Raw genomic sequence first — 56,651 nt, 5'->3', positions numbered from 1 at the left:
CCGATCAGGCCGCCCTCACCCGGGCCATGACTCGCCGCCAGGGAATCAGTCCGGCCGCCTGGCGACGCAACCCGCGCCCGCCGGGCTAGTTCCCGCCTGGGTAAAAAACGCCGGAGCCTCGCGCAAGACCCGACCCTCTCTCGCTCGCCAGACTGCTGCCGAACCAACGAAGGCGAGCGATATGAACGAACGAGCGGTATCGGCGACGGGAATCGGCTATGGGGTCGCGGCAGGTCTGTGCTGGGGCGTGATCTTTCTCGCTCCGGCGCTGGTACCCGACCTCAGCGGCGCCCAGTTCGCCGTGCTGCGCTTTCTCTGCTACGGCGGGGTCTCCCTGGCGCTACTCCTGCCGCGCTGGCAGCGGCTGCGGGGCCAGCTCACCCGCACGGACAAACACCGCCTGTTCTGGCTGAGCCTGGTCGGCAACCTGGGCTACTACACCCTGGTCGGCGCCGGGGTGCAGCAGGCCGGCATCGCCGCGACCACCCTGATCGTCGGCCTGATTCCGCTGCTGGTGGCCCTGGCCGGACGCACCGACGCCGGGGCCGTGGGTGTCGAGCGCCTCTGGCCATCCTTGGCCTGCGCCCTGCTGGGGGTGGGGCTGATCAGCTACGAGGCGCTGACCGTCACGGCCCTGGGTGCCCAACCGGCGCTGGGTCTGCTCTGCGCCGGTGGTGCCCTGCTGTCCTGGAGTTGGTTCGCGGTGGCCAATACCCGTCACCTGGGCAAGACCCTCGTCGGCAGTCACGACTGGGGCCTGCTGCTGGGCGGGATGACCGGCCTCCAGGCACTGCTGGCCGCGCCCTTCCTGCTGGGGCCGGAACTGCTGGTGCGGACGCCGCAGGCCTGGGTGCAGCCGCTGCTGGTGGCCGCCGGCGTGGCGCTGCTCGCCTCGGTGGTCGGCGGCTTCTGCTGGAACCAGGCCAGTCGCCGCCTGCCGCTGACCCTGAGTGGCCAGGCCATCGTCATCGAAACGCTGTCTTCGCTGCTCTACGGCTTTCTCTGGCAGTGGCGGTGGCCGACGCTGCTGGAAGCCCTGGCCATCGGTCTGCTGATCGTGGGGGTGGTCTGGTGTCTGAGATGTCACCAGCAGCCCGCCCCGCTCGTGGCGTCAACCGGGGCGAGCGCCTAGTGCTCACCCCGATGACCGTCACGCTCAGAACAACCGGGCGATTTCGTTCAGGCTGAGGACGATGAACAGTGCGGCGGCCAGGCCCAGCAGGCCGTTGGACAACCAACCCGAACGCCACTCCTGGGGTACCCGCTTGGAGTTGAGCAGCCAGATCAGCGTCAGCGCCAGGAAGGGCATGAAGAAGGCGCCGAAGGCCCCGTAGGCGATGATCAGTCCGAACGGCCGGCCGAGCAGCAGCAGGACCATCGGCGGAAAGGTCAGCCAAAGCACATAGAAGCGGAAGGCGGGGGTCTGCTCCAGATCACCCCGCTCGCCAGTGCCCCCGGTGGCCTGGCGGACGAAGTCGGCGAACAGCAGGGACACGCCGTGCCAGACGCCCAGGATCGAGGAAAAGGTGGTCGCCGCGAAACCGATCAGGAAGATGGTGGAGACCACCGGACCGAAGCGCTGCTCCAGTACCTCGTCCAGATCGAGCAGACCGCGGTCGCCGCTGGACAAGGTGATCTGCGCGGTATGGAGCAACTCGGCACCGACGATCAGCATGGCGATGACGAAGATGCCGGTGGCGGCGTAGGCCACTTGGTTGTCCAGGCGCATCACGCCCATCCAGGCCGGGGTACGCCAGCCCTTGGCGTTCACCCAATAGCCATAGGCGGCCATGGTGATGGTGCCCCCGACTCCGCCGATGAGGCCCAAGGTATAGATCGCCGAGCCTTCAGGGATAGTCGGCACCAGTCCGGTGACGGCATGGCCGAGGTTGGGCATGACCAGGATGGCCAGGCCCACCACCACCACGAACATCACGCCGATGAAGAACTTCATCGCCGCCTCGAACACGGCATAGCGATTGAGCAGCACGAAGACCGCGCCGGCGATCCCCGAAAGCGCGCCCCAGGCCCAGAAGGGCAGCACATCGGGGAACAGGGCGGCCAGCGGCAGGGCCGTGGCGCTCATGGCGGTGCCGCCGTAGACGAACCCCCAGAGCACGATGTAGATGCCGAAGTACCAGTAGGTCCAGATGCCCAGGGAGCGCCACCCTTCGAGCATGGTCGAGCCGGTGGCCAGGTGGTAGCGGGCGGAGCCCTCGGCCAGGGCGATCTTGACGATGCAGCCCACCACAGCGGCCCAGAGCAGCGCATAGCCGAAGCGTGAGCCGGCGATGAGGGTGGCCACCAGGTCGCCGGCACCCACGCCGGTCACGGCGACGACGATGCCGGGGCCAACCAGCTTCCAGCGTGCCAGGGTGCCGCTCGGCGGCTGGGCGGAATCGGTCGCCGAGGGGGCGGGCGCGACCTTGTTGTTGTTCTCGGTCATGGGCTCTCTCCGGTGCGGGGACATGCCCCTCGACTGTCCCGGATGACCGGTCAGTCAACAAGCACCAGAGGATTACAAGGTGTGAGCGCTCTAGCTCGCGGCTAAGGCAGCGGCGGCAGGGCCCAGTCGATGGGCGCCAGGCCGGCATTGCGCAGGAATTCATTGGTGCGACCGAAGTGGCCATTGCCGAGAAAACCGCGATGGGCCGACAGCGGCGAGGGATGCGCCGACTTGAGGATCAGGTGCTTCTGCGGATCGATGAGGTTCTGCTTACTTTGGGCGTGGCTGCCCCAGAGCAGGAACACCAGGTTCTCCCGTTCGGCGCTGACCACCTCGATGATGCGGTCGGTGAAACGTTGCCAACCGGCCTTGGCGTGGGAGCCGGCGTTGGCCTGCTCCACGGTCAGCGAGGTGTTGAGCAACAGCACGCCCTGCTCCGCCCAGTGCTGCAGATAGCCGTGGTTGGGAATGGGCAGGTTCAGGTCGCGCTTGAGCTCCTTGAAGATGTTCTGCAGCGAGGGCGGTGCCGGGACGCCGGGCTGTACCGAGAAGCACAGGCCATGGGCCTGCCCCGGACCGTGATAGGGATCCTGGCCGAGGATGACCACCTTCACCTGGTCCAGCGGCGTGGTGTTTAGGGCGTTGAAGATCAGCGGACCGGGCGGAAAGATGACCTTGCCGGCGGCCTTTTCCCGCCGTAGGAAATCGCCCAGCTGGCGCATGTAGGGCTGCTCGAATTCGTCGCGCAGCGCGGCTTTCCATTGGGGGTCGAGCTTGATGCGATCGTCGTCCACGATGCGAGGCTTCCTGGTCAAGACAAGGGCAGCACCCTAGAAAAGCCGGCTGCCCCTGTCAAACCCGCTACCAGCGTGGCCCCCATCCCGGAGGACCAGGGCGTGGCCCCCAACCGGGCGGACGCGGCCCCCAGCCCGGCGGTCCCCAACCGGGACCGGGACCCCAGTGCGGCGGGGGCGGCGGTACCGGGCGATAGTAGTAGCCATAGGGCCGCACGATGACCGCTGGCGGCGGATAGGCCGGCGTGCCGTAGAAGACCGCCGCGGGCGGTGCCGGACGAGCGTAATAGCGAGGGGACGTGTCGTAGACGGTGCAGCCGGTAACGGTCAGGGCACAGAGCGACGCCAAGAGGAAATGGCGCATGGGAGATCTCCAGAACGGCCCGGATGGGCCTGAGGAAAGCTTAAGCTGCGCCCGCCGCTCGCGCTCGATTATCGCGCGTTCATTCAGCCGGGATTAAGAGACGCCGAGGGCCATCCCTCGTTGCTCAGCCGGCGCCCCGAGGCGGTGCACGCTACACCCAAGGCGCACTAAAGTCAGGCTCGCTCGTCCCTGGTAGCGACGGGAATCCGCGTCTGGCGCCCTGGCACGTATCTGGCTAGACCCTCGGCGTGCAGGAGCGCCGGCTCGACCGGTTTGAGGCACCACAATCGGCAATGGACGACTAGGGTTCCGGCTCGCCTGGCGAGTGACTGGTCCGAGAGTCGTCGACCTCCAGCGAGGTTACACGGCGGGACAAAAGCCCGGGAGACGCAGCGCCAGACGCTGGCTCCTGTCTTTCGTCTCTCACCTCCCGGAGGCCCGTCATGCATCTCCCTTACGCCCTGCCCACTCTTGCGTTGCAACGGACGCGATCACGCCTGCCCCTCCTGCCAGGCGAGGTCCGCCCATGCGCCTGATCAATCGCCAGCCCGGTCGCGGCGGTCGCCTGTTCCTGGTGCTGCTGCCCTTCGCCCTGCTCCTGCTGCTCTACCTGACCAGTTCCGCCGAACGCCTGGCGGAAAATCCCAACGACAAGCTGCTGCCCAGCTTCGGCCAGATGGCCGAGGCCGTCGACCGCCTGGCCTTCACCGCGGACAAGCGCTCGGGCGACTATTTGTTCTGGCAGGACACCCTTGCCAGTCTGCAGCGCCTGGGCCTCGGCCTGGGTATCGCCGCCCTGGTGGGCCTGGCCCTGGGCATCGCCGCGGGCAGCGTGCCCCTGCTGGGCGCACCGCTGTCGCCGCTGCTGACGGTGCTGGCGATGATCCCGCCACTGGCGATCCTGCCGATCCTGTTCATCGTGCTCGGCCTCGGCGAGCTGTCCAAGGTGCTGCTGATCGCCATCGGCGTCACCCCCTGCATCGCCCGCGACCTTGAGCAACGTGCCCGGGAGATCCCCCGCGAGTTGCTGATCAAGGCCCAGACCCTGGGCGCCAACTCCTGGACGCTGATCCTGCGCCTGGTGCTGCCGCAGCTGTTGCCGCGGCTGCTGACGTCACTGCGGCTGATGCTCGGCTCGGCCTGGCTGTTCCTGATCGCCGCCGAGGCCATCGCCAGTACCGACGGCCTCGGCTATCGCATCTTCCTGGTGCGCCGCTATCTGGCGATGGACGTCATCCTGCCCTACGTGGCCTGGATCACCCTGCTGGCCTGGCTGATGGACCTGGGCCTGCGCAGCCTGACCCGCCGCGCCTTTCCCTGGCACGAAGGGGGCAAGGTATGAACGGCGTCCCGGCTGTTCCCGTTGCCACCCCGGCCTTCATCGAGGCCCGCAACGTCTGGCAGGAATACGGCGACCAGGTGGTGCTCGAGCGTCTCGATCTGCAGGTGGCCGAGGGCGAGTTCTGCACCCTGGTCGGTGCCTCGGGCTGCGGCAAGTCCACCTTCCTGCGCCTGCTGCTGGGCCAGGAGCGTCCCAGTCGCGGCAGCCTGCGCCTGGCCGGTGAGCCGCTGCCGGCCGAGCCCGATCCGAGCCGTGGGGTGGTGTTCCAGCGCTACTCGGTGTTCCCTCACCTGAGCGTGCTGGACAACGTCGCCCTCGGCCTGGAATTGCCCCGCTCGCCGCTGCTGGGCCGGCTATTCGGTCAGGCGCGGCGCGAGGCCCGCGAGCGCGCGGCGGCGCTGCTGGTCAAGGTCGGTCTCGGGCATGCCTTGGATCGCTACCCCAGCGCCCTTTCCGGCGGCATGCAGCAGCGCCTGGCCATCGCCCAGGCGCTGATCATGCAACCGCGGATGCTGCTGCTCGACGAACCCTTCGGCGCCCTCGACCCGGGCATTCGCAAGGACATGCACGCCCTGCTGCTGGAGTTGTGGCAGGAAACGCGGCTGACGGTGTTCATGGTGACCCATGATCTCGCCGAGGGCTTCAGCCTCGGCACCCGGCTGCTGGTGTTCGACAAGATCCGCCACGATCCCCAGGCGCCCGGTGCCTATGGCGCACGGATCACCTACGACATCCCGCTCAACGCCGAACGCCGGGCGGCGCGTCCGGAATTGCCGGCGGCCCTGGCGGAGCGACTGGCGCGCTGAAGCCGCCGGGGCGCCAGGCCCCGGCGTTCACCTCAGGTGAGGATTTCGAGATGCCGGGCCAGGGTTTCCCGCTCGGCCGCGAACCAGTCCTGCGCCGCCGCGGAACAGGGCGTGGCGGCCTCGGCGCGCCAGTCCGGCTCCAGGGTGTCGACCTCGAAGGTGCGTTCGATCAGGCAACCTGCGGCGTTGACCAGCCGCTGCCGCAGATGGCCGGCAGCGTCCCAGGCGAAGCCGTCCAGCGCCACCGGCTGCCCCAGCCGCGCCGGCAGGGTGGACAGGGCTACCCGATAGCCGCCCTGCCCATCGGCCAGCGCCAGGGAGGTCTCGACGTCGAACAAGCGGGCCAGCTCGGCGGGATCGCCCTGGGCCTGGGCCACCCGCTCGCGCAGGCCGAGGGACGATTCGGCCAAAGGCGCGGGACGGCCACGCATCCAGCCGAGCCGGTCGCCGCAGAGGATCAGACCGCCGCCCCGGCCCAGCAGGCGGCCGCTCTCGACCTCCCGCTCTTCCCACAGGCGCAGGCCGATCAGCGGGCCCCCTCCGGCCTGCAGGCGCCAGTCTTCGACATAGGCGCCACTCGGAGCGAACTCCATCAGGCAGTTACCGATGCGCTGCAGTCGCGCCGGCTCCGGCCAGCGGTTATGGACTTGCAGGGAGACCCCGCCGTGCCAGCCGAGCTGGCCGTCCACCCAATGGCTGTCGGCCACCCAGCCTTCCTGGTTGGCCAGCTGGCGCAGCTCCTCGGCGCGGTAGTCCGTCCAGGCTTTCAGCGGCGGCGGTGGCGCATCCGGCAGGCGCAGGTCGAGGGTGAAGCTGCGACTCTGCAGCCAGTGCACCTGGGTACGCGCATCGCTACGGCCGTCGGCGAAGGTGATGCTGCGGCGACGGAAGTGGCCGAGCATCCAGGCGGGCACGCCGTCCGCCGGCTGCTGCGGATGACGGCGGGCCAGTTCGAGGAGATTCATGCCGGCACCTCCTGCCCGGGGCCGAAACTGGCCAGGCCCAGGCTGCCGTCGGGGAGCGTCAGGCTGCCTTCGGCCAGGCGCCTCTGCAGGTAGGCGAAGGTCTGGGCGGTCTGGGCGAACAGGTGGTCGCCACAGACCACCGGTTCGTAGTGGCGCCCCTCGCGAGCGGGCAAGCCCGGCAGGGGCGCGATGCGGGTGGGGTAGTCGCAGGCGCAGAACAGCGGAAAGGCGTAGCGCTCTTCGCTGACCTTGCGCACCCGGTGGGCGGTGGCCAGGAACTGGCCGTTGCTGAGTACCTCTAGCATGTCGCCGATGTTGACCACCAGGACGTCGGCGATCAGCGGCACCTCGATCCAGTCGCCCTCGCCATTGCGCACCTGCAGGCCCGGCGCGGTGGGCAGCAGCAGGGTGAAGCATTCGTAGTCGGTGTGGGCGCCGATGCCAGGGCGATCCGCCTGGGGATCGGGGTCCAACGGATAGTGGATCAGCCGCAACTGGCTGGTGGGGTGGCGGGTGACGGCGGCGAAGGTGTCCTCGGCCAGCCCCAGGGCGAGGGCGAAACCACGGAACAGCCGCTCGCCCAGGGCCAGGGCGGCGCGGTAATAGGCGCCCACCGCCTCGCGGAACGCCGGGTCGTCCGGCCAGAGCGTGGGCCCGAGCAGCGGATAGCGCTGCGGTCCCTCGGTGTAGTCGTAGTTGACGTCGTAGGCTTCCTTGAGATCGCGGCTGCCCCCGGCGAAGCGCTCTTCGCCTTCGGGGACGTAGCCGCTGTGGTTGCTCGACTGACCGATATAGAAGCGCAGCTTTTCTTCCAGCGGGCGGGCGAAGAAGCGTTGCGCCTGCTCGATCAGCCCGGCGCGCAGCTCGGCGGAAAGGCCGTGGCCGACGATCTGCAGGAAGCCCACCTCGCGGGCGGCGCGGCCGAGTTCGGTGGCCACGCGCTGGCGCTCGGCCAGGTCGCTGGAGGCGAGTCCGGCGATATCGATGAGGGGAATGGACGTGAACGGGGTATGCGCCATGGCAACCCTCCCGTGCTGACGAGGTTACCTGGTCGTCCAGACGAGCAGCGCGGCGGGTCGTCCCGCGAGCGACCGCCAAGCCGCCCCTGCCCCGGCAGCGCAGCGATTTCCATGCCAGGCATCCAGCAGCCTTTCGCGGGGCTTTTCCGCCCCGCATCGGTGCAGCGGACACCCAACGCGCGCCAAGACAAGACACCCCGGTCGCCTGACGTGGCGCCATCGCCCAGCGCTGCCGCGGTTCGCGTGGCTGGCACGCTATTCGCTTCGGTCAGTCTCGTGCAGGACCTGACCGGGCCCATCCCGGTAAAGCGGCACCACAATCAGGTAAATGGATGGCTAGGGTTCCGATCCGCGCAAGCGGGTGTCTGGTCCGAGAGCCATCGACCTCCAGCGAGGTTACACGGCGGGACAAAAGCCCGGGAGAACGCGACTTGCGAAGTAGTTCGTCAAGTGCCGCGGCTCCTGTGCCTCATCCGACCCTGAACTGGAGGTTTCCATGCGTAAGCCCCTGCTCTCCCTCGCTGTCGCCGGCCTCGCCCTGGCCCTGAGCTGTTCCGCCCTGGCGGAGAAGAAAGACAAATTCAGCGTCTGCTGGACGCTCTATGCCGGCTGGATGCCCTGGGGCTACGCCAGCTCCGCCGGCATCATCGACAAATGGGCGAAGAAGTACGGCATCGACATCGAGGTCGTGCAGCTCAACGACTACGTTGAGTCCATCAACCAGTACACCGCCGGCCAGTTCGATGGCTGCGCCATGACCAACATGGACGCCCTGACCATTCCCGCCGCCGGTGGCGTGGACTCCACGGCGCTGATCGTCGGCGACTACTCCAACGGTAACGACGGCCTGCTGATCAAGGGTGAGGGCAAGACCCTGGCCGACCTCAAGGGGCAGACGGTCAACCTGGTGGAACTCTCGGTCTCCCATTACTTCCTCGCCCGCGCCCTGGAAAAGGCCGGCCTCAGCGAGCGCGACGTCAAGGTGGTGAATACCTCGGACGCCGACATCGTCGCCGCCTACGCCACCCCCGACGTCAAGGCCGCCGCCACCTGGAATCCGATGCTGGCGGAGATCCGCAGCCAGCCGGGCAGCACCCAGGTGTTCGATTCCTCGCAGATTCCCGGCGAGATCCTCGACATGCTGGTGGTCAACACCCAGACCCTCAAGGACAACCCGGCGCTGGGCAAGGTACTGGTCGGCGCCTGGTTCGAGATCCTCGGCCTGATGCAGTCCGGCACGCCCGCGGCCACCGAGGCCCTGACCAGCATGGCCAAGGCCTCCGGCACCGATCTCGCCGGCTACCAGGCACAGCTGGCCACCACCAAGCTGTTCTATACGCCCCAGGAGGCGCTGACCTTCGCCACCAGCCCCAGCCTGCCGGAGACCATGACCCGGGTCGCCCGCTTCAGCTTCGAGCACGGCATCCTCGGCGAAGGCGCGCGCAGCCCCGAGGCCATCGGCATGAGCTTCGCCAAGGGCGTGATCACCGGCGACAGCGGCAATCTCAAGCTGCGCTTCGACCCCAGCTACGTCCAGCTGGCCGCCGACGGCAAGCTCTGACCCTTCCCTCCCGAGCCGCGTGGACCGCAGCGAGCGGTCCGCGCCCCGCCACGAGCCGCGAGACCTGCCATGACCGCTTCTCTGAACCTGAGCCCCACCCTCTACGACGAAATCCTCCCCGGCGGGGGCCACACCTCCTTCGTGCTCCGCCGCGGCCAGTTGCTGCGGCTGACCGACCTGGAAGGCGGCGCCAACGTCAGCCTGCTGCTGTTCAACGCCCTGGACAGGAGCGAGCGCCTGAACCTGCCGGACACCCTCAAGTGCCAGCACACCGCCCGCCTCACCGCCGGCCATTGCCTCTATTCGGACATGGGCCGCGTACTCGCCGCCATTACCGCCGACACCTGCGGCTGGCACGACAGCTTCGGCGGCGTCCTCGATGCCGTCGAAGTCCGGGAAAAATACGGCCAGGGCCGCTACCAGGAATTGCGTAACGGCTTCTTCCGCAACGGCACCGACAACCTGCTGGTGGAGCTGGGCAAGAGTGATCTGGGCCTGGCCGACCTGCTGATGACCGTCAACCTGTTCAGCCGGGTCGACGTGGACGCCACCGGCGCCTTCCGCTTCCACCCGGAGAATTCCCGGGCCGGCGACTACGTCGAGCTCTATGCGCCCATGGACACTCTGGTGGTGCTCACCGCCCTGCAACATCCGCTGGACCCCAATCCCGTCTATGCGCCCAAGCCGGTGCGCCTGAGCTGGCAGAAGGTCGCCAGCGACGGCATCACCCTGCTCTGCCGCAGCTCGCGCCCGGAGAACGGCCGCGGCTTCCACAACACCGAACGCCAGTACCTCTGAGGGCCGCACCATGAGCCTGATCGAAAGCGAGCTGCACCCCGACACCGCGGTCTTCCGCCACACCATCCCGGCCGGCGAGCCCTACCTGTTCGAGGTCAAGGCCGGGCAGACCCTGCGCCTGCACGACCTGGAGGGCAACCAGGCCATCGACACCCTGTTCTTCGCCGCCCGGGACCCGCGCGAGCGCTTCGACCCCCAGCGCACTCTGCGCCGACAGAATCGCGTCTACCTCACCACCGGCACGGTGCTTTACTCCAACCGCGGCAATGCCCTGCTGACCATCGTCGCTGACACCTGCGGGCGCCACGACACCCTCGGCGGCGCCTGCGCCCAGGAGAGCAACACGGTGCGCTACGCCCTGGACAAGCGCCACATGCACAGCTGCCGCGACAACTTCCTGCGGGCAGCCCTGCACGACGGCCGGCTCGGCAAGCGCGACCTGGGCGCCAACATCAACTTCTTCATGAACGTGCCGGTCACCCCCGAGGGCGGCCTGACCTTCGAGGACGGCCTCTCCGCCCCCGGCAAGTACGTGGAGCTGCGCGCCGAGACCGACGTCATCGTGCTGATCTCCAACTGCCCGCAACTCAACAACCCCTGCAACGGCTGGAATCCCACCCCGGCGGAGGTGCTGATATGGAACTGAACCGCGCCCAGCGTCTCTGGCGGTGGCTGCGGCCGTGGCTGTATCGCTTCTGCGAACTGCGCGCCGCGCGCTACCACCCTCCACGCCAGCCCTGATCAACCGCCGCTGCGCGCCTCCCGTGGACGACCCCGGGAGCCTTCATCCGGCGGGACGGCCCGTCACCTTCGAGGACACCTCGAATGTTCACCACCTTGCTCATCGCCAACCGTGGCGCCATCGGCTGCCGTATCCAGCGCACCCTGCGCGAGCTGGGCGTCGCCTCCGTCGCCGTCTACAGCGAAGCCGACCGCGCCAGCCGCCACGTCAGCGGCGCCGACCAGGCCTTCAGCCTCGGTGAAGGCGCAGCCGCCGCCACCTACCTGGACACCGCCAAGTTGCTCGCCGTGGCCCGCCAGAGCGGCGCCCAGGCCATCCACCCCGGCTATGGCTTTCTCTCCGAGAACGCCGCCTTCGCCGAGGCCTGCGAAGCCGCGGGCATCGCCTTCGTCGGCCCCACCCCGGAGCAATTGCGCACCTTCGGCCTCAAGCACACCGCCCGCGCCCTGGCCCGTGCCCAGGGCGTACCACTGCTGGAAGGCACCGAGTTGCTGGAGAACCTGGCCGCGGCGCTCACGGCCGCCGAGCGGATCGGCTATCCGGTGATGCTCAAGAGCACCGCCGGGGGCGGCGGCATCGGCATGCGCGTCTGCCGCTCCGCCAGCGAACTCGGCGACGCCTTCGAGGCGGTGCGCCGCCTGGGCCAGAACAACTTCAGCGATGCCGGCGTCTTCCTCGAGAAGTACATCGAGCGGGCGCGGCACCTGGAGGTGCAGGTGTTCGGCGATGGCCAGGGCGAGGTGCTCGCCCTGGGCGTGCGCGACTGCTCGGTGCAGCGGCGCAACCAGAAGGTGCTGGAGGAAACCCCGGCGCCCAACCTGCCCGCCGGCATGGCCGAGGCCCTCTGCACCGCCGCCCTGGATCTCGCCCGCGCGGTGCGCTACCGCAGCGCCGGTACCGTGGAATTCGTCTACGACAGCGGCGCCGACCGTTACTACTTCCTGGAGGTGAACACCCGGCTGCAGGTCGAGCATGGCGTCACCGAACAGGTCTGGGGCGTGGACCTGGTGCGCTGGATGATCGAGCTGGCCGCCGGCGACCTGCCGCCGCTGGCCGAACTGGCCAAGGAGCTGCAACCCCAGGGCCACGCCATCCAGGCACGGCTCTATGCCGAGGACCCGGGCCGCGACTTCCAACCCAGCCCCGGCCTGCTCACCCAGGTCGACTTCCCACCGGCGGACGGCCGCGCCCTGCGCCTGGACACCTGGGTCGAGGCCGGTTGCGAGATCCCGCCCTACTTCGACCCCCTGGTGGCCAAGCTGATCGCCTGGGCTCCGGACCGTGAGAACGCCCGCCAGCGCCTCGACCAGGCCCTGGCCGAGACCCGTCTCTACGGCGTGGAAACCAATCGCGACTACCTGCGGCAGATCCTCGCCGCCACGCCCTTCGCCAGCGGCCAGCCCTGGACCCGCTGCCTGGAGGACCTCGTCTATAGCGCCACCACCCTGGAGGTACTCAGCGCCGGCACTCAGACCACGGTGCAGGACGCCCCCGGGCGACTCGGCTACTGGTCGGTGGGCATTCCCCCTTCCGGCCCCATGGACGACCGCGCCCTGCGCCTGGGCAATCGCCTGCTGGGCAACGACGCCAGCGCCGCCGCCCTGGAGATCACCCTGGCCGGCCCGACCCTCAGATTCAACACCGACGCCGTGGTGGCAGTCACCGGCGCGCCCCTGCCGATCCTGCTGGATGACCAGCCCCATGCCATGGATAGCGTCTTCCGCGTGCCGGCCGGCGCCGTGCTGCAGTTGGGCGCCGTCACCGGTGCCGGCGCGCGCAGCTACCTCTGCCTCAGAGGCGGTCTCGACCTGCCTGAGTACCTGGGCAGCCGCAGCACCTTCACCCTCGGCCAATTCGGCGGGCACGGCGGCCGCGCCCTGCGCGCCGGCGACGTCCTGCACCTTCATCAGCTTAGCGATGCGGCGGTCGGCGCCCGCCTGCCGGACGCCCTGGTCACCCGGCTACCCGCCACCCGCAGCCTGCGCGTCATCTACGGCCCCCATGGGGCACCGGATTACTTCAGCCGGGCCTATCTGGAGCTGTTCCTCGCCACCGACTGGGAGGTGCACTTCAACTCCAGCCGTACCGGCGTGCGCCTGATCGGCCCCAAGCCGGAATGGACCCGCGAAGACGGCGGCGAAGCCGGCCTGCACCCCTCCAACATCCACGACAACCCCTATGCGGTCGGCGCCGTGGACTTCACCGGTGACATGCCGGTCATCCTCGGCCCGGACGGGCCCAGCCTGGGTGGCTTCGTCTGTCCGGTCACGGTGATCGAGGCCGATCTCTGGCAACTCGGTCAGCTCAAGGCCGGCGACCGGGTGCGCTTCCTGCCGGTGGACCTGGGGACCGCCCGCCGCCTGCAGCAGGAACGCCTGGTCGAGGAGCGTACCCTGCAGCCCGTGGCGACGACCGCCGTGACCCCGCACCTGGGCGATCCGGTGGTGTTGGACCTCGGCAGCGGCGCCGAGCGGCTGGTGGCCCGGCTCTCCGGCGACACCCACCTGCTGCTGGAAATCGGCCCGCCCGAGCTGGACCTGGCCCTGCGCTTTCGCGGCCACGGCCTGATGCAGGCCCTGGCCGCCCTGGCGCTGCCCGGCCTGTGCGAACTCACCCCCGGCATTCGCTCGCTGCAGGTGCACTACCAGCCCGAGGCGCTGCCCCTGGCCGAGCTGCTGGCGGCGGTCAGTCGCTGCTGGCAGGCGCTGGGCGACGCCCAGGACCTGCGGGTACCCTCGCGCATCGTCCACCTGCCGCTGTCCTGGGACGATCCGGCCTGCCGCCTGGCCATCGAGAAGTACGCCACCACGGTACGCAAGGACGCGCCCTGGTGCCCGAGCAACCTGGAATTCATCCGTCGGGTCAACGACCTGGACACCCTGGAGGCGGTCAAGCGCATCGTCTTCGACGCCAGCTACCTGGTGATGGGCCTGGGTGACGTCTACCTCGGCGCGCCGGTGGCTACCCCCCTTGATCCGCGCCATCGGCTGGTCACCACCAAGTACAATCCGGCACGCACCTGGACCGCGGAAAACTCCGTGGGCATCGGCGGTGCCTACCTCTGCGTCTATGGCATGGAGGGGCCCGGCGGTTACCAGTTCGTCGGGCGCACCCTGCAAATGTGGAATCGCTATCGCGAGGTCGAGGCCTTCCACGGCCAGCCCTATCTGCTGCGCTTCTTCGACCAGATCCGCTTCTACGAAGTCTCGGCGGACGAACTGCTGCGCATCCGCGCCGACTTCCCCCTCGGCCGCGTGCCCCTGCGCATCGAAGAGAGCGAGCTGTCCCTGGCCGACTACCAGGCCTTCCTCGCCCGCGAAGCCGAGGGTATCGCCAGCTTCCGCACACGCCAGCAAAGCGCCTTCGCTGCCGAGCGGCAACGCTGGATCGACTCCGGTCAGGCGCATTTCGACAGCCAGGAGGCTCCGGTCGAGGTTACCGCGGAGGCGCCCCTCAATGCCGGCCAACTGGCGCTGGAAAGCCCGGTGGCCGGCAATCTCTGGCAGGCCCAGGTCCGGCCCGGCGACCTCGTCGAAGCTGGTCAGCCACTGCTCATCCTGGAATCCATGAAGATGGAAATTCCGCTGCTCGCCCCTTGCCGCGGGCGCATCGCCGACCTCCACGTCCAGCCCGGCTCGCCGGTCCGCGCCGGCCAGCGCCTGCTGGTGATCGACAAGACTTGAAGGAAGCCACCATGACATTCGATCTGCGTCTCGACACCCTGCGCGCGGCCTACGCCGCCGGCACCCTCACCCCGCGCGCCCTCATCGCCGAGCTGCGCGACAAGGCCGTCCAGCTCGACCCCGAGTACCACCTGTTCATCCATCTGCTGACGGCCGCCGAGCTGGAGCCCTACCTGGCCGCCCTGGACGACCGCGATCCGGCCGGGCTGCCGCTCTACGGCATCCCCTTCGCCCTCAAGGACAACATCGATCTCGCCGGCATCCCCACTACCGCTGCCTGCCCGGCCTACGCCTACGTGCCCGAACGCTCCTCGACCCTGGTGGAGCAACTGCTCGCGCTGGGCGCCGTGCCCCTGGGCAAGTGCAATCTCGACCAGTTCGCCACCGGGCTCAACGGTACCCGCTCGCCCTATGGCGCCTGCCGCAACAGCGTCCATCCGGACTACCCGTCCGGCGGTTCCAGCGCCGGTTCGGCCCTGGCCGTGGCCCTGGGCGTCGCCAGCTTCGCCCTCGGCACCGACACCGCCGGCTCCGGGCGCGTTCCGGCGGCGCTGAACAACCTGGTCGGTCTCAAGGGCAGCAAGGGCCTGCTCTCCACCGCCGGGGTAGTGCCCGCCTGCCAGACCCTGGACTGCGTGACCTTCTTCACCGCCACCGCCGCCGAGGCCAGCGAGCTGCTGGCCCTCACCGCCCGCCCTGATCCGCGCGATCCCTACAGTCGCGCCAATCCGCAGTGGAACGACGCCAGCGCCTTCGGCCGCCCACGGTCCTTCCGCTTTGGCGTACCCACCCAGCTGGAATTCCTCGGCTGCCCGGAGAGTCCGGCGCTGTTCGCGGCGGCCAAGGCGCAGTTGGAGGCCCTGGGCGGCGAAGCCGTACCGCTGGATCTCACGCCCTTCCTTGAAGCCGCCCGCCTGCTCTACGAAGGCCCCTGGGTCGCCGAGCGCTACAGCGTGGCCGGCGCCCTGATCGAAGCCGACCCGGACGCGGTACTGCCGGTGATCCGCGCCGTGCTGGACAAGGCGCCCGGCGCCACGGCAGTGGACGCCTTCCGCGCCGGCTATCGCCTGCAGGCCTTGAAAGCCCAGTGCGACGCCCTGCTGGTCGAGCTGGACTGCGTGCTCACCCCCACCTATCCGCGCCCGGTCACCCTGGCCGAGCTGGCCGCCGAACCCGTCGCCCGCAATGCCGACCTGGGCTACTACACCAACTTCATGAACCTGCTGGACTACGCCGCCGTGGCCGTGCCCGCCGGGGTGATGAGCAACGGCCTGCCCTGGGGCGTGACGCTGTTCGGGCGGGTCTTTACCGACCAGTACCTGCTGAGCCTGGCCGCGGCGCTGCAAGAGGCCCAGGGCCTGCCCCTGGTGGGTGGAGCGCTGCCGAGCGCCACCTTGCCGGCCCGTCCCGCTCGTCATGATCGCGCGCACCTGGTGGTCTGCGGTGCCCATCTGCAGGGCTTGCCGCTCAACGGCCAGTTGCTCGCCCGCGGCGCCCGCCGCCTGGCGCTGACCCAGAGCGCGCCGCGCTATCGCCTCTATGCCCTGGCCGGCGGACCGCCGCTACGCCCGGGGATGGTTCGGGTCGCCGAGGATGGCGCGGCCATCGAGGTGGAGGTCTGGGAATTGCCCAGCAGCGAACTGGGCAGCTTCCTCACCGGCATTCCCGCCCCGCTCGGCCTGGGCAGGGTGGAGCTGGCCGACGGCAGTTGGGAAACCGGCTTCATCTGCGAGCCCTATGGCCTCGCCGGGGCCGAAGACATCACTGCCCACGGCGGCTGGCGGGCCTGGCTGGCGACGAAGGCCTAGAGGGCCTCGCGCTCAGCGAGATAGTCCCGCAGGCGTGTCTGCAGATGGGGCACGCCCTGGGGATGGGCAAGGAAGTCGGTGACGCTCATCAGCTGCCAGTGCTGGCCCTCGTCGCCGAAGCGAATGGCAGCGATGTCGGCTGGGTGCAGCTCACCGACGAACAGCCAGCTGGGTAAGTAACCGGACTGACGCGGTGGATAACAGCGCCCCCAAGTCAGCCGGGCTTCCTCCAGCACCAGACCGAATTCCTCGTCCAGCTCGCGCAGGGCGCAGCGCTCCGGGGTCTCGCCATCTTCGCGGCCGCCTCCAGGCAAGTCCCAAAGGCCCGGCCAGGGGATGTCCGGCTTGTCGTCACGCTGATAGACCAGCACCTGGTCTCCGCAGAGCAGTGCCAACTTGGCGCCGTTGAAGGGTTCGCTGGGCATGGTGGAAGGTCCATCCAGTTAAGACGGGGAGACCTTAGGCCTCCCCGTCCGGGCTCAATAACCGAGTTGCTTGAGCAGCGCACCCGGCTCCTGCTTGACCGGCCGCTGGTAGAACTTCAGCAATTCGGCACTGCGATTGGTGAAGAAGCCATCCACGCCTCGCGGCGCCAGGCGGGCGTAGTCCACCGCCGAATCCACGGTATAGGCATGCACCAGCAGGCCGCGCTCGTGGGCGACATCGTTCATCCAGGGCTTCACCAGGTCCGCATAGCTCTGGTCGCCGCCCTCCTCCAGCGCCGCCGAGGGGCCGATGCCGATGGCGCCGTGGGCCTTGGCCCACTCTACCCAGGCGGTGAAGTCACCCTCGGAGCGTACCTGCTGCTTGGCGTAGTAGGCCGCCTTGCTGGCCTCGCCCGACTCGGCATAGGTCGGCCCGGGCTTGGCCGGTATGTAGTCGTCGCCCAGCCACAGCAGCAGGATCTTCGGCGTGTTGGGCATTTCCTTCTGCAACAGCTCCAGGCTGCTCTTCTCGAAGGTCTGCAGGATCACCCGCCCGGGCATGGCCGCGACGCCAGTCGCACCGGCCTTGGGCTGACCGAGCCAGCCGCGCTGCGCCAGTTTGGCCTTTAGATCGCGCTCGATGCCGGGGAACAGCTTGGGCTGCTTGGTCTCGATGTAGAGACCCGGCTTGTTGCGCCCGCCCTCGGCGATATCGATGACCTCGTCGAGGGTGAGGATCTTGAGGCCGGCGAACTTGGCTCGGGCGCGGTCGGGATGGGCATGGTTGAACCAGCTGCCGGCATCCAGCGACTTGAGTTCGGCCAGGGTGAACTGGCTGACCGGCGCCTTGGCGCGGTCGGGGAAGCGCTTGGCGACGTCGGTGGTGCGTTCCAGGGTGTCGTCGTGCAGGGCGATGAGCTGGCCATCCTTGGTGCGCTGCAGATCGAGCTCCAGGTAATCGGCGCCCAGCTCCCGCGCCACCAGGTAGGCCGGGGCGGTGGACTCGGGAGCATCGAAGGACGCGCCGCGATGGGCGATCACCGCCGGCCAGGGAATGCCGGCCTGGCGGGCCAGGGTCTGGCCGACGTCGGCCTCGGTGGCCAGGGCCAGCTGGCTGACCAGCAGGGTGCCGGGAATGAGGGTACGGATCAGGGTACGCAGTGCCGTTATTGTCATGGGTTCCTCAGTGGTCCGATGATCGGAGCTAGGATGCAGCTTGCACTCCGCATGCGACAGTACGCGGACATCCGCCGCCGGAGACGTTATCCAGGTCGCAATTTCCGGTACTCTGCCGCCCGCTTCGCCCGACGAGATCACCATGACCGCAGCGCCCACGCCCTTCGATCCCACCCGCTGCCCCCTCTGCGGCGGCGCGAATCGCTGCGTCCTGGCCACGGGCGGCGCGATCCAGGATTGCTGGTGCCTGCAGACGCCAGTCGATCCGGCGACCTTGGCGCGCCTGCCCGACGACGAGCGCAATGAACGCTGCCTGTGCCCGGCCTGCGCGGCGGGGATCAGGCCCGAGAACGGCTGATGCGCCTGGATCGTTGGCTGGGCAATAGACCCGAACTGGGCCGCCAACTGGCCCGCCGCCTACTCGCGGAAGGCCGGGTACGGGTCAACGGCGCCACTACCCTGCAGGCCGCGCGCGAGGTGTTCGCCTTCGACCGTATCGAAGCCGACGAACGCCTGCTGCAAGACGGCCCCGGCGGTCGCTACCTGATGCTGCACAAGCCGCGCGGCTGTGTCAGCGCCACCATCGACGCCCGCCATGCCACGGTGCTGGACTGCCTGGCACCGGACCAGCGCGCCGACTTGCACCTGGCCGGGCGGCTGGACTTCAATACCACCGGCCTGGTGCTGCTCACCAACGACGGCCAGTGGTCGCGCGGCCTGAGTCACCCACGCCACAAGCAGACCAAGCGCTATCTCGTCACCACCGCCGAGGTCATCCCGGCGCAGCTGGTCGCGGCCTTCGCCGAAGGGCTGTACTTCGCCTACGAAGACCTCACCACCCAGCCCGCCCAGCTGGAGCTGCTGGGCGAGCGCAGCGCCTACCTGACCCTGGTCGAGGGCCGCTATCACCAGGTCAAGCGCATGTTCGGCCGCTTCGGCATCGAGGTCATCGCCCTGCACCGCGACCGTATCGGCGCCCTAGCCCTGGATCCGGCGCTGGCCGAAGGCAGCTATCGCTCACTGACGGCCGAAGAGGTAGCCCTGCTACGTCCGGCGGACTAGGGGAACATGACCTTGGGGACATCGGTCGGGATGCAGACACGCACCACCTGGAGACTTCCCATGCGTATCGACATCCCCTCCCTCGGTTTCGGCGGCGCCCCCCTGGGCAACATGTTCCGCGAGGTGAGCGACGCCGACGCCCGGGCGACTCTCGAAGCCGCCTGGGACGCCGGCATCCGCCTCTATGACACCTCGCCGCACTACGGTGCCGGCCTCTCCGAGCGCCGCTTCGCCGAGGTGCTGGCCGACAAGCCACGCGACGACTTCGTCCTGTGCAGCAAGGTGGGTCGGCTGTTGGAAACCGCCGACCAGCCGGAAAACGCCCCGCCGTTCGTCAACGAACTGCCCTTCAAGCGGGTACTCGACTATTCCGCCGATGGCGCCCGCCGCTCCATCGAAGCCAGCCTGGAACGGCTCAAGACCGACCGCCTTGATCTGGTCTGGATCCATGACCTCTCCGAGGACCAACATGGTCCGGCCTGGCGCGACTATTTCGCCCAGGCCATGCAGGGCGCGGCCAAGGCCCTCACCGAGATGCGCGAAGAAGGCCTGATCATGGGCTGGGGGCTGGGCGTCAACCTGGTGGAACCCTGCCGCCTGGCGCTGGAGCAAAGCGATCCCGACGCCTTCCTGCTGGCTGGCCGCTATTCGCTGCTGGACCACCGCGAAGCCCTGGATACCCTCTTCCCCGAATGCGAACGCCGCGGCGTGGGCATCGTGGTGGGCGGGCCCTTCAACTCCGGCCTGCTCGCCGGCGGCAAGCACTACAACTACGCCGAAGCCGAGCCGGCGCTGCGCCGCAAGGTCGAATTGATCGAGGGCGTCTGCCAGGATCACGGGGTGGACATCCGCGCCGCGGCCCTGCAGTTCTGCCTGGCCCATCCCACGGTGGCCGCCACCATCCCCGGCAGCAGCAAGCCCGAGCGCGCCCGGCAGAACGCCCAATTGCTGCGCGCGCCCATTCCCGCCGCCTTCTGGCGCAACCTGCGCGAGATCGGCGTGTTGCCCGAGGATGCGCCGACGCCGGCGTGAATCTGCTCGCGTGAGTCCAGGGGGCGGCTGTGCTAGGCTGCCGCCCCGTTTTCCACCCTAGCCGCCGTCATGACCTCGCCCCGTCGTCCCCTGCCTGGCCGCCCCGCGCCCCTGCATCCCCGCAATCGCCACCAGGGCAGCTACGACTTTCCAGCCTTGATGCGCGCGAACCCTGCGCTCAAGCCGTTCGTGGCACCGACACCACGGGGCAACCTGTCCATCGACTTCACCGATCCCCAGGCCGTGCGCGCCCTCAACCGCGCCCTGCTGGCGCTGCATCATGGTGTGCGGGACTGGGACATTCCGGCCGACTTCCTCTGCCCGCCGATTCCCGGCCGGGCCGACTACCTGCATCACCTGGCCGATCTGCTGGCCGAAGGCAACGATGGCCAGCTTCCCCGCGGTGCAGCGATTCGCCTGCTGGATGTGGGCACGGGCGCCAATGGCGTCTATCCACTGATTGGCTTCAAGGAATACGGCTGGCACTTCGTTGGCAGCGACATAGCCCCCGCGGCGCTGGCCGCCTTTGGCCGTACCCTGGCCGCCAACCCCGACTGCGCCGCCGCCATCGAACTGCGCCACCAGCCCGATCCCCAGGCGATCTTCGCCGGCATCCTGAGACCCGGTGAGCGCTACGCCGCCACCCTGTGCAATCCGCCCTTCCACGCCAGCCCCGACGACGCCGTGCGCGGTAGCAAGCGCAAGTGGAAGAACCTGGGCAAGACCACCGGCAAGCAGGCGCCCCTGCTCAACTTCGGCGGCCAGGCCGCCGAACTCTGGTGCCCGGGCGGTGAAGCGGCCTTCATCGAACGGATGATCCGCGAGAGTCGCCGCTTCGCCGGCCAGGTCGGCTGGTTCACCTGCCTGGTGTCCAAGGCCAGCAACCTGCCGCCGCTGCAGGCTGCGCTGCGCAGTGAGCAGGCCAGCGAGAGTCGGGTGGTGGCCATGGCCCAGGGCCAGAAGCAGAGCCGTTTCCTGGCCTGGCGCTTCGTCTAGTCGACCTGCTCTCGCCTGCCTAGCGGCGCGAAGGACGACCCTTCGGCGGATCTTTGACCAGCTTCGTCGTTCCGGGCGCCATGCGAACGGGCGCGGCTGCGCGCCGCTGCGAGACGTGTAGACCCTCTGAATGGGCCTCCAGCAGGGCCCGGGGAGGGGTCTAACGACATTAGACTAAAGGCTAATAGCCAAAGCTCATGAATTCCGGGCTAGGAATCCATAACTCTTCTCTTTAAAATGCCGGCCAACAAAAACGCACGCCCACGCCGCCGCGCCCGAGACAGTCGTCTCCGGTCCGCCGCTGCCTTGGCCGCGCCTTGCGTTTTTGCTCCGACCCCTCCGGTGAGTCACGAGAGAGGGGCGGTGGAGGGAAAAGAACCTGCCCTCGCGTGTTTCCGGCTGCATTCTGCCTCGCCCAGCGCACATCCACCCATGTGCCATGGTGCCGCACCGCACCGGAACCCGATAAGCAGACCCAGCTTCTATCGATCGAGAAACGACATGCTGAAGAAAATGACTGGCGCGCTGCTCGGCGTGGCCATCGCCTCCGCCCTGGGCACCGCCCATGCCGAAGACGTCAAGAAAGTCGACGTCCTGCTGATCGGCGGCGGCATCATGAGCTCCACCCTGGGCATCTGGCTGAACGAGCTGGAGCCGACCTGGAGCCTGGAGATGGTCGAGCGCCTGGACAAGGTCGCCGAGGAAAGCTCCAACGGCTGGAACAACGCCGGTACCGGCCACTCCGCCCTGGCCGAGCTGAACTACACCCCGGAAGACAAGGACGGCAAGGTCAGCATCTCCAAGGCCATCGAGATCAACGAAGCCTTCCAGATCTCCCGTCAGTTCTGGTCCTGGCAGGTCAGGAACGGCGTCCTCAAGGACCCGAAGAGCTTCATCAACAGCACCCCGCACATGAGCTTCGTCTGGGGTGACGACAACATCGCCTTCCTGAAGAAACGCTACGAAGCGCTCAAGGCCAGCCCGCTGTTCTCCGGCATGCAGTACTCCGAGGACCCGGCGCAGATCAAGCAGTGGGTCCCGCTGATGATGGAAGGCCGCGATCCCCAGCAGAAGGTCGCCGCCACCTGGAGTCCGCTGGGTACCGACGTCAACTTCGGCGAGATCACCCGCCAGTTCGCCGGCTACCTGCAGACCAAGCCGAACTTCAAGCTGAACCTGTCCAGCGAAGTCGAGAACATCACCCGCAATGCCGATGGCAGCTGGCGTGTGGAGTACAAGAACCTCAAGGACGGCAAGAAGACCGAGACCGACGCCAAGTTCGTCTTCATCGGCGCCGGCGGCGGTGCCCTGCACCTGCTGCAGAAGTCCGGCATCCCCGAGGCCAACGACTACGCCGGCTTCCCGGTGGGGGGGTCCTTCCTGGTCACCGACAATCCGGAGATCGCCCAGCAGCACCTGGCCAAGGCCTACGGCAAGGCGTCGGTCGGCGCGCCGCCGATGTCGGTCCCGCACCTGGATACCCGCATGCTCGATGGCAAGCGCGTGATCCTGTTCGGGCCCTTCGCCACCTTCTCCACCAAGTTCCTCAAGCAAGGCTCCTACCTGGACCTGCTGACCAGCACCAACACCCACAACGCCTGGCCGATGGTCCGCGTGGGCGTGGCCGAGTACCCGCTGGTGGAATACCTCGCCGGCCAGCTGATGCTGTCGGATGACGACCGCCTGGCAGCGCTGCGCGAGTACTTCCCCAACGCCAAGAAGGAAGACTGGCGTCTGTGGCAGGCTGGTCAGCGCGTGCAGATCATCAAGCGTGACGCCGACAAGGGTGGCGTGCTCAAGCTGGGCACCGAGATCGTCGCGGCCAAGGACGGCAGCATCGCCGGCCTGCTGGGCGCCTCCCCAGGTGCTTCCACTGCCGCGCCCATCATGCTGAGCGTGCTGGAGAAGGTGTTCAAGGACAAGGTCGCGACCCCGGAGTGGCAAGCCAAGCTGCACCAGATCGTGCCCAGCTACGGCACCAAGCTGAACAGCGATCCGGCGCGCGTACAGCAGGAGTGGAACTACACCGCCGAAGTGCTGCAACTGGCCACCCCGCCGGTCGCCACCGGTGCCGAGGGCACCGAAGCCAAGGCCACTGCCGGTGCCGCTCCGCGCGCCGACAAGGCCGCCAACGACATGGCCCTCTGATCGCCTGCCGGCCCGGCGCTCCCGCCGGGTCGCACCAGACGCCCAAGCCCTACCCCGGATCCGGGCGTGGGGCTTTTTTTCGCCCTCGGATCGGCCGCCGGGCACGCCGGGCGCAGCGCTGTGACGGAAACCGCAAGGGCGTGAATTTTTCAGCGCTATCAGGCACTAAAAGTGCAACGAGGCGCCAGCGAGAGCCTTTGCACGCCACAATGGTGTTCTATTCTCGAGCCCTAACCGTTACCTGACTCTGGAGACACGATGACGGCACATCCCGCCCCGGGCATCCTGCATACCCGCGAAGGCCAGCGTCTGGCCGACAGCGACGCCGCCGCCTGGCGCCAATGGGGCCCCTACCTGAGCGAACGCCAGTGGGCCACGGTCCGTGAAGACTACAGCGCCGACGGCGACGCCTGGCGCTACTTTCCCCACGAGCATGCCCGCAGCCGTGCCTATCGCTGGGGCGAGGACGGCCTCGCCGGCTTCTGCGACAAGGCCCAACAATGGTGCCTGGGCATCGCCCTGTGGAACGAACGCGATCCCTTCCTCAAGGAACGCCTGTTCGGCCTGACCAACGCCGAGGGCAACCACGGCGAGGACGTCAAGGAGCTCTACTTCTACCTGGACGGCGTGCCGAGCCATGCCTACCAGAAGATGCTCTACAAGTATCCCCATGCGGCCTTCCCCTATGCCCAACTGGTGGAAGAGAACGCCCGGCGTGGCCTGGAGGATCGCGAATACGAGATCCTCGACACTGGCGTCTTCGACCAGGACCGCTATTTCGACGTCACCGTCGAATACGCCAAGCACACCCCTGACGACATCTTCATGCGGGTGACGGTGGAGAACCGCGGTGCCGAAAAAGCACGCATTCATGTGCTGCCGCAGGTCTGGTCACGCAACACCTGGGCCTGGACCGGTACCCCGCCGCGCGCCATGCTCAGCCTGGAAGGCGAGCAGGTCCGCGCCAGTTACTTCGATCGCTCCGACCTGGTCATCAGCGCCTGGGGTCCGCAGGAAGTCGAGTGGCTGTTCTGCAACAACGAAACCAACCTGCCCCGCCTCACCGGCGAGCCCGCCGAGGGCCCTTTCAAGGACGGCATCAACGACTACGTGGTGAAGGGCGCCCGGGAAGCGGTCCGCCGTGACTTCGGCAGCAAGGCCGCGGCCCATTTCGCCGTGACGCTGGAGGGCGGAGCCTCGGCGGTGGTCTACCTGCGCCTGGCACCCACCAGCGCCCTCGCGGTGGATGCCGAGGCGATCTTCGCCGAGCGCATCGCCGAGACCGATGCCTTCTACGCCGCCCTGCAGGAAAAGATCGCCGACCCCGACGCCCGCCTGGTGCAGCGCCAGGCCCTGGCCGGCCTGCTGTGGTCCAAGCAGCTCTACTATTTCGAGGTCAATCGCTGGCTCAACGGCGATCCGGCCCAGCCCACCCCGCCGAAACAGCGCGAGGGCATCCGCAACGGCCACTGGCGGCACCTGCTCAACTTCGACATCGTCTCCATGCCGGACAAGTGGGAATACCCCTGGTACGCCTCCTGGGACCTGGCCTTCCAGGCGGTGGCCTACGCCCTGATCGATCCCGGCTTCGCCAAGCAGCAACTACTGCTACTGGTGAAGGACAGATTCATGCACCCCAATGGCCAACTGCCGGCCTACGAGTGGAATTTCGAGGACGCCAACCCGCCGGTGCACGCCTGGGCCACCTGGCACGTCTACCTGCAGGAGAAATCCCTCACCGGCGTCGGCGACCGTGCCTTCCTCGAGCGGGTCTTCCACAAGCTGCTGCTGAACTTCTCCTGGTGGATCAACCGCAAGGACGCCGAGGGCCGCAATATCTTCCAGGGTGGCTTCCTCGGCCTGGACAACATCGCCCTCTTCGACCGTTCGGCGCCCCTGCCCCCGGGTTATCACCTGGATCAGGCCGACGGCACCGCCTGGATGGCCGCCTATGCCCTCGACCTGATGCGCATCGCCCTGGAGCTGGCCAAGGAAAACCCGGTCTACGTCGACCTCGGCATCAAGTTCTTCGAGCACTTCCTGCACATCGCCAATGCCATCAACCACAGCGACGACCGCGAGGACGGCCTGTGGGACGAACAGGACGAGTTCTTCTACGACGTCCTGCACAAGCCCGATGGCAGCGCCGAGCCGCTGCGCCTGAGGTCCATCGTCGGTCTCATCCCGCTGTTCGCCGTGCAGGTCCTGGAACAACGCGAACACGAGGGCCTGCCCGGCCTCGGCGGGCGCTTGCGCGGCTTCCTGCGGCAGCGCCCGGATCTCGCCCGCCTGGTCTCCCGCTGGACAGAGCCCGGCCAGGGCAACAGGTTCCTACTGTCGCTGCTGCGCGGCCATCGCACCAAGCTGCTGCTCAAGCGCATGCTCGACAACGAGGAATTCCTCTCCGACCATGGCATCCGCTCCCTGTCCAAGGCCCACGAGCAGCAGCCCTTCGAGATGCGCCAGGCCGACGGCAACCTGCTCAGCGCCCGTTACCAGCCAGCCGAGTCGGATTCGCGCCTGTACGGCGGCAACTCCAACTGGCGTGGTCCGCTGTGGATGCCGATCAACTACATGCTCATCGAGTCGCTGCACGAGTTCCACCGCTACTACGCCGACAACTTCTCGGTGGAGTACCCCAGTGGCTCGGGCTATCTGGCCAACCTGGAAGAGGTCGCCGACGGCCTCAGCGAGCGCCTGACCCGGCTCTTCCTCAAGGATGCCGACGGCAAGCGGCCAAGCATGGTGGACTACCCACAACTGCAGAACGACCCGCGCAGTCGCGACCTGGTGCTGTTCCACGAGTATTTCCACGGCGAGAACGGCCGTGGACTCGGCGCCTCGCACCAGACCGGCTGGAGCGCCCTGGTAGCCCTCCTGCTGCAACCCAGGCGCTAGAAGGGCCCGGCGGGCTCGCCGTTGCGCAAATCTGGCCACGATTTGCGCAACGGGTGCGGTTTTCCCGGCCGGGCATGGGTACTATGCTCCAGACAGGACACCGTTCTCGCGAGCTCGCATGACACCATCCGACGACGCCCGACGTCTCCACGCCCTGAGTGAGCTGCAGATCCTCGACAGTGGTGCGGAGTCCGCCTACGAGGATCTCGTGGCCTTGGCTTGCCAGCTCACCCGGGCACCGGTGGCCTTCGTCACCCTGGCCGATCGGGAACGGCTCTGGTTCAAGGCCTGCCACGGCCTGGTGGTGACCGAGGTTCCGGTCGAGTCTTCGTTGTGTCACCTGGCGATCCTGACACCTCAGCAGCCCTTCATCGTGGAAGACTTGCGCAGCGATCCCCGGGTCGCTCACCTCGCGGTGGCGCCTGGGATGGAGCGGATGCGGTCCTACCTCGGGGTCCCTCTGCTCACGCCCCAGGGTATCGCCCTCGGCACGCTCTGCGTACTGGACGACCGGGTGCGGCGCTTCGCGACCGACCAGATCGAGAGCCTGCAACGCCTGGCACGGCAAATCACCCTTTTGCTGCAACAGCGGGAAACCCTGAATCAGCTGGAAGAGCTGGATATCAATTTTTCCGCCTTCATGAACAACGGCCCCTTCATCGCCTACATCAAGGACCGCGACTGGCGCTATTCCTATGTCAACGAACCCTTCTTGCAGCAGCTGGGGCTGACGCGCGAAGACATTCTCGACAAGGACGACTTCGCCATCTGGCCGGAGGCCGCGCCCCGCTTTCGCGAGATGGACGAACAGGTGATGCGCGAACTCAAGCCGAGCCGGCAGATCGAGCGGCTCGTCACCCCGGATGGCAGCCGCTTCTTCTGGCAGTCCTACAAGTTTCCCCTGGCAACGCGCCACGGCATCGCCCTGGCGGGACTCTCGGTGGACGTTACCGAACACATCGAGCAGCAGCACCTCCTGGAAGCCTCCCAGCGGCAACTGCTGGACATGATGCAGGCCGCCGAGCAGCGTAGCGTCACGGACGCCTTGACTGGTCTCTACAACCGTCGCGCCTTCGACCTGCACCTGGCGGAACAGCTCCAGCGCGCCGAGGAAAAGGCCCTCCCCCTGTCCATGCTGCTGATCGACGTGGATCTCTTCAAGACCTACAACGACGCCTATGGTCACCAGGCAGGCGATGCCGCCTTGCAGGATATCGCCCGCCTGCTGCTGCAGAGTTGCCGCGACGGCGACGCCAGCTTCCGTTACGGCGGTGAGGAATTCGCCATTCTGCTACCAGGCGCTGACGGCGTGGCCGCCCATCAGGTGGCCGAGCGCTGTCGCCTGGTGGTGGCCCAGCACCCCTGGTCGCGGCGGCCGATCACCCTGAGCCTCGGCGTGGCGATCCATCGGCCTGGCATGACTGCCTACGACCTCACGGAGGCGGCCGATCAGGCGCTCTACGCGGCCAAGGCCGCGGGGCGCAACAGAGTGGCGGGCTAGGCGACCCACGCCACCAGCAGGCTTCCACGGCTCTCGACTGGCCACCGGTACCGCCGTCTCGCTGCTATTAGGACTCAGGGCCTTGCCCCAGGAACAGATCCGGGTGCCTATGGCTGATGGACAACTTCCGCAAGTAATGCCTCTACTGGAGGATTTGGCCGCCAGGCGGTGGGCGTTCGCCAGGGTGAACCGGGCATCCATCAGCACGGCATCGTGCGCCCCGAACACCAGGGTGGAATTGAGCCCGAATCCGTCGTGCGCCTCTTCGCCGTTGAATATCTTTGTGTGCAGCACCGGTTCAGGCACTCGAGCACTTGTATTCAGCTTTAGTTTTCCCAGGCACCTACCACGCCTTGCGACCGATCATTACAGCGCACTCACCATGCGCATTGAGCACGAAAACAGACTTTCGTCGATAGAACTGCTTATTCCGAAGCAGCGCATTCCGCCATGGGGGAAACGCCAGTCTGATGTTTCAGACATTCGCGCAAGAATTGGCGAGTGATGTTTGGCCGGTTCGGCGCCCCAATGGACAGGGCGCCGCGACCATTGATAGCGGGGCTAAGGTAAAAGGTAAGGAGTGGCAACGCCAGCCAAGCCGAAAAAGCGCCGTTAGAAGTGCGCAGTCGACTTCTGCGACACCCCAGTATCTCGAACGACCCTGGACGTCCGTTGGAATTATCCAGAACCCCGCCCAGGCTGAAACTTCGTTAACGGAACTCAGTGCCCCGTCTAATCTCAAGCGTTGTCTGGACAGTGTAGGAGTTCGCCGGCCGTTCAGAGGAGCGTGCCCTCAAACTAGCACCTCGTTTGGGCGATTTTCTCAGTTACGGCGTGTGCTATAGCCGGCCGGCAGTTCTGCCGGCGCGCAGGCGATCACCGTCTCGTCGTCCAAGCCACAATTCTCGCTGAAGGTCACCTGGGCGAACTCGTCTATCACCAGCTTGGGATAGGTTGGACCGGCATCGCGATAGCGCTGCATCTGCTCCAGATGCTCGTTCTGGAAGCAGACCGTCTTGCCCGGTTCGAGAGCGACCCACTGCGGGAAGAAGATAACCCCATGCAGGTGCCTTTCACGGAAATTGATCGCCACGCTGACCGTGGTCCCGGTGGGCTCGTCCCAGGATATCTTGCAGACATCGTCGGACAATCGCACGATGTGCGCCTGTTGATCGCGCACCCAGCGACCGCCGACCATGCCACTGTGGATACGATAATCGATGGTTGTCGCGTTCTTCAGATAGAGTTCGTATTGCCAGCCATTTTCATATGTATAGATCAGATGCTGACCGAGAAATCTGGAAAGCTGTTCGGGCTTGGTGGACTCGAAAGTATTCTGCATGTTCTTGCCTCTGAGTGAATCCCCATTGGAAATAGGCTACGGGGCTTGCTTTTCACTCTAGGGCGCGGCGCTTATTATCACCAATGCCTTGTTTGCCTGGAAAAATGCCTCGCCGGCATGGACTTGCCCTTGGAACTCCGTCACCTGCGCTACTTCGTCGGCATCGCGGAAGCAGGTAGCTTCACCGCCGCCGCCGAGCGATTGCACAAGACCCAACCCTCGCTCAGCCGACAGATGCGCGATCTGGAAATGCAGATCGGCACCCCGCTGTTCGAACGCACCAATCGGCCCCTCACCCTGACGGCAGCCGGAGAGGTCCTGCTGGAAGAAGCCAGGCAGCTCCTTGCCCAGGCCGACGCGGCCCTGAAGCGGACCCGGCAGGCCGCGCCAGGCTGGCAGGGACGGCTGACGCTGGGTTTCATGCCGGGGATCGAGGCGCAGCATCTGGGTCGTGTCCTGGACATCTTCAACGGCAAGCTCGCTCCCCTGGAACTGGAGACGCTCAGTCGTCCTTCGCCCGTCCTTATCGAGGAGCTGCAGGCACGCCGGCTGGATGCGGCCTTCATCCGGCTTTCCACGCAGGCGCAGGGTCTCAACAGCCGAACGCTACTGGACGAGCCCCTGATCGTCATCCTGCCCGCCGACCATCCCCTGGCCCAGGAAGAGTGCCTGGACCTCAAGCGGCTCGCCGACCAGCCCTGCATCCAGGTATCGCGTCTCCACGCACCGGTGCTGCACGAGATCGTCCAGGCCTACGCGGTCGCGCAAGGCGTTACCCTGCACAGTGCTCACGAGTCGGAAAATCTGCTGATGGCCCTGTCGCTGGTGCGCAGCTCAGGCGGGTTCTGTCTGCTGCCGGACTACACCCGGGCGCTCTGTCCTCCAGGACTGGTGGCCAGGTCCCTGGGCGATGGCGCTCCGCGCATCGAATTGGCACTGGCCTGGCACCCGGAGAATCGCTCGGCAGCGCTGAGTGTTTTCTTGGAGGCCTTCTGCCCCAGGCTTCCCGAGTCTGGCGAATGAGTCCATGGCAAGAAGCAAGCAGGAAAAACAAAAAACCCGCCGAAGCGGGTTCTCTGTTGTGACCATCCCAACGTCCTGTCAGGTGCCATCCTGGCCTGGTCATCATCCTTGACCTCTGAGCTGCACATCCTGCGCGGCTGATGGAGGTAGATTACGCAACCCACGCCGGGGCTTACATGGCCAGCTGACAGCAGTCCATGTAAGCCTTTCGCTATTCCCCGTCGTGCGAGCCAAAGAGCGGCGGAACACCGGACAACAAAAAACCCGCCGAAGCGGGTTCTCTGTTGTGACCATCCCAACGTCCTGTCAAGTGCCATCCTGGCCTGGTCATCATCCTTGACCTCTAAGCTGCACATCCTGCGCGGCTGATGGAGGTAGATTACGCAGCCCGTGCCGGGGCGAACATGGCCAGCTGACAGCAGTCCGTGTAAGCCTTTCGCTATTCCCCGTCGTGCGAGCCAAAAAGCGGCGGAACGCCAGACAACAAAAAACCCGCCGAAGCGGGTTCTCTGTTGCGACCATCCCAACGTCCTGTCAGGTGCCATCCTGGCCTGGTCATCATCCTTGACCTCTGAGCTGCACATCCTGCGCGGCTGATGGAGGTAGATTACGCAGCCCGTGCCGGGGCGAACAGGGCCAGGTGACAGTACCTCGTGTAAGCCTTTTGCCATACCGCCGGGAACGCAGCGCCCGGCGCCCCCACTAACGCTGACCTCCGTCGAAGATACCCCCATGGCCCTCTCAACCTCTTTCGCCATCGTCCAACTGCAGATGCGCCGTGCGGCTCGCCTGGTCTGGAGCACTTCGCCCGCCCTGCTGATCGGGCTGGTACTGGCCACCCTGGTGGCGGGTCTGCTGCCGGCGCTGGCAGCCTGGCTGGGGCAGCGCATCGTCGATGCGGTGGTGGCGGCCATGCGGCTGCATGCCGAGCAAGGCCAGGCGCCGCTGTGGCCGGTGCTGAAGTTCGTGCTCGCCGAAGCCGGGGTACTGGCGGCCCTTGCCGCAGCGCAACGACTCCTGTCGGTGCAGCAATCCCTGCTGCGCGTGCGCCTGGGGCAAACGGTGAACCTGCTGATCCTGGAAAAGGCCCAGACCCTGTCGCTAGCGCAATTCGAGGACGCCGACTTCTACGACAAGCTGGTGCGAGCGCGGCGCGAAGCTTCGATACGGCCGCTGGCCCTGGTGACCAAGTCCCTCACCTTGCTGCAGAACCTCATCTCCCTGGTGAGCTTCGCCGTGCTGCTGGTGCACTTCTCGCCCTGGGCCCTGCTCCTGCTGGTGGTAGGTGCCCTGCCGGTATTCCTCGCCGAGGCACGTTTCTCGGGTGACGCCTTCCGCCTGTTCAGCCGCCGCGCGCCCGAGACCCGCCGCCAGACCTACCTGGAAACGCTGCTCTCCCACGAGGCCTACATCAAGGAGGTCAAGCTGTTCGGCCTTGCGCCCCTGCTGCTGGAGCGCTACCGCACCACCTTCGCCAAGCTCTATGCCGAGGATCGCCGTCTCACCCTGAGGCGCGACGGTTGGGGTTTCGTCTTCGGTCTGCTGGGTACCCTGGCCTTCTACGTCGCCTATGCCTGGGTGGTGCTGGACACCGTTCGCGGTCGCCTGAGCCTGGGCCAGATGACCCTCTATCTCACCCTGTTCCGCCAGGGCCAGGCAGCGGTCAGCGCCAGCCTCACCGCCCTGGGTGGGCTCTACGAGGACAGCCTCTACCTGAGCAACCTCTACGACTACCTGGGCCAGCCTACCACCGCCGAGGGCGGCAGCCTGACCGCGGGCAGCCAGCCCGGCGACGGCCTGAGATTCGAGGGCGTGGGCTTCACCTATCCGGGTGCGACGGCGCCAACGCTGCAAGACATCAGTTTCCACCTGCAGCCGGGCCAGAGCCTGGCCCTGGTGGGCGCCAATGGCTCGGGCAAGACCACCCTGATCAAGCTGCTGACGCGCCTCCACGCCCCGACCCAGGGCCGCATCCTGCTCGATGGTAGCGACCTGCAGGACTGGCAACCGGCGGCCCTGCACCGACGCATCGGGGTGATCTTCCAGGACTTCATCCGCTACCAGCTGACCGCCGGGGAGAACCTGGGCGTAGGGGATACGGCCGCCTTTACCGATGAAACACGCTGGCACAAGGCGGCGGCCCAGGGACTGGCCGACGAGGTCATCGCCGGGCTGCGCGAGGGCTACCAGACGCAGCTCGGCCGCTGGTTCATGGGTGGACAGGAGCTGTCCGGCGGGCAGTGGCAGAAGATCGCCCTGTCGCGAGCCTACATGCGCGAAGAAGCCGACATCCTGGTGCTGGACGAACCCACCGCCGCCCTGGATGCCGCCGCCGAAGCGGTGATCTTCGAACGTTTCCGCGCCCAGGCGCAGCAGCGCATGACCCTACTGATCTCCCACCGCTTCTCCAGCGTGCGCAATGCCGACCAGATCCTGGTGCTGGAAGACGGCGAGATTCGCGAGCGCGGTAATCATGAGCAGTTGTTGGCCAGCGGTGGTCGCTACGCCCAGCTGTTCGACCTGCAGGCGCGGGGCTATCGCTGATCGCCGGTGGCGAACTTCGCCTGGAGGGCTCTGCCCAAGGCTTAACAACCACTCGCGGAGGCCACATGAACGATCAGATCAAGGAAAACCCCGACGACCTGGACATCGATCCGGACATCGCGCCTGATCCCGCAGAGCCCGTGGGCGAGGATCCGGAAGACAAGCCGGTCGAGGAACGATTGCCGCAAAAGAATCCACGCAATCCGGAGTACAGCTGATGAACGTCATTCTGCCGTTGCCCGAGGACGAAGATCCCGATGGTCTGCACCCGGCGGAGCTGCCCGCCGACGAGGACGATGCGCCGCCGGTCGATCCGCTGTGATAGTGGATGTCCGGAGCTAGGCATCCCTCACCCCAGCCCTCTCCCAGAGGGAGAGGGGGCGGATTCTGTGGCAGCGATGAGACTGTACCCAGGTTCCGCTACGAAAGGCTGATCGGTGGGTGACGGGATCAGGTACAACGCCGCTAGGCCCAGCCAGCCGTATTCACACCCCCCACGAAAAGGTCCGCCGCAGCGGACCTTTTCTTTGGCTCACTGCGCGCTGGGTTGCGGCTTGCCGTAGAGTTCGAGCAGCTTGAGCGTCACGCCATTGGTCCAGCCGAAACCGTCCTGCAGCTCGTACTCGCCGCCACCACCACCCTGGCCGCCGGTGAGGTCATACTTCTCCACCAGCTTCTGCTCGCGGGCATAGAGGTTCTGCACCTGGGTGAGGAAGCGGGTGCCGATGTCCGCGGCCAGCTTGTTCTGCTGGTAGCGCCGCAGGCCGTCGACGGCGACCCATTGCAGCGGTGCCCAGCCGTTGGGTTCGTCCCACTGCTGGCCGGTCTTGACCGTGGTGGTGGCGATGCCGCCGGGACGCAGCAGCTGGTTCGCCACCGTGGCCGCGGTCTGGTCGGCGCTGCTCTGGCTGGCGAGACCGACGAACAGCGGGAACAAGGCAGCGGCGGTGACCTTGTCAGTACGGCGCTTGGCCTGCCAGTCGAAGTCGGTGTAGTAGCCGGCCGGATTCCACAGGTAGCGGTCGATGGCCTGCTGACGGGTCTTGGCCTTCTGGCTGTAGGCCTGGACGCAGCTGGCTTCACCGGTCTTCTCGCAGGCCTTGGCGATGGTCTGTTCCAGGTGATAGAGCAGGCTGTTCAGGTCCACCGGCGCGATGGCGGTGGTACGGATGGTCGCCAGGGTCTTGCCGTCACCCAGCCAGCGCGAAGAGAAGTCCCAGCCGCTCTCGGCACCGGCGCGCAGGTCGCGATAGACCTCACCAGCCGGACGACCCTTGGCCTGGGCAGCGGTGGCCAGGTCTTCCATATAGGACTCCTGGCGCGGGGTGTCGCTGGCGTCCCAGTAGCGATTGAGCAGGGTACCGTCGGCCAGCTTGACCACATGGGCATTGGCCTGGCCCGCCGGCAAGCCCTGGGCGCCGGCCATCCAGTACGCATATTCCTTCTGCAGCTGTGGCAGGTAGCGGCGATAGGCCGAATCACCTTCCAGGCTGGCCTGGAGGTCGACCATGTAGGCGAAGAACGGCGGCTGCGAGCGACTCAGGTAGTAGCTGCGGTTGCCGTTGGGAATGTGGCCGTAGACGTCGATCTCGTTGGCGAAGTTGTCCACCATGTCGCGGACCAGATCGGTGCGACCGTCCTTGGCCAGGCCCAGCATGGTGAAGTAGGAATCCCAGTAGTAGACCTCGCGGAAGCGACCGCCGGGGACCACGTAGGGCTTGGGCAACGGCAGCAGGCTGCTGTAGGCCGGCACCTCTTCGTAGTGGCGGGTGAGCACCGGCCAGAGATCCTTGACGTGGGTGGGCAGATCGGCGCCAGCCTTGGGCGGATCGGCCTTGATCGGATCGGACTCTTCGAAGTTGGCGGCGACGAAGGCCTTGAGGTCGAAGCCGGGCTGGCCGCGTTGCGCCAGGAAGTCGCGGCGGATATCAGCGGGGTTGCGCTTGGGCAGGGCATCGACGAAGTGCTTCTGGTCACTGAACAGCTTGCCCTGCTGCACCGCGACGAACAGCTCGGGATAGGCCTGGTCCGGCGGCACGGCGCGGGCGCTGCTGGCGTCGCGCCAACTCCAGGTCGGGGTTTCCGGCTTGTCGCCGTTATGGGCGCAGGCGGCGAGAAAGGCAATGGACAGGGACAGGACGAGCATCCGCGCGGGTGGCGCAGGTGGCAGGCGTTTCATGAAGCGCTCCTTTTCTTGTCGACACGACAGCAGCCGCAACGGACGTTGCGACACGAAAGGATCGACCCTGGAGGACCGCGACAGTTCGCCGCGTGCGGCTCAGACGCCCGGACGCAGGCGCGCCACGCAGCGTGCCAGTTCTTCCAGGCCGAAGGGCTTGCCGATGAGTTCGACGCCCTCCTCGGCCAGCTCCGGCAGCATCGCCGGATCGGCCTGGCCGGACAGGTAGAGCACCGGCAGGCCAGGGGTGGTGGCGCGGGCCTGTTCGGCCAGCTGCCGGCCATCCAGCCCGGACAGGCCGAGGCTGGTTACCAGCAGGTCGATGCGCAGGCTGCCCGAGGCGATCAGGGCAACGGCCGTGGCGCTGTCGCTCACCGCCAGGGGGGTGTAGCCCAGCTCGGCGAGGGCCTCGCTGATGATCACCCGTACCTCCCGCTCCTCCTCGACGATCAGGGCGCAGTCGCCGGACACCTCGGGCAGCGTCGGGCCTTCGGCGGCGTGAAGCGGGGTGGTCTCCACGGGCTCGGCCAGCAAGCGCGGCAGATAGAGGCTGATGCAGGTACCTTCGCCCAGCACCGAATGGATCTGCACCTGGCCACCGGACTGCCGGACGAAACCATAGATCATCGACAGCCCGAGCCCGGTACCCCGGCCGCTGGGCTTGGTGGTGAAGAAGGGCTCGCAGGCGCGCTTGAGAGTATCGGCGTCCATCCCGGTGCCGGTGTCGCAGACCTGGATACGGACGAAATCGCCCTCCAGCGTCTCGGGCGACAGGCCAACGTTCAAGGGACCCTGGACGTTTTCCACGCGGATGCTCAGGCTGCCGCCCTCGGGCATGGCGTCCCGGGCGTTGATGGCGAGGTTGAGGATGGCGTTTTCCAGCTGGTGCGGATCGCAGTGCAGCAGCCAGAGTTCCTCGTCCAGCTGGACTTCCTTGCGGATCTTGCGGCCCAGGCTATGGCGCAGCAGTTCGTGCATGCCCTGCACCAGCTGGCCGGCATCCACCGGCCGGGGTTCCAGCACCTGGCGCCGGGCGAAGGCCAAGAGGCGCTGGGTCAGGGCCGCTGCGTTCTCCGCCGAGCGGGTGGCGGTATCCAGGTAGCGCTCCAGCTCCTGGATACGCCCCTGCTGCACCCGCCGCCGCATCAGGTCGAGGGAGCCGACGATGCCGGTGAGCAGGTTGTTAAAATCGTGGGCGATGCCGCCGGTGAGTTGGCCGATGGCCTCCATTTTCTGCGCCTGGCGCAGCTCTTCCTCCAACGCCAACAGCTCCTGGCTGCGCGCCTCGATGCGTGCCTCCAGGTTGCGATTGAGTTCGTCCAGTGCCTCGCGGGCGTGCACGGTTTCGGTCACATCGCGGGAGATGGAGAGGAATTGCAGCGGCAGACCGTCGTCACCGAGGATCGGCGTGACCACCACGTCCCACCAGCGGCGGGTGCCCTTGGCGGTAGGCGCCAGGCCGGTGAAACGACCGATGCCGCCGTGGCGCGCCGCCTCGATGGAGTCGAGCACCGCATGGCGCTGCTCCTCGGGCCAGAGCTCGGCCCATTGGCGGCCCTGGAAGGGCAGGAAGTCGTCGATCTCCATCACCACCAGGCCACCCGGGTTCATGTATTCCAGACGGCCTTCGAGGTCGATCAGCTTGATGCAGTCGACGCTGCAGACCATGACGCTGCGCTTGAAGGCCTCGCCCTGCCAGAGCTCGGCTTCGTGATGGCGTTGAGCGGTGACGTCGAGCAGCACGCCACCACTCTCGCGGCGCTGGAACTGCAGATAGCGGGCCTTGCCATCCCGCCCCAGGCGCCAGGCTTCCCAGCGTTCACCGGCAGCGGGTAGCAGCCCCGCGGGTGCCGCGGTACGGCTCTGCAAGTCGGCCACCAAGTCGGCCAGCGGCAGGCCCTGGGCGATCTGCTCGACGTCGCGCTCCAGCATGGCGGCGCAGGCTGCGTCGCCTCGCCATTCGCCACGGCTGGCGTCATATTCGAACAGTCCAACGGCAAGGAACTGGGACATGGTGAGGGAGGCCGGTAGAGAAGAAGATGTCACCGCGACGCGGCGAACGGAGCGAACCCATCTAACTTAACAGTTTTGACGTTTCGCTTCGCCGGCCTTCGACCACTCGGGCAGGAGAAATACTCAATCGGTCGAGCTTTTGTCCACCGCGTAGCGTCGCTCCAGACCGCTGTGTCCGAGCCCGACGCCCTTGCGCACCCGGAGTTGCACCGGGATACGCTCCTTGAGCGCCTCCACGTGGCTGATGATGCCGATGGTCTTGCCGCCGGCATTGAGCTGGTCCAGGGCATCGAGGGCGACCTCCAGGGTCTCGCCGTCGAGGGTGCCGAAGCCTTCGTCGAGGAACAGCGAGTCGATGCCGGTACGCTGGCTGACCAGGTCCGACAGCGCCAGGGCCAGGGCCAGGCTGACCAGGAAGCTCTCGCCGCCCGACAGGGTGCGGATGTCGCGCAGGGCATCGGCCTGCCAGGTGTCGAGGATCTGCAGCTCCAGTTCCGCCGCCTGCCGACGGATCAGTTGGTAACGACCATGCAGGCGCTGCATCTGCCCATTGGCCAAATGCACCAGGTGATCCAGGGTCAGCCCCTGGGCGAACTTGCGGAATTTGGCGCCATCGGCCGAGCCGATCAGGCCATTGAGGTGCTGCCAGAGGTCCTGGTCGCGCTCCTGGGCAGCGATCTCGACCAGCAGCGCCTGCAAGCCCGCGCGACGGCGTTCGTCGTCGCGCAGCGCAGCGCCCACCTCGCCCTGGCGTTGACTCAGGGTGCGCAATTCGGCGTTGGCGGCGGCCAGCGCGGCATCCAGTTCGGCGGCGGATGTTTCGGTGAGCGGCTGCGCGCCCAGGGCGGCGTGGTGCTGCCGGGCGGCACCGGCCAGGGCGCGGGCCTCGGTCAGGGTGGTATCCAGGCGCGCCAGTTCGGCGCCCAGGGCGCTGCGCTCGGCGTCGTCCAGCTGCGCGTCGCGCCAGGCCGCGACATCGGCGAAGGCGCTGGCGGCCAGGGCCGTTTCCCAGCGGGCGCTGGCTTCCTCGGCCAGTTGCGCTTCCCGCGCCAGTCGCTCGGCCAGCGACAGCCGCGTGCCCTGCAGCGCCGCGCCCTGCTCGCGACAGTCTTCCCAGGCTGCGGTGGCCTCAGCCAGCACGGTCGCCGCGGCGCTCGGCTCGACCGGCGCCGCGGCGATTGCCGCCGCCCGCTCGCGCCAGGTCGCCACCAGCGGCGCCAGGGCCGCCAGGCGCTGCTCCCCGTCGCGCAGACCCTGCTGCAGCTCTTGGTCGCGCTGGCGGTCGGCCTGCCAGGTACGCCATTCCTGGTCACGTTGGGCCAGCCATTCGGCGGCGCGACTGGGCAGCTCGTAGCCGGCAGCGGCGAGGTCCGCAGCGAGCTGCCGCTCGGCCTCGGTCTGGTGGCGCTGCGACTCCTGTAATTCCTGCGCGCCTTCGGCCAGACCCTGACGGGCGCGCTCCCAGGCCGCCTCGGCCAGGGCCAGGCGCTGCTCGGCATCGGCCTGCTGGCGCGCCGTGCGCTGGGCCTCCTGGCGACTCTCCTCGCCCAGCTGGCGCAGGCCGTCCAGGGTGGCCAATACCTGCTGGATGCGGGCCAGCTCGGCGTCCTGTCGACGGCGCAGTTCAGCCACCGCACCGGGTGCCTCAGGGTCGGCGCCCAGGGCCACGCAGCGCTGGCGCCAGAGTTCGCCCAGTTGCTCCAGCTGCTGGCTGGCCTCGGTCTGCTGTTCGCTGGTCTGGTCGAGTTGCGTCTTGAGCGCGACCAGGGTTTCGCCCAGCTCCTTGCCTTCCTGGGTCAGGCGCTCCAGCTCGGTCTTGGCCTCCTGCAGCGCGGTCTGGGTGGCCGAGACGTCCAGGGCGGCGTAGTCGGCCACCGCCGGATGTTCGCGCGAGCCGCACAGCGGGCAGGGTTCATGGGGGCGCAGTTCGGCGCGCTGGGCCTCCAGGCTGCGGATGACCCGCTCCTGTTCGAGCAGTTTCTCGCGCTCGCGGACCTGCTGGGCCACCTCGCGATAGCGACCGCGCAAGGCGTCCAGCCGCAGCTGCTGCTCGCCATGCTGGCGCTGGCGCTCGCCCTGGCTGCGCGCCAGGCGCTCCAGCTGGGTCTGCAACTGACGGCGACGCTCGACCAATTGGTCCAGCTGGTCGACTTCGTTGACGCGCCCCAGCGCCGCCTGCCAGAGACCACGCCAGGCTTTTTCGTCGCGGCCGTCCAGGGCAGCCTGCCAGCGCTCGGCCTGGGCCTGCTCCGCGGCCTGGGCCTGGATTGCCTGGTCGCGCGCCCGTTGCACCGCTACCTGCTGGGCCTCGCGTTCCTCGGCCAGCAGCTGCAGTTGGTGCGTCTGTTCCTCCTGGCGCCGAGTGAGCCGCGCCAGGGTGTCGGCGCGTTCATCACGCAGGGCCAGTTGGCTGCGCCAGTCACCCAGGCGCTCGCCCAGCTCGGCATGGCGGGTCCGCTCGGCCAGGCTGGTGGCCAGGCGCTGCTGTTCATCGTGCCTGTGCGCCTGTTGCGTCTCGGCCTGATGCCATAGTTCCAGGCTGGCGCCCAGCGCCTGGCCCAGGGCCGCTTCGCGGCGAGCGGCCAGGGCCTGCAGGCGCTGGTCCAGCTGCGTCAGTTCGTCACGACTTTGATGCTCACGCGCCTGGGCTTCGCGCCAGGCCTGCTCGACTGGCAGCAGACGCGCCGCCGGCTCGGCCGCTGCCAGGCGCTGGCGCCGGGACTCGGCGGCGTCCCAGGCCTGCTGGGCCGCGGCCAGGCGAGACTCGGCCGTCTGCGCCGCGGTCGCCGCCTGCTCCAGCGCCGCGAGCCACTGGCGCTGCGCCTGCCAGGTCGCCAGTTGTTCGCCCAGCTGCACCTCGCGCGCCGCCAGGGTGGTGCCTTCGGCGATCAGCGCCTGGCGGCGTTCGTCGTCCAGCACCTCGACGCCATCTCGTCGTTGGCGCAATAGCTCTAAGGTGTCCTTAACGGCCTTAGCACGCTCGAACACCCGTTGGGAGATCTGGCCGTACACCGCGGTCCCGGTCAGTTCCTCCAACAACTCGGCGCGCTGGCTGGCGCTGGCCTCCAGGAAGGCGGCGAAACCGCCCTGGGCCAGCAGCATGGAGCGGGTGAAGCGCTCGAAGTCGAGACCGGTGAGTTCTTCGGTGAGGCGCAGCTTGTCGCCGGTCTTTTCGGCGAGGATGCTGCCATCCAGCTTGGCCAATTCGACCTTGGGCGGTTGCAGGGCACCATCGGCGCGGTCACGGGCCCGACGCTGACTCCAGAAGGCCCGGTAGCGCTCGCCACGCACGGCGAATTCCACCTCGGCGAGGCAGTCGCCGGTATGCCGGGTCATGAGTTCGTTGCTCTCCCCGCCCACCTTGCTCATGCGCGGCGTACGGTGATAGAGCGCCAGGCAGATGGCATCCAGCAGGGTGGTCTTGCCCGCCCCGGTCGGCCCGGTGATGGCAAACAGGCCACTGCTGGCGAAGGGCTCGGCGGTGAAGTCGATCTTCCACTCACCCTTGAGGGAATTGAGGTTCTTCAGGCGCAGGGTGAGGATCTTCATCGGGCTTTTCCAGGACGACTCGGCGAACCGCCGATTCTGGCATTGTTGCGCCCGCTCGCCCATGGCAACCGACCATTCGACCTGTGGTCGTGTCCACCGCTGAACTTGCCCCCTCCCCGGCTCTCAACTGGTTACGACCGCTCTGCAACCGCCTTTCGGGAGGAATCCTCATGCGTTCGCCTCTCTCGCCCTTCGATTTTCTCGGCATGCCGCTGCTGGTCGGTGTGGGCACCCTGGCGCTGGTCAGTTGCAGTGGCGGCCACAAGGTCGCCGCGCTGGTACAGCCGCTGACCAGTTGGTGGGTCTAGCCTCGGCTCAGGCGAAGGCATTCACGCCTGTACGCCGGGCCGACAGTTCCCATAGCCGCGCTGCAGCCTCGGCATCCAGCGCGTGGGGCATCACACCGGTAGCATCCCTGGTTGGGGCATCCACCAGCGGGGCCAGGTTGCAATCCTCGCAATAGAGGCCGCCCAGGCCAGCCAACAGCGTCGAGGTGGCCGCCCAGACCTGGGTCGCAGCGCCCTGCGCGGGTGTTTTGAACGAGGGATCGGCCGGTCGTCCGTGCGGGTCAAGCCAGCCGGCGGCGATCATCTCTTCCCGCGTCAGGTGCCGCTGCAAGGGCGTGAATATCTTGCCCGGGTGCAGGGAGAAGGCGCGGATACCCGCCGACCTGGCCAGGCGGTCCAATTCCACGGCGAACAGGGCGTTGGCCGTCTTCGATTGACCATAGGCCTGCCATTTGTCGTAGCCATTACTGAAGTCGACATCCTCCCAGCGCATGGCGGAGAGCTGATGCCCGGCCGAAGACACCTGGATCACCCGCGCCCCGGTCGCCAGACGCGGCAGCAGCAGGTTGACCAGCGCGTAATGGCCCAGGTGATTGGTGGCGAACTGCGCTTCCCAGCCCGGCCCGACACGAGTTTCGGCGCAGGCCATGATCCCGGCGCTACCGATGAGGATGTCCAGGGCCGCTATTCGGGTGGAGCAATGGGCGGCGAAGTCACGCACGCTGTCCAGGTCGCTCAGATCGAGCGGCTCGAGCTCGACCGCTTTCAACTCACAGAGGCTCGCCCGCGCCCGCTCCAGATCGCGGGCTGCGACTATGACCCGGGCGCCGGCCGCTGCCAAGGCGCGGGTGGTTTCCAGGCCAAGCCCCGAGTGACCACCCGTCACCAGGGCAGTGGCGCCGGACAGATCCAGGCCAGCGACGACGTCCTGGGCCGTGGAGTGAGCGCCGAAGGGAGAGTTCAGGGGAGAGTGGCTGCGCATGGAGAGACTCCTGTGGTCGGTTGCAACAGGCTTCTAGTGTCTCCACTGCACGAACAACGTTGAATGCGGAATAATCCGCTTTTCTGTCGAGAGCGTCCGATTTGCCATGGACCCCCTGTCTTCGGTACTCAGCACCCTGCAGCCCCGGAGCGCCCTCTTCGCCGGCTTGCAGGCCGGACAAGACTGGGCACTGAGCTTTCCGCCACCCGAGGGGATCAAGTTCAACGCCGTCGTTGAAGGCTGCTGCTGGCTGAAGGTAGCGGGCCTGTCCACTGCCCTGTCCCTGGACGCCGGCGACTGCTTTCTGCTGACGCAAGCCTTGGCTTTCGAACTGGCCAGCGATCCGCGCTTGCCTTCGACCCCCGCGGCGCCGCTCTACGCCATCGCCACCGCCGGCATTGCCCGACACGGCAGTGCCGATGCCTTCTTTCTAGTGGGTGGCCGTTTCACCTTCGCCACGAATGCGCGCCTGCTGTTCGAGGGCCTGCCCCCGGTCATCGTCATCCGCCACGACTCGGAACCGGCGTCGCTATTGCGCTGGGCCCTGCCCCTGCTGGCCCGGGAGCTGGCCCAGCCCGCCCCAGGCAGTGAGCTGACCGTCCAGCAACTGGGCCAGTTGATGCTGGTCCAGGCGTTGCGCCTGCACCTGAGTGATACCCGGCAAGCCTTTCCCAGTTGGCTGCGGGTGCTGGCCGATAGCCAATTGGCACCGGCGATCCAGGCCATCCACGCCGATCCCGCGCGCCGCTGGACGGTCGCCGAATTGGCGGCGACCGTGCGGATGTCGCGTTCGACCCTGGCCCTCAAGTTCAAGCTCAGCGCCGGCCTGGGCCCGCTGGAATACCTCACCCGCTGGCGCATGTTGCTGGCCACCACCGCCCTCGCCCACGGCCAGCAGACCATCTCGGCCATCGCGGCGCAGCTCGGCTATCTGTCGGACAGTGCCTTCAGCCACGCCTTTCGCCGCGTCCTGGGTCAGTCGCCACGGGCATACCGGGCGCTGACCCGAGGCGAGCGGGCCTTGGCTAAGGCATGAACACCGCTCTCATGCAATTCTTGTCCTTGGACTTGAACAGCTCGTAGCCATAGGGCGACTCCTCCAGGCTCATCGGGTGGGTGAGCAGGTAGGAGGGGTCCAGTTCGCCTTTCTTGATGTGCTCGAACAGCCGCTCCACATAGCGCTGTCCCGGTTGCTGGCCCGACTTCACCGTCAGCGCCTTGTTGACGATGGCGCCCATGGGAAACTTGTCGATCACCCCGCCGTAGACGCCGATCACCGACACCGTGCCGCTCTTGCGGCAGGCGCGGATGGCCTGGCGCAGGGCCGAGCCACGTTCGGTGTGCAACCGCAGCAGTTGCTTGGTCTTGTCGTAGGTGTAGTCGAGTTGGGTGCCGTGAGCCTCCATGCCGACGCAATCCAGGCAACGATCCAGCCCGCGGCCACCGGTCAGCTCCAGCAGGGCTTCGTGGATGTTGGTAGTCTCGTAGTCGAGGGTGATGGCGCCGGCCTTTTGCGCCGCCAGTTGCAGGCGATCGCTGAAGCGGTCGATGGCGATGACCCGCTCGGCGCCCAGCAGGTAGGCGCTGCGAATGGCCATCTGCCCCACCCCGCCACAGCCCCAGACCGCCACGGTGTCGCCGGGCTGGATGTCGGCCAGGTCGGCCGCATAGTAGCCGGTGGGCACGGCATCGGAGACGAACACCGCCTGGGCGTCGCTGACCCCGTCGGGCACCTTGAACAGGTTAACGTCGGCATAGGGCACCCGCACGTAGGTGGCGTGGCTGCCGGCATAGCCGCCGAAGGCGTGGCTATAGCCGAAGATGCCGGTGCAGGGCTGACCATAGGCCAGGTCGGTCAATTCGGGCTTGGGATTGCTGTTGTCGCAGCAGTTGTAGTCCTCGCGCTGGCAGTGCTCGCAGTCACCGCAGCCGATGATGGAGATGGTGATCACCCGGTCGCCGACGGCCAGGTCGCCATTGCGCAGTCCGCTGCCCAGCTCGACGACCTCGGCGAGGAATTCGTGGCCGATGATGTCGCCAGGCTTCATCGCCGGGACGTAGCCGCCCAGCAGGTGCAGGTCCGAGCCGCACACCGAGGACATGATGACGCGCACGATGGCGTCACGCGGATTGAGGATTTCCGGGTCGGGAACGGTTTCCACTTGCAGACGGTTGGGGGCTTGCCAGGTCAGAGCTCGCATCATTCGGTCCTCTCGGGAGTGCCCAGGCCGGCATCGAGATCGGCGCGGGGTTCGTCGGCCGGCCGGGTGACCGGCGGATGGGAAGGCGCCAGCGGGCGACCGCTGCGGGTGATCTCGGGTGTAGATATCTCGCCGGTCTCCAGTTGCTGCTTGAGCCGGCGCAGGCCGAGATTGACCGCCTTGCCGGTGAAGCGACTGATGCCTTCGGTGACGGCATGGCCGAGCAGGCCGGCGGGTGCTTCGCAGGCCAGGACGGCCTGGACCAGGGTGCCGCGGCCCTGGGGCGCGTCGCTGAAGGTCAGGCTGGCCTTGTGCGCCATCACCGTGCCGGGCACGGTGCTCCAGAGCAGGAATTCGTTGTCGCGCCGCTCGCTCTGTTCCAGGGTCCAGGTGAGGGTACGGCCCAGGGGGCCGGTGGCATGCCAGTGGCTGTCGCCATCGGCGCCCGACTCGATGCGGTCGACGAAGGGCAGCAGCTCACGCAGGTGCTGCAGATCGGTGCAGTAGGCGAACACCTCTTCCCGCGGCCGGGCGATGGTGACACTGCGCTGGATGGCGGTGGGATTGCGCCAGCCCCAGCGCTCGGCCAGGGCTTGCTCGAAGGGCGAGGGTTGCAGCGCGGCCTTGAGTTCGCAGCGCTGGCGGACTCCGCGGCTGAGCGCCATGGCGCCCAGGGCCATCTCCACGCAGCCGGTCAGGCCGCCGCGGCGGAGACCGCCGAGGATGAGCAGGCCGCCGCCCAGCAGGGAGATGACACGCTCGCTGCCCTGAACATTGGGTACCTGTCGCGTCGACTGCGCCTGGCGCGTCGCGGCGAGGGGTTGGGATAGGTCGTTCATAGGATCTCCTCCTGTGGCGGGTGCTTAGGAGGGTGACCCCGGGCAAACGGGCGTTGTTCCTGTCGGGAAAATCGGTCCGATGGAAGCGTTTCGCTGCGATCAGGCCGGCATCTCGCCGAGAACCTCGCGGTAAAGCCCTTCCAGCCGGGTGCGCAACTCGTCGTCCAGCTGCTCATCGGCCAGGCGCTGCTGGAAGACGTCCAACGGGCTGAGCTCCTCCAGTGTCTCGCGCTGGGTGCCCTGCAGCGTCGGCGCCGCCGCGCTGCGCGCCCGGCGGACCCGTAGTACCTCCAGCGGCAATTCGGCGACCAGCGCACTGATGCGCGGCTGCAGATCGGCCAGGTAGTCGTCCCCTGCCACCACCACCTCGGCCCACACCGGGCACGCGGCGCTGCCGTCGGCGGCCGCCTGGGTGAGCGCCGCCCCGAGTTCTTCCAGCGTCCCCTGTACCACCGCCAGCGGCTGGAAACAGGGCACCGCCAGGGGCGTCACCCGCTCCAGGCCCGTACCGAATTCCACCAGCAGGACCTCCTTGGCGCGCTCTTCGTCGAAACTCAGGCACAGCGGCGAGCCGCTGTAGCGCACCTGCTCCAGGCCACCGACACGCTGGGGTCGGTGGATATGCCCGAGGGCGATATAGTCCGCCGGCGGGAAGGCGCTGGTGGGAAAGGCATCGAGGCTGCCGACATAGATCTCCCGCACCGACTCGCTGGCGCTGGCGCCCACGGTAGTCAGGTGGCCGGTGGCGATGATGGGCAAGCGGCCGCCCAGTTCGGCGCGCCGCGCCTCGGCCAGGGCGTACAACTCGGCGTAATGGCCCTGGATGGCCTGTTGCAGCGCCTGGCGCTTGTCGTCGGCGCTCTGCCCCGCCTGGCTCTGCACCACGTCCCGCGGGCGGACGAAAGGAATACCGCAGAGCAGCGCGCCGATCTCGCCGTCACGCCGGCGCAGTTCCAGTAGCTGATCCGCCGGCGTCGCGCTGATACAGGGGATGACCCGGGTATCCAGGCAGGCCAGCAACTCGCGGGATTCCGCCAGGACCGCCGCGGAATCATGGTTGCCCCCCAGCACCACCAGGCTGGCGCCCGTGCCGCGCAGGGCGACGATGAAACCGTTGTACAGCTCCCGGGCATAGCTCGGTGGGGTCGCGGTATCGAAGATGTCCCCCGCCACCAGCACCACGTCCACCTGCTGCTCTTCCACCTGGCCCACCAACCAGGTCAGAAAGGCCCGATGCTCGGCCTCACGGGTGCGGCCGAGGAAGTGCTGCCCCAGGTGCCAGTCGGAGGTGTGCAGCAGGCGCAGGCCGCCTGCCGGCGACGCCTTGCGCGCGCGCTTGGGCTTGGGTTTTTCCGCAGGAGCGGCAGGAGGCAGATCGAAGAGCGGGAGGTTTTCCATGGTGAAATCGGTCGGGCCAAAGAATTGCCCGCCAATATCCCTGCTGGGCTACCCACTGTAAATCTCCGACCGACCCAAGGCGGCTGGGGCGGTCAGGTCAGCAAACGACTGAAGACACGCGGTAGCGCCGGTCGAGCGACCGCGCCGTCAATTCAGTTGCGCAACCATCAGAACGACCCTCATCCGCCCCGCCCGGCTAAACCTCAGGTTCAACCAGAGCGCGGCAGCGCCCTTTGGGAGTTCTGGCCCCCTAGGACTCCAGACGCCCCTGGACGCCGCCACGCCAGGGTCTTCTAGCCAACACGGCAACCAGCGCCACCGCTGTGAACAGCCAACCGCTCCAAAGCACTCCTGGCATCCCCACCCGCGCGATGAGGCTCCCACCCATTGCTGCTCCCAGCACCACGCCGAGGTTGGCTGCGGAGACATAGAGACTGGTGGCGAACTCGGGCACCTCCGGTGCCGCCGAGGTCACCCACAGCTGGCTGACGATCAAGCCGCTGGTATGGACTGCGCCCCATAGCAGGCAGATCGGCACCAGGGTCGTGAACGACGACGAAGCGAATGCCAGCAACACGCCATAGGTGGCCGCCAGCACCAGAGGGTAGGCCAGAACCGTCCAGGCGAACTGGCGCTCCAGCGCCCGTCCGGCCAGGAGGTTGCCGAGCACGCCACCCACCCCGAAGACGCCCAGCAGGATACTGATCGCCGTACCGCCCAGGTGCGCCTGCCGCGCCAGGTATTCGGCGGCATAGCTGTAGACGGAAAACATCGCGGCGAAGATGGCTACCGCCGCGATGATCGAGAGCCAGAGCGCGCGCCTGCGCAGGATCGTCGGCAACCGATGTAGCGGTGCACGGCTTTGCGCTCCGCCACCGGCCGGAAGCACTATCCAGAGCCCGGCCGCCGCCAACAGATTCACCGCCGCACAGAAGTGAAAAGAGGCTTCGTAAGACACCCTGGCCTCGATCCAGGTCGCCAGCGGCACCCCCAGTACCAACCCCAGAGTTGTGCCGAGAAACGCCATGGCCGTGGCGTGTGCGGCGCGCTCGGGTGGATATAGTGAGACAGCCGCCGCGAAGGCCAGCGCGAAGAACACCGGATGCAGCAGGGCCGAGGGGATGCGTAGCGCCAGCAGCACGGCAAAGCTGGGCGCCTGGGCCGACAGCAGACTGCACAGGCTGAAGACCAGCAAGGCGGCGGTCAGTACCCGGCGGCGGTCGTAGCGCGAGAGCCATAGCACCATGGCCGGCCCACCAATGGCGACCACGCCAGCGAACAGCGCTACCAGCCAAGCCGCCTGGCTCACCTCGACGCCATGACGCTGGACAATGGCCGGCAGGATGCCGACCACACCGAACTCGACGGCATACAGCCCGAACAGACCCAGGGCGATGAAGAACAGCGCCCGCGCCCTCATGCCCGCGGCTCCGCCGTTGGCACGGGCAACGCGGACTCGGTACCGGCCGCAAAACCATGCCGCCGCGCCGACCACACCACCACCAGCGTCAGCCCCAGAAGCCCCAGCAATACCGGCGCGAAAGCCTCGACACCCAGTCGTTCGAGCAGCAGGCCGCCGAGCAGGCCGCCACCGGCGATCGCGGTATTCCAGACGGTGACCAGCATGGATTGAGCGACATCTCCAGCCTCGCCCGCCGTTCTGGCCAGAGCCGTCTGGAACAGCGTGGCAGCACCGCCAAAGGCCAGTCCCCAGGTGGCTATCGCCGGATAGACCACGACGGGCAGGTCGGACGCCAGGCCGAGCGCCAGCGCGGCGAGGCCGAACAGGACGGTACTGGCCAGGGCCAATTCACGCAGATGACGGTCGATCAGCACACCGACGATCCAGATCCCCAGTAGCGAGGCAGCGCCGAATACCAGCAGGACCAGATCCGTGCGTTCGGCCATCCCGACGGCGGCCAGAAAGGGAGCGATGTAGGTATAGAGGAGATTGTGCGCCAGCACGAAGGCCAGCACCACGAACAGCACCGAGCGCACCCCGGGCAGCCGGAATACCTGTGCCAATGACGAGCGCCGCTCCTCAGCCTGGCCGGCGACGTCCGGCAACCCGCAGCGGATCCAAAGCATCAGCCCCAGGGCCAGCAGACTCATGAGCCCAAAGCCCAGCCGCCAGCCCAGGACACTGCCGAGCAGGGTACCGGCCGGCACGCCGAGCGAGAGCGCCAGGGGCGTTCCCGCCATGGCGATGGCGATCGCGCGTCCCCGTTGATGCTCGGGTACCAGCCGAGCCGCATAGCCCGCCAACAGCGCCCACAGCAGCCCCGCCGCGACGCCCGCTAGCAGGCGCGCCGCCATCGTCAACAGGTAGCTGGTCGACAGCGCGGTCAGGGTATTGGCGACGATGAAGCCACCGATGGCCGCCATCAACAGCGGGCGCCGGCGCAGCCCCTGGGTAGCGGCGGTCAGCGGAATCGCCGCCGCCAATGAACCCAGGGCATAGACCGTCACCGTCTGGCCGATCCAGCCCTCGGATACCGCGAGGCCCTGCGCCATCTGCGGCAGCAGGCCTGCGGGTAAGGCTTCCGTGAGAATGGTGATGAAGGCCGCCATGGCCAGGGCCAGCAACGAGCCCCAGGGTAGGCGGTCGTGGCCTACTCCGTTCATGACGCGAACTCCCCGGCCCCGTAGACCGCATCACGCAATTCGCTGACGAAGCGACCGGACATGCCTTCGTACAGGGTATTGGTGAAGGCCACCACGCTCAGTCCCCGCGCCCGGTCGACGAGCCAGGAGTGACCGTAGGCACCCCCCCAGCGCCAGGTGCCCGGGGATTCGGGTGATGCAGCTAGCTTGGGATCACGCAGTACCGAGAAGCCGAGGCCGAAGCCGCAGCCCGGCAGGCCAGGCAACTCCAGCCCCTGGGTCTGATCCCGCCCCATATCCTCAACCAGCTCGCCAGGCAGCAATGCCGCACCCCCTTGCCGCAAGGTCTCCAGGAGCCGCAAGAGATCCTCGGCGGTACCGGCCATGCCGGCGCCTCCCGAGGGGAAGGCACGGTCGTCGAAGATGCGCCCAGGGCTATAGGTGATGCCAAGGGTGTCCTCGAACACCGGGACCGTCTCGCCTTCGGCCAAGGGGTGGGGGCACGGCTGGTCGTTGACGTAGGCGGTCGCCATCCGGCTGCGATCACGGACGACGAAGCCGGTATCGGCCAGGCCAAGGGGACCGGTCACCAGGCGTTGCACCGCCTCGCCCAAGGGCGCGGCCTGGATCCGCTCGATCAGGGCGCCCAGCACATCGGTGGCCAAGGAGTAGCCCCAGGCCGTACCCGGCGGATACCTCAGAGGTACGCTGGCGAGGCGGCGCAGGTTCTCGGCGAGGTCGAGGCCCGCGGCATCCAGGCCGTCCGACACGCCAGCCCGTGCATAGGGCCTATCCGCATCGGTCTCCAGGAACCGGTATCCCAAGCCAGCCGTATGACTGAGCAACTGCCGTGCGGTGATGGCTGCCGGGCGGCCATCGGCCAGACGCGGGCAGAACTCGGGCAGCCAGAGCGCGATCGGCGCATCGAGTTCCAGCAGACCGCGCGCCACCAACACCAGCGCGGCGGTGGAGACGATGGGCTTGGTCACCGAAGCCAGCCGGAACAGGGTCTGCACGGTCATCGGCTGCGCCCGTTCACGGTCGGCGAAGCCGGCGGCCTGCCGATGCAGCAGCTCGCCGTCACGGGCGACGAGGACCACGGCCCCCACCAGACGCTGCTCATCCAGGGCGCGCTGGACGACAGTCTGCACCTGCGCGGACAGCCGACTAGCGGACACGGGCTCGATGGGTAATCGCAGAAGATTCGTCATGGCACAGCCCTCGTTCGATAGATGTGCCGCGACGATAGAAAGCCAGGGATTGAAGAAAAAGTAGGCTAGAGTTCCTCGATGTGCGGAACCAGACGTCCGCAATTCATGAGCAAGGGAAACATGGACAGTCTCAACGGCTTCATGGTGTTCGTGCAGGTAGCCGAGACGCGCAGTTTCGTCGCGGCAGGACGCCTGCTGGGCGTATCGGCCTCGGCCGTCGGCAAGAGCGTGGCGCGCCTGGAAGATAAGCTCGGCGTGCGCCTATTCCATCGCAGCACGCGCAGCATCACCCTGACGGCCGAGGGTGCCCTCTTCCTGGAACGCAGCCGCCGCATCCTCGCCGAGATCGAGGCCGCGGAACTGGAGTTGTCGCAAGTCAGTGCCACGCCACGCGGTCGCTTGCGGGTCAGCCTGCCACTGGTGAGTTCGCTGGTGCTGCCGGTACTCGGCGAGTTCATGCGCGCCTATCCGCAGATCGAGCTGGACCTGGATTTCACCGACCGCATGGTCGATGTCATCGAAGAGGGATTCGACGCCGTGGTGCGTACCGGTGAGCCTTCCGATTCACGTCTGGCGGCGCGCCGGCTGGGCAGCTTCCGGATGCACCTGGTCGCGTCGCCCGACTATCTGGCCCAGCGTGGCACGCCGCAGACGCCGGCCGACCTGCTGCAGCACGCCTGCCTGCACTATCGCTTTCCCAACAGCGGCAAACTGGAAGCCTGGGCCTTGCGGCGCTTGCCCGGCGAAGCCGAGGCAGCCCTGCCCACCACGATGATCTGCAACAACATCGAGACCCGCCTGTGCTTCGCCTTGCGCGGCCTGGGCATCGCTTACCTGCCGGATTTTGCCGTGGCGGACGCCCTGGCCGATGGCCGGCTGTGCACGCTATTGGCCGACCGGCTGGAGTACAGAGGGGTATTCCATGTGCTCTGGCCGGTCAGCAAGCAACCGGCTCCCAAGATCCGTGTCCTGGTGGACTTCCTCTGCACGCGGCTGACACTGCTCGCCGGCCGATAATGGCTTGGTTACAGCCGGAAATCCTCGGCGATCAGGCCCGCCAGCCGGGCGCAGGCCGGGCTGCGTTCGCCAGGCGGCGAGGCCAGCCTCAAGGCATGCCAGGGCAAGCGGGGAAAACCCTCTTCCGGGGTGAGTTCGCGCATGGTGGCGGTCATCCGCACCTGGTCGATGATGGCCACCGCCTGGCCGAGTTCGACCGCCGCTTCCAGGGCCGAAGAAGCGGCGCTGGTGACCACCGCCTGCCAGCCGCGGCCCTGTCCGGTCAGCAGGTCGATACCCAGTTCGCGATAGCTGCACCCTTCGCCATGCAAGGCCAGGGGGACGGGCGCGTCGTCGCCGAGCGACAGGCCGGGACCAGCGACCCACACCGGTTGGGTGCTGCCGAACATCTCGCCCTCCGTTTGGCCGGCGCTTTGCGGACCGACTAACAGCGCCAGATCCAGTAAGCCCTGGCCGAGCCAGCGGCGGAGCTGGCCGCTGTTGCCGGTGAGTACCTGGAGGGCGATGCCCGGATGCTCGCTGCGCAGTCGGGGCAGTACGGCCTTGAGCAAGGAAGCCGCGTAGTCCTCGGCGACCCCGAAGCGCACCTCGCCCACCACCGGCTGGCCAGTGAGACCAGCGAGGATGCGGTCGTGGGCCTGCAGCAGTTCAGCCGTTTCGAGAAGAACACGGCGCCCGAGCGGGGTCAGGGTCACGGCCTGGTTGTCGCGCTCGAACAGGCGGCCACCGGCCTGCTCCTCCAGCCGGCGGATCTGGCTGCTCACCGCCGAGGGGCTGCGATTGAGCTGCAACGAGGCAGCGCGGAACTGCCCAAGCCGGACGATGGTATGGAAGGTGCGCAGGACATCGATATCGAGCGGGGCTGGCATGATGCGATTTTACAGAACCATAGCTACCAATAATGTCGTTTGAGTGTATTACCACTCTGGGCCAGGCTCAAGGCATCCCATCCGTTGGAGCCTGGTCATGCCTGCCATCCTGTCTTCCGCGTTGTTGCGTCAGTTCGCCTTGGTGTTGTGCTGGAGCGCCGGCTTCGTCGGCTATCGCTACGCCGCGGACCAGGCGCCTACCCTGCTGGTGACGCTCTGGCGCTTCGCCCTGGCCGCCTTGCTGCTGTTGCCCCTCGCCTGGGCCGAATTGCGCCGGCTGCCGCTACGGATCATTGGGCAACAAGCGGCCATTGGCGCCCTCGCCTTCGCCGGCTGCATTGCGCCGGCGGCCAAGGCCATCGAGCTGGGCGTCTCGCCGGGGCTGGCCGCGCTGCTCTCGGATCTGTCGCCGCTGTTGGTGGCCCTGGGGTGCTGCCTGCTGCCCGGTCAAGTTACCAGTGGGCGGCAGTGGCTGGGCCTGGGCCTGGGGCTGACGGGGGTACTGCTCGCGACCGGCGCTGGGCTAGGCCTGGGGGTGGCGCCGGGGTGGGCCTATGCCCTGCCCCTGGGTGGCGCCCTGGCGTTGGCCCTGGCGACCCTACTGCAGAGTCACCTACCGACGGTGCGGCTGGCCTTACCGACCCAGTTGTTCATCCAGCTCGCCGCCAGCAGCCTGGTCATGACGCTGGCGGCTGGCTTCGAGGGCCCCTTGCGCCCGCCGCTGACCCTGGGCTTCGCCCTGGCACTGCTCTGGCTGCTGATCCCGACCCTGCTCGGCTACGGCCTCTACTGGCTGTGTCTGCGCCAAGGCAGCCCCCAGGCGGTGAGCGGCGCTCTCTATCTGAGTCCGCCGGTGGCGCTGCTGTGGGCCTGGGCCTGCTTCGACGAGCCCCTGGCACCGGGCATGCTGCTCGGCCTGCTGTTCGTCCTGGCCGGCTTGCTGTGCCTGAATGCGGCGGAGCGCGACGCGTCACCCGCCAAGGGTGCCTGCCGCGAGGCTAGTACTTGAGCCGCCGCTCCTTGGACGGCGGATAGCCGAAGTAGGCCGAATACCTCTTGCTGAAGTGGGTGACCGAGGTGAAGCCGCAGGCGACCGCCACTTCCAGCACCGACAGGGTGGAGTGCTGCAGCAGCCGGCGCCCCTCGGTGATGCGCAGTTCGAGGTAGTAGCGCATGGGCGCGGTGTCGAGCTGTTCGCGGAACAGGCGCTCGACCTGGCGGCGTGAGCGGCCGGCGTAGTCGCAGAGTTGCTCGATGGTCAGGGGTTCCTCGATGTTGGCTTCCATCAGGGTCACCACCTCGCGCAGCGGTGGGGTCATCTGCACCTTGAGCGTCGGGTTGACCTGGCGGAAGCGCGATTCCTCGAAGGCGAGGATGTTGATCAGGCCGTCGGCCAGAGCGCTGCCGCACTGGGCGCCGATCCATTCGAGAAAGAGGTGGAAGGCCCCGCTGGGGCTGGCCGCCGTCAGGCGATCGCGATCCAGCACATGGCTCTCTGCCGAGGTCTTGCAGCCACGCACCCGCTCGCTGAAGGCGCTGCGCTGCTCGGGATGGATGGCACAGCGATAGCCGTCCAGCATCCCCGCCTGGCCCAGTTGCCAGGCGCCGTTCCACAGGCCGCAGAGGGTGACCTGCTGTTTGGCCGCGCGCACCAGCAGAGCCTTGAGGCGCGGATCGAGCTCTAGCGGAGTGCGCAGGCCGCCGCAGACCACCAGCAGGTCGAAGCGGGCATTTTCCGCGGCGCGGTAGTCGCCGTCCGGACGGATGACGATACCCAGGTCGCTGAGTACCTCGGCGCCGGTCGGGCTGTAGGTCTGGGTAGCGAAGGTGCCGGCGGCCAAGAGGTTGGCGGTGACCAGGGTGTCCAGCGCCTGGGTGAAGGACGGCAGGGAGAAGTGGTCGAGCAGGATGAAGCCGACCAGCCGGGAAAATTCCGGGCGCGGCCGCGTCGACTGCAACTGCAAGTAGTTCTTACCCTGGATACCGCTGCCGAAGGTTCTTGAATCGATCACGCTGCCCTGCCTTCTGCGACCTTGGACCGATGCTAGCCCAAAGCCTCCCCCTACGGAGTGAGAGAACCGCCGCTAACCAAGCCGCAAACGACCTGATCTCTGCACCCGCCCTGGCGGAGTCAACCCACGGATTGCAACGGAATCGGGCCTTGCAGCCGCTCCAGCATGGTCGCGCAGTACCAATCGTCGAACTGGCAGACGCCGTTCTCGGCGATTTCCGAGTAGGGGCCCGGTGCGTAGGATGGGGAGTTCACCCCGGCCTGGGTGCCTTCCACCAGTCGTCGGTCCTGGTCGTTGGTAGCGATCCAGACCTTGGTCAGGCGTTCCAGGTCGTAGTCCACCCCTTCAACTGCAGACTCCGGCACCAGCCACTTGGTGGTCACCAGGGTTTCATTGGGGCCGATGGGCAGCACGCGGAAGCTCAGGGCGTGATCGCCGAGCAGGTGATTCCAGGTGGAGGGATAGTTGAAGTACAGCAGCGCCCCTATGTCCGACTCACCGCTCCGGTCCAGGCGGCCCGCCACCGCGGGTTTGCCGTCCATCGTGTAGCTCAATGCGCCGGCCGACAGCGGGATGCGGGTCATGCGGAAGCGGCCGTGGATGTCCATCACCAGCTTGCTGGGCATCCCGGCGCGCTCGCAGCGCGCCCAGTGGGCGGCCAGCTCGGGATCGTCCGCGCCGCCGACGCCGGCCACCGAGAGGTTCTCGACATAGGAGTTGAGCAGTTCGGGGTGGGTGCCGTCGCAGTGATAGCACTCGCGATTGTTCTCGAACACCAGTTTCCAGTTGCCCCGTTCGATCAGGTCGGACTGGAAGGCCACCTTGCAATCCTCGAGGAAGTGCGGAGCCAGGAAGGGCTTGACCGCCGCGCGGAAAGCCTCGAAGTCCGGCGCCTTGGCCGCCACGCAGACGTAGATGTAGCTTTCCACCACCTCCACGTGCACCGGCTTGAGGCCGTATTGGGTCTTGTCGAAGTCGGCGCCCATGTTGCCGGCGAACAGCAGGTTGCCGTCCAGTTCGTAGGTCCACTTGTGATAGGGACAGACCAGCTTGGCCACCTTGCCCTGCTCGTGTTCGCAGACCTTGGCGCCGCGGTGGCGACAGGCGTTGTGGAAGGCGCGCACCCGGCCGTCCTTGCTGCGCACCACTGCCACCGGGTAGTCGCCGAGCTGCAGGGTGAAGTACTGGCCGGGCTTGGCGATCTCGAAGGTATGACCGGCGAAGATCCAGTCGCGGTGCCAGAGTTGTTCGAGATCCTGGCGATAGACGGCGGGATCGCTGTACAGCTCGCGAGGTAGCGAATGCCGGGGTTGGCGCTGGGCGATGAGGTCGATGACGGCTTGCTGGCTGCGCATGGTGACGGGTCCTCGGCAATCCGGCCGTGAGCGGATTCGGTTAACGAGCTTGTTGTTCTTGGAAGTCGCAGCGACGCGCGAGGCGCAGGGCGGTCATCACCCTCAACTGGATGACGACGCGTGCCCCGGGGTTATCGCTGCCAGGGCGCGAAGATCGGCGCCAGGGTTTCGATGGCCACGGCGGCGCCCTCCAGCTCCAGCACCGCTCCCTTCACCGCCGCCCGGGCGGCAGGGCTCAGGTTGACCGCGGCGAACAGCTCGAACTTGGCCTCGATGTCGGCCAGGGTCAGCGGCTGGTGCGGATCGCCCAAGGCGGCGGTGATGGGTGAGGTGAAGGTCGCGCCCTCGTGCAGGCGCACCGTCACCCGCGAGAGGATCTCCTCGGGGAAGCGTGCCGACAGGTCTGCCGCCTCGACGATTTCGATGCGTTCGCTCACCGCCAGGATGTCCGGCGCGCCGATCGCCGCGCCGGTAACCTCCTCCGGTCCTACCTGACCGCGGGCGAGCAGTGCCGCCAGGGGGAAGGCCAGGGCGTACTGGGCCTCGTCGGCGTTGGCTGGGCGATGCCCCTGCAGGCAACTGGACTCCTGGAAGGTTTCCACGCGAATGGCGGCGACGGAGGCGGCGTCGATCTGCGGGTGCTCCGCGCGCAGGCGGGTCATGGCGGTGAGCGCCGGTTGCGCCCAGCGGCACACCGGCCAGGGCTTGAAGTACTGGGCATCGATCTCCCAGCGGCTGCCCAGGTCGTTCCAGTAGGGACTGGCCACGTCGGCTTCGAGGGTCTCGGCCGGCGCCCCGGTGACGCCCTCGCGGGCCAGCAGCAGGGCATTGAGGCCGTTGTAGGCGCCGGCACCATGGGCATCGCGCAGCATGGTGGGATGCTCGATCAGCCGCATCATCGGACAGTGGGCGGCGAAGTACTCGGCGATGCCCAGGGCATGGCGGAAGGTGGTCTCGTCGAGCCCGAGCAGACGGGCCCCGCCACAGACCACGCCGATGGCCGAGAAACCGCCGGACGCGTGATAGGTCGGCGAGGTGGCCATCAGGGCGACACCCGCACGCAGACCGGTCTCGTAGCCCAGGCACAGGGCTTCGAGCAGTTCGCGGCCGCTGATGATCCGACCCTGGGCGTGCAGGGCATCGGCCAGGGCCAGCAGCGCCGGGACCACGGTGGCCCCGGCGTGACCCTTGGAGGTGAAGTGTCCTTCGTGGGCATCCAGGCTATCGGCGGTGAAGCCACCGGCCCAGCCGGCCCCCAGCAGGTTCACCGACCGGCCGTCGAACGGCAGGCGGCTGAGGAATTCGCCACCCGGGTAGTGCTTGGCGGCGTAGCGATAAAGGGTCTGGCTGGTGGCGTTGGACACCGCCCCGGCCATGGTGCCGAGGATGTCCAGCAGGCTCTTCTGCAGGATGGCCCGGGTATGGGCGGGCACCTGGGACAGGGCGAAATCTTGGCAAAAGGCGTATAGCGACATCCTTGGGCTCCTCGTTCTGTGCTGACCGGACGCTTGGGGTCAACAGACAATGAGCCAGTGAAATGACCCCCGAAAGTTGGACGCTGCCTTGAAGGCGTACCATGCCCAAGTACTCTCTAGCGTTCAAATTGAAGATCGTCGCTCAGTACCAAAAGGGCGATTGCAGCTACGGCCACCTCGCTAGG

The 56,651-nt window shown here is 67.4% G+C and carries 45 protein-coding genes and 2 riboswitches (1 of these 47 running past the window's edge); of the genes, 23 read left to right on the top strand and 22 right to left on the bottom strand.

Annotated elements, in window-relative coordinates:
• Both QZ471_RS09830 and QZ471_RS09825 read left to right on the top strand, forming a co-directional pair.
• Positions 1 to 89 carry the final stretch of an AraC family transcriptional regulator gene (locus QZ471_RS09830; protein WP_295463170.1) on the top strand. 637 nt of this gene lie to the left of the window's left edge, so 89 of the gene's 726 nt are visible here — the last part of the coding sequence; its start codon lies off the left edge, out of view; it ends in the stop codon at positions 87 to 89.
• A 92-nt stretch (positions 90 to 181) separates the two neighbouring features.
• The gene (locus tag QZ471_RS09825) at positions 182 to 1,132 is read left to right on the top strand and encodes a DMT family transporter (protein ID WP_295463168.1); all 951 of its coding nucleotides are present in this window, start codon (positions 182 to 184) and stop codon (positions 1,130 to 1,132) included.
• 24 nt (positions 1,133 to 1,156) lie between these two features.
• On the opposite strand, the gene QZ471_RS09820 is transcribed toward QZ471_RS09825, so the two are convergent.
• From QZ471_RS09820 to QZ471_RS09810, 3 genes are all read right to left on the bottom strand, one after another.
• Positions 1,157 to 2,446: an Nramp family divalent metal transporter gene (locus QZ471_RS09820; RefSeq protein WP_295463165.1), complete on the bottom strand. Its 1,290-nt coding sequence runs from the start codon at positions 2,444 to 2,446 to the stop codon at positions 1,157 to 1,159.
• 101 nt (positions 2,447 to 2,547) lie between these two features.
• Positions 2,548 to 3,243, bottom strand: a complete 696-nt coding sequence (ung, locus tag QZ471_RS09815; RefSeq protein WP_295464667.1) for a uracil-DNA glycosylase — start codon at positions 3,241 to 3,243, stop codon at positions 2,548 to 2,550.
• Between the two features lie 64 nt (positions 3,244 to 3,307).
• Entirely contained in the window at positions 3,308 to 3,604 is a 297-nt protein-coding gene (locus QZ471_RS09810; protein ID WP_295463163.1) for a hypothetical protein, read from the bottom strand.
• 290 nt (positions 3,605 to 3,894) lie between these two features.
• Positions 3,895 to 3,993: riboswitch (guanidine-I (ykkC/yxkD leader) on the top strand.
• 137 nt (positions 3,994 to 4,130) lie between these two features.
• On the opposite strand from QZ471_RS09810, the gene QZ471_RS09805 reads away from it, so the two are divergent.
• Together QZ471_RS09805 and QZ471_RS09800 are read left to right on the top strand one after the other, a co-directional pair.
• Entirely contained in the window at positions 4,131 to 4,946 is an 816-nt protein-coding gene (locus QZ471_RS09805; protein WP_295463161.1) for an ABC transporter permease, read from the top strand.
• Positions 4,943 to 5,752, top strand: coding sequence for an ABC transporter ATP-binding protein (locus QZ471_RS09800; RefSeq protein ID WP_295463159.1), 810 nt, complete (start codon positions 4,943 to 4,945; stop codon positions 5,750 to 5,752). Before QZ471_RS09805 ends, QZ471_RS09800 begins: the two co-directional genes overlap by 4 nt.
• 32 nt (positions 5,753 to 5,784) lie before the next feature.
• Here the strand turns inward: QZ471_RS09800 and QZ471_RS09795 are convergent, their stop codons facing one another.
• Complete coding sequence (locus QZ471_RS09795; RefSeq protein WP_295463158.1) at positions 5,785 to 6,717, bottom strand: hypothetical protein; 933 nt, start codon at positions 6,715 to 6,717, stop codon at positions 5,785 to 5,787.
• Positions 6,714 to 7,736 carry a 2-oxoglutarate and iron-dependent oxygenase domain-containing protein gene (locus QZ471_RS09790; RefSeq protein WP_295463156.1) on the bottom strand — a complete coding sequence of 341 codons (1,023 nt, stop codon included), beginning with the start codon at positions 7,734 to 7,736 and terminating at the stop codon, positions 6,714 to 6,716. The genes QZ471_RS09795 and QZ471_RS09790 overlap by 4 nt, the downstream gene beginning before the upstream one ends.
• A 325-nt stretch (positions 7,737 to 8,061) precedes the next feature.
• A riboswitch (guanidine-I (ykkC/yxkD leader) is annotated at positions 8,062 to 8,161 on the top strand.
• A 71-nt stretch (positions 8,162 to 8,232) separates the two neighbouring features.
• On the opposite strand from QZ471_RS09790, the gene QZ471_RS09785 reads away from it, so the two are divergent.
• From QZ471_RS09785 to atzF, 5 genes are all read left to right on the top strand, one after another.
• A complete protein-coding gene (locus QZ471_RS09785) occupies positions 8,233 to 9,297 on the top strand; it encodes a putative urea ABC transporter substrate-binding protein (protein WP_295463154.1) in 1,065 nt (354 codons plus the stop codon).
• 69 nt (positions 9,298 to 9,366) lie between these two features.
• Positions 9,367 to 10,095 carry an urea amidolyase associated protein UAAP1 gene (locus tag QZ471_RS09780; protein ID WP_295463152.1) on the top strand — a complete coding sequence of 243 codons (729 nt, stop codon included), beginning with the start codon at positions 9,367 to 9,369 and terminating at the stop codon, positions 10,093 to 10,095.
• Positions 10,096 to 10,105: 10 nt separating this feature from the next.
• The gene (locus QZ471_RS09775; RefSeq protein ID WP_295463150.1) at positions 10,106 to 10,741 is read left to right on the top strand and encodes an urea amidolyase associated protein UAAP2; all 636 of its coding nucleotides are present in this window, start codon (positions 10,106 to 10,108) and stop codon (positions 10,739 to 10,741) included.
• A 179-nt stretch (positions 10,742 to 10,920) separates the two neighbouring features.
• The gene (uca, locus tag QZ471_RS09770) at positions 10,921 to 14,520 is read left to right on the top strand and encodes an urea carboxylase (RefSeq protein ID WP_295463148.1); all 3,600 of its coding nucleotides are present in this window, start codon (positions 10,921 to 10,923) and stop codon (positions 14,518 to 14,520) included.
• An 11-nt stretch (positions 14,521 to 14,531) separates the two neighbouring features.
• Positions 14,532 to 16,328, top strand: a complete 1,797-nt coding sequence (atzF, locus tag QZ471_RS09765) for an allophanate hydrolase (protein ID WP_295463146.1) — start codon at positions 14,532 to 14,534, stop codon at positions 16,326 to 16,328.
• Here atzF and QZ471_RS09760 read toward each other — a convergent pair.
• Both QZ471_RS09760 and QZ471_RS09755 read right to left on the bottom strand, forming a co-directional pair.
• Positions 16,325 to 16,753 carry an NUDIX hydrolase gene (locus tag QZ471_RS09760; protein ID WP_295463144.1) on the bottom strand — a complete coding sequence of 143 codons (429 nt, stop codon included), beginning with the start codon at positions 16,751 to 16,753 and terminating at the stop codon, positions 16,325 to 16,327. The two genes, atzF and QZ471_RS09760, sit on opposite strands and share 4 nt — an antisense overlap.
• A gap of 54 nt (positions 16,754 to 16,807) precedes the next feature.
• The gene (locus QZ471_RS09755; RefSeq protein WP_295463142.1) at positions 16,808 to 17,929 is read right to left on the bottom strand and encodes a glycerophosphodiester phosphodiesterase; all 1,122 of its coding nucleotides are present in this window, start codon (positions 17,927 to 17,929) and stop codon (positions 16,808 to 16,810) included.
• Between the two features lie 142 nt (positions 17,930 to 18,071).
• Between QZ471_RS09755 and QZ471_RS09750 the strand changes: the two genes are divergently transcribed.
• The 7 genes from QZ471_RS09750 (at position 18,072) to QZ471_RS09720 (ending at position 27,566) form a co-directional block, all read left to right on the top strand.
• Positions 18,072 to 18,287: a cysteine-rich CWC family protein gene (locus tag QZ471_RS09750; protein ID WP_295463140.1), complete on the top strand. Its 216-nt coding sequence runs from the start codon at positions 18,072 to 18,074 to the stop codon at positions 18,285 to 18,287.
• The gene (locus QZ471_RS09745) at positions 18,287 to 18,991 is read left to right on the top strand and encodes a 16S rRNA pseudouridine(516) synthase (protein WP_295463138.1); all 705 of its coding nucleotides are present in this window, start codon (positions 18,287 to 18,289) and stop codon (positions 18,989 to 18,991) included. Before QZ471_RS09750 ends, QZ471_RS09745 begins: the two co-directional genes overlap by 1 nt.
• Positions 18,992 to 19,051: 60 nt before the next feature.
• Positions 19,052 to 20,023: an aldo/keto reductase gene (locus tag QZ471_RS09740; protein WP_295463136.1), complete on the top strand. Its 972-nt coding sequence runs from the start codon at positions 19,052 to 19,054 to the stop codon at positions 20,021 to 20,023.
• A 69-nt stretch (positions 20,024 to 20,092) separates the two neighbouring features.
• On the top strand, positions 20,093 to 21,019 hold the full coding sequence (rlmF, locus tag QZ471_RS09735) for a 23S rRNA (adenine(1618)-N(6))-methyltransferase RlmF (RefSeq protein WP_295463134.1): 927 nt from the start codon (positions 20,093 to 20,095) through the stop codon (positions 21,017 to 21,019).
• Positions 21,020 to 21,520: 501 nt separating this feature from the next.
• Entirely contained in the window at positions 21,521 to 23,167 is a 1,647-nt protein-coding gene (mqo, locus tag QZ471_RS09730; RefSeq protein ID WP_295463132.1) for a malate dehydrogenase (quinone), read from the top strand.
• A gap of 258 nt (positions 23,168 to 23,425) precedes the next feature.
• A complete protein-coding gene (locus QZ471_RS09725; protein ID WP_295463130.1) occupies positions 23,426 to 26,065 on the top strand; it encodes a glucosidase in 2,640 nt (879 codons plus the stop codon).
• Positions 26,066 to 26,183: 118 nt separating this feature from the next.
• Positions 26,184 to 27,566 (top strand): diguanylate cyclase, encoded by a 1,383-nt coding sequence (locus tag QZ471_RS09720; protein ID WP_295463128.1) that lies wholly within the window; start codon positions 26,184 to 26,186, stop codon positions 27,564 to 27,566.
• An 823-nt stretch (positions 27,567 to 28,389) separates the two neighbouring features.
• On the opposite strand, the gene QZ471_RS09715 is transcribed toward QZ471_RS09720, so the two are convergent.
• The gene (locus QZ471_RS09715) at positions 28,390 to 28,908 is read right to left on the bottom strand and encodes a phenolic acid decarboxylase (protein ID WP_295463126.1); all 519 of its coding nucleotides are present in this window, start codon (positions 28,906 to 28,908) and stop codon (positions 28,390 to 28,392) included.
• Positions 28,909 to 29,025: 117 nt separating this feature from the next.
• Here QZ471_RS09715 and QZ471_RS09710 point away from each other — a divergent pair, with 117 nt between their 5' ends.
• From QZ471_RS09710 to QZ471_RS09700, 3 genes are all read left to right on the top strand, one after another.
• Positions 29,026 to 29,931, top strand: a complete 906-nt coding sequence (locus QZ471_RS09710) for a LysR substrate-binding domain-containing protein (RefSeq protein WP_295463124.1) — start codon at positions 29,026 to 29,028, stop codon at positions 29,929 to 29,931.
• Between the two features lie 732 nt (positions 29,932 to 30,663).
• Complete coding sequence (locus QZ471_RS09705) at positions 30,664 to 32,475, top strand: ABC transporter ATP-binding protein (protein WP_295463122.1); 1,812 nt, start codon at positions 30,664 to 30,666, stop codon at positions 32,473 to 32,475.
• 65 nt (positions 32,476 to 32,540) lie between these two features.
• Positions 32,541 to 32,693, top strand: a complete 153-nt coding sequence (locus QZ471_RS09700) for a hypothetical protein (RefSeq protein WP_295463120.1) — start codon at positions 32,541 to 32,543, stop codon at positions 32,691 to 32,693.
• Between the two features lie 314 nt (positions 32,694 to 33,007).
• On the opposite strand, the gene treA is transcribed toward QZ471_RS09700, so the two are convergent.
• The 3 genes from treA to QZ471_RS09685 all read right to left on the bottom strand — a co-directional run bounded on the left by treA (position 33,008) and on the right by QZ471_RS09685 (position 40,216).
• On the bottom strand, positions 33,008 to 34,654 hold the full coding sequence (gene treA, locus QZ471_RS09695) for an alpha,alpha-trehalase TreA (RefSeq protein ID WP_295463118.1): 1,647 nt from the start codon (positions 34,652 to 34,654) through the stop codon (positions 33,008 to 33,010).
• 99 nt (positions 34,655 to 34,753) lie between these two features.
• The gene (locus QZ471_RS09690) at positions 34,754 to 36,667 is read right to left on the bottom strand and encodes a PAS domain-containing sensor histidine kinase (protein ID WP_295463116.1); all 1,914 of its coding nucleotides are present in this window, start codon (positions 36,665 to 36,667) and stop codon (positions 34,754 to 34,756) included.
• A gap of 123 nt (positions 36,668 to 36,790) precedes the next feature.
• A complete protein-coding gene (locus tag QZ471_RS09685) occupies positions 36,791 to 40,216 on the bottom strand; it encodes an AAA family ATPase (protein WP_295463114.1) in 3,426 nt (1,141 codons plus the stop codon).
• 170 nt (positions 40,217 to 40,386) lie between these two features.
• On the opposite strand from QZ471_RS09685, the gene QZ471_RS09680 reads away from it, so the two are divergent.
• The gene (locus QZ471_RS09680) at positions 40,387 to 40,524 is read left to right on the top strand and encodes a hypothetical protein (RefSeq protein ID WP_295463112.1); all 138 of its coding nucleotides are present in this window, start codon (positions 40,387 to 40,389) and stop codon (positions 40,522 to 40,524) included.
• Between the two features lie 7 nt (positions 40,525 to 40,531).
• Here the strand turns inward: QZ471_RS09680 and QZ471_RS09675 are convergent, their stop codons facing one another.
• A complete protein-coding gene (locus QZ471_RS09675) occupies positions 40,532 to 41,485 on the bottom strand; it encodes an SDR family NAD(P)-dependent oxidoreductase (RefSeq protein ID WP_295463110.1) in 954 nt (317 codons plus the stop codon).
• A 106-nt stretch (positions 41,486 to 41,591) separates the two neighbouring features.
• Between QZ471_RS09675 and QZ471_RS09670 the strand changes: the two genes are divergently transcribed.
• Complete coding sequence (locus tag QZ471_RS09670; RefSeq protein ID WP_295463108.1) at positions 41,592 to 42,521, top strand: AraC family transcriptional regulator; 930 nt, start codon at positions 41,592 to 41,594, stop codon at positions 42,519 to 42,521.
• Here QZ471_RS09670 and QZ471_RS09665 read toward each other — a convergent pair.
• The 6 genes from QZ471_RS09665 to QZ471_RS09640 form a co-directional block, all read right to left on the bottom strand.
• On the bottom strand, positions 42,511 to 43,686 hold the full coding sequence (locus tag QZ471_RS09665; protein WP_363287211.1) for a zinc-dependent alcohol dehydrogenase: 1,176 nt from the start codon (positions 43,684 to 43,686) through the stop codon (positions 42,511 to 42,513). The genes QZ471_RS09670 and QZ471_RS09665 overlap by 11 nt on opposite strands.
• Positions 43,686 to 44,525: an SRPBCC family protein gene (locus QZ471_RS09660; protein ID WP_295463104.1), complete on the bottom strand. Its 840-nt coding sequence runs from the start codon at positions 44,523 to 44,525 to the stop codon at positions 43,686 to 43,688. The genes QZ471_RS09665 and QZ471_RS09660 overlap by 1 nt, the downstream gene beginning before the upstream one ends.
• A gap of 99 nt (positions 44,526 to 44,624) precedes the next feature.
• A complete protein-coding gene (gene sbcD / locus QZ471_RS09655) occupies positions 44,625 to 45,830 on the bottom strand; it encodes an exonuclease subunit SbcD (RefSeq protein WP_295464665.1) in 1,206 nt (401 codons plus the stop codon).
• A gap of 343 nt (positions 45,831 to 46,173) precedes the next feature.
• Positions 46,174 to 47,343, bottom strand: coding sequence for an MFS transporter (locus tag QZ471_RS09650; RefSeq protein ID WP_295463102.1), 1,170 nt, complete (start codon positions 47,341 to 47,343; stop codon positions 46,174 to 46,176).
• The gene (locus QZ471_RS09645) at positions 47,340 to 48,548 is read right to left on the bottom strand and encodes an MFS transporter (RefSeq protein ID WP_295463100.1); all 1,209 of its coding nucleotides are present in this window, start codon (positions 48,546 to 48,548) and stop codon (positions 47,340 to 47,342) included. Before QZ471_RS09645 ends, QZ471_RS09650 begins: the two co-directional genes overlap by 4 nt.
• Positions 48,545 to 49,738: a serine hydrolase domain-containing protein gene (locus tag QZ471_RS09640; RefSeq protein WP_295463098.1), complete on the bottom strand. Its 1,194-nt coding sequence runs from the start codon at positions 49,736 to 49,738 to the stop codon at positions 48,545 to 48,547. The genes QZ471_RS09645 and QZ471_RS09640 overlap by 4 nt, the downstream gene beginning before the upstream one ends.
• Positions 49,739 to 49,858: 120 nt before the next feature.
• Between QZ471_RS09640 and QZ471_RS09635 the strand changes: the two genes are divergently transcribed.
• Positions 49,859 to 50,755 (top strand): LysR family transcriptional regulator, encoded by an 897-nt coding sequence (locus tag QZ471_RS09635; RefSeq protein ID WP_295463096.1) that lies wholly within the window; start codon positions 49,859 to 49,861, stop codon positions 50,753 to 50,755.
• A gap of 8 nt (positions 50,756 to 50,763) precedes the next feature.
• On the opposite strand, the gene QZ471_RS09630 is transcribed toward QZ471_RS09635, so the two are convergent.
• Entirely contained in the window at positions 50,764 to 51,624 is an 861-nt protein-coding gene (locus QZ471_RS09630; protein WP_295463094.1) for a LysR family transcriptional regulator, read from the bottom strand.
• Between the two features lie 97 nt (positions 51,625 to 51,721).
• On the opposite strand from QZ471_RS09630, the gene QZ471_RS09625 reads away from it, so the two are divergent.
• Entirely contained in the window at positions 51,722 to 52,633 is a 912-nt protein-coding gene (locus tag QZ471_RS09625) for a DMT family transporter (RefSeq protein ID WP_295463092.1), read from the top strand.
• Here the strand turns inward: QZ471_RS09625 and QZ471_RS09620 are convergent.
• The 3 genes from QZ471_RS09620 to QZ471_RS09610 all read right to left on the bottom strand — a co-directional run bounded on the left by QZ471_RS09620 (position 52,623) and on the right by QZ471_RS09610 (position 56,466).
• Entirely contained in the window at positions 52,623 to 53,636 is a 1,014-nt protein-coding gene (locus QZ471_RS09620) for a GlxA family transcriptional regulator (protein ID WP_295463090.1), read from the bottom strand. The genes QZ471_RS09625 and QZ471_RS09620 overlap by 11 nt on opposite strands.
• A gap of 119 nt (positions 53,637 to 53,755) precedes the next feature.
• The gene (locus tag QZ471_RS09615; RefSeq protein WP_295463088.1) at positions 53,756 to 54,991 is read right to left on the bottom strand and encodes an aromatic ring-hydroxylating dioxygenase subunit alpha; all 1,236 of its coding nucleotides are present in this window, start codon (positions 54,989 to 54,991) and stop codon (positions 53,756 to 53,758) included.
• A 131-nt stretch (positions 54,992 to 55,122) separates the two neighbouring features.
• A complete protein-coding gene (locus QZ471_RS09610) occupies positions 55,123 to 56,466 on the bottom strand; it encodes an MmgE/PrpD family protein (protein ID WP_295463086.1) in 1,344 nt (447 codons plus the stop codon).
• Positions 56,467 to 56,651 lie beyond the last annotated feature (185 nt).

It is taken from the genome of uncultured Pseudomonas sp. (assembly GCF_913774235.1).
GTDB lineage: Bacteria > Pseudomonadota > Gammaproteobacteria > Pseudomonadales > Pseudomonadaceae > Chryseomonas.
The sequence above is the reverse complement of the archived record's forward strand: the minus strand, read 5'-3'. Positions and strand labels throughout refer to the sequence as shown.

Bases quoted from the DNA above. Each gene is read 5' to 3' on its own strand.
- QZ471_RS09825 (WP_295463168.1), top strand. From the start codon at position 182: ATGAACGAACGAGCGGTATCGGCGACGGGAATCGGCTATGGGGTCGCG.
- QZ471_RS09820 (WP_295463165.1), bottom strand. From the start codon at position 2,446: ATGACCGAGAACAACAACAAGGTCGCGCCCGCCCCCTCGGCGACCGAT.
- QZ471_RS09810 (WP_295463163.1), bottom strand. From the start codon at position 3,604: ATGCGCCATTTCCTCTTGGCGTCGCTCTGTGCCCTGACCGTTACCGGC.
- QZ471_RS09805 (WP_295463161.1), top strand. From the start codon at position 4,131: ATGCGCCTGATCAATCGCCAGCCCGGTCGCGGCGGTCGCCTGTTCCTG.
- QZ471_RS09800 (WP_295463159.1), top strand. From the start codon at position 4,943: ATGAACGGCGTCCCGGCTGTTCCCGTTGCCACCCCGGCCTTCATCGAG.
- QZ471_RS09795 (WP_295463158.1), bottom strand. From the start codon at position 6,717: ATGAATCTCCTCGAACTGGCCCGCCGTCATCCGCAGCAGCCGGCGGAC.
- QZ471_RS09790 (WP_295463156.1), bottom strand. From the start codon at position 7,736: ATGGCGCATACCCCGTTCACGTCCATTCCCCTCATCGATATCGCCGGA.
- QZ471_RS09785 (WP_295463154.1), top strand. From the start codon at position 8,233: ATGCGTAAGCCCCTGCTCTCCCTCGCTGTCGCCGGCCTCGCCCTGGCC.
- QZ471_RS09780 (WP_295463152.1), top strand. From the start codon at position 9,367: ATGACCGCTTCTCTGAACCTGAGCCCCACCCTCTACGACGAAATCCTC.
- QZ471_RS09775 (WP_295463150.1), top strand. From the start codon at position 10,106: ATGAGCCTGATCGAAAGCGAGCTGCACCCCGACACCGCGGTCTTCCGC.
- uca (WP_295463148.1), top strand. From the start codon at position 10,921: ATGTTCACCACCTTGCTCATCGCCAACCGTGGCGCCATCGGCTGCCGT.
- atzF (WP_295463146.1), top strand. From the start codon at position 14,532: ATGACATTCGATCTGCGTCTCGACACCCTGCGCGCGGCCTACGCCGCC.
- QZ471_RS09760 (WP_295463144.1), bottom strand. From the start codon at position 16,753: ATGCCCAGCGAACCCTTCAACGGCGCCAAGTTGGCACTGCTCTGCGGA.
- QZ471_RS09755 (WP_295463142.1), bottom strand. From the start codon at position 17,929: ATGACAATAACGGCACTGCGTACCCTGATCCGTACCCTCATTCCCGGC.
- QZ471_RS09750 (WP_295463140.1), top strand. From the start codon at position 18,072: ATGACCGCAGCGCCCACGCCCTTCGATCCCACCCGCTGCCCCCTCTGC.
- QZ471_RS09745 (WP_295463138.1), top strand. From the start codon at position 18,287: ATGCGCCTGGATCGTTGGCTGGGCAATAGACCCGAACTGGGCCGCCAA.
- QZ471_RS09740 (WP_295463136.1), top strand. From the start codon at position 19,052: ATGCGTATCGACATCCCCTCCCTCGGTTTCGGCGGCGCCCCCCTGGGC.
- rlmF (WP_295463134.1), top strand. From the start codon at position 20,093: ATGACCTCGCCCCGTCGTCCCCTGCCTGGCCGCCCCGCGCCCCTGCAT.
- mqo (WP_295463132.1), top strand. From the start codon at position 21,521: ATGCTGAAGAAAATGACTGGCGCGCTGCTCGGCGTGGCCATCGCCTCC.
- QZ471_RS09725 (WP_295463130.1), top strand. From the start codon at position 23,426: ATGACGGCACATCCCGCCCCGGGCATCCTGCATACCCGCGAAGGCCAG.
- QZ471_RS09720 (WP_295463128.1), top strand. From the start codon at position 26,184: ATGACACCATCCGACGACGCCCGACGTCTCCACGCCCTGAGTGAGCTG.
- QZ471_RS09715 (WP_295463126.1), bottom strand. From the start codon at position 28,908: ATGCAGAATACTTTCGAGTCCACCAAGCCCGAACAGCTTTCCAGATTT.
- QZ471_RS09710 (WP_295463124.1), top strand. From the start codon at position 29,026: ATGGACTTGCCCTTGGAACTCCGTCACCTGCGCTACTTCGTCGGCATC.
- QZ471_RS09705 (WP_295463122.1), top strand. From the start codon at position 30,664: ATGGCCCTCTCAACCTCTTTCGCCATCGTCCAACTGCAGATGCGCCGT.
- QZ471_RS09700 (WP_295463120.1), top strand. From the start codon at position 32,541: ATGAACGATCAGATCAAGGAAAACCCCGACGACCTGGACATCGATCCG.
- treA (WP_295463118.1), bottom strand. From the start codon at position 34,654: ATGAAACGCCTGCCACCTGCGCCACCCGCGCGGATGCTCGTCCTGTCC.
- QZ471_RS09690 (WP_295463116.1), bottom strand. From the start codon at position 36,667: ATGTCCCAGTTCCTTGCCGTTGGACTGTTCGAATATGACGCCAGCCGT.
- QZ471_RS09685 (WP_295463114.1), bottom strand. From the start codon at position 40,216: ATGAAGATCCTCACCCTGCGCCTGAAGAACCTCAATTCCCTCAAGGGT.
- QZ471_RS09680 (WP_295463112.1), top strand. From the start codon at position 40,387: ATGCGTTCGCCTCTCTCGCCCTTCGATTTTCTCGGCATGCCGCTGCTG.
- QZ471_RS09675 (WP_295463110.1), bottom strand. From the start codon at position 41,485: ATGCGCAGCCACTCTCCCCTGAACTCTCCCTTCGGCGCTCACTCCACG.
- QZ471_RS09670 (WP_295463108.1), top strand. From the start codon at position 41,592: ATGGACCCCCTGTCTTCGGTACTCAGCACCCTGCAGCCCCGGAGCGCC.
- QZ471_RS09665 (WP_363287211.1), bottom strand. From the start codon at position 43,686: ATGCGAGCTCTGACCTGGCAAGCCCCCAACCGTCTGCAAGTGGAAACC.
- QZ471_RS09660 (WP_295463104.1), bottom strand. From the start codon at position 44,525: ATGAACGACCTATCCCAACCCCTCGCCGCGACGCGCCAGGCGCAGTCG.
- QZ471_RS09650 (WP_295463102.1), bottom strand. From the start codon at position 47,343: ATGAGGGCGCGGGCGCTGTTCTTCATCGCCCTGGGTCTGTTCGGGCTG.
- QZ471_RS09645 (WP_295463100.1), bottom strand. From the start codon at position 48,548: ATGAACGGAGTAGGCCACGACCGCCTACCCTGGGGCTCGTTGCTGGCC.
- QZ471_RS09640 (WP_295463098.1), bottom strand. From the start codon at position 49,738: ATGACGAATCTTCTGCGATTACCCATCGAGCCCGTGTCCGCTAGTCGG.
- QZ471_RS09635 (WP_295463096.1), top strand. From the start codon at position 49,859: ATGGACAGTCTCAACGGCTTCATGGTGTTCGTGCAGGTAGCCGAGACG.
- QZ471_RS09630 (WP_295463094.1), bottom strand. From the start codon at position 51,624: ATGCCAGCCCCGCTCGATATCGATGTCCTGCGCACCTTCCATACCATC.
- QZ471_RS09625 (WP_295463092.1), top strand. From the start codon at position 51,722: ATGCCTGCCATCCTGTCTTCCGCGTTGTTGCGTCAGTTCGCCTTGGTG.
- QZ471_RS09615 (WP_295463088.1), bottom strand. From the start codon at position 54,991: ATGCGCAGCCAGCAAGCCGTCATCGACCTCATCGCCCAGCGCCAACCC.
- QZ471_RS09610 (WP_295463086.1), bottom strand. From the start codon at position 56,466: ATGTCGCTATACGCCTTTTGCCAAGATTTCGCCCTGTCCCAGGTGCCC.